The sequence below is a fragment of the uncultured Rummeliibacillus sp. genome (genome assembly GCF_934216135.1).
Taxonomy (GTDB): Bacteria; Bacillota; Bacilli; order Bacillales_A; family Planococcaceae; genus Rummeliibacillus.
This window is the reverse complement of sequence record NZ_CAKQBI010000001.1, coordinates 1-57,671: the sequence shown is the minus strand read 5'-3', so window position 1 is coordinate 57,671 and position 57,671 is coordinate 1. Positions and strand designations below refer to the sequence as shown.

Here is a 57,671-nt window from a genome sequence, read left to right as displayed (position 1 = left end):
AAATACTTTCCCCATAATGCATATTCTCAACAATACTCCATTTTGACAGTTGATCAAGTATGATCACGAAAATAGCTATTCCATAATATTTATACACAGCAAGTCCTCCGTTTACTCCCGAATCTAACCTATTTTATCATATAATGTCCAGAATCGAAAAAAATGGCCGTCCACAAGTTGTGAACGGCCATTTTAGTATTTATTATTCTACATCTGCGTAATATTTTTCTACAGTTTCTGCACAATGTTCACATAAAGTAGGGTGGTTATGATTATGACCTACTGTTTTAGAAATTGTCCAGCAACGTTCACATTTTTCGCCTTCTGCTTTTTCTACTACTACTGCAACTTTATCAGTTTTAACAGCATTTTCTGGAGCATCAGCTAAAGAACCTGCTACTACAAATTCAGAGACAATATTTAATTGAGCGAAGTTAATATTCGCATCATTTAGTAAAGTAACAACTTCTTCAGTGCCATAAACTGTTACTTTAGCTTCCAATGATTTACCGATTGTTTTTGCATTACGCGCTTCTTCTAATGCTTTTAAAACAACATTACGGATATTCATAATTTTTGTCCATTTATCTGTTAATGTTGCAAAGTTTTCTTTTTGAACGGCATCTGGCATATCAGTCAATTGGACACTTTCTACGTCTTTGTATTGTAAATATGACCATAATTCATCAGTAGTATGTGGGATAATTGGAGTCATTAATTTCAACAAAGCATGTAATGTATCGTACATAACAGATTGCATAGCACGACGAGCATGATTATCTGCACCTTCGATATAAACAACATCTTTTGCAATATCTAAATAGAATGAACTTAATTCTGTTGCAATAAAGTTATTCACTGCTTTATAAACAGTTGCAAATTCATAATGATCATATGCTTCACGAGAAGTTTTGATCAGATTTTGTAATTCCATATACATATATTGATCTACTTCACGTAAATCTTCATATGCTACATAATCTTTTTCTGGGTTGAAGTCATGTAGGTTACCATGTAAGAATTTAAGGGTATTACGAATCTTACGATAAACTTCAGACACTTGTTTTAACATATCCATTGAGATACGAACATCAGCAGTATAGTCAACAGATGCAACCCAAAGACGTAAGATATCTGCACCATATTGTTTCATCACTTTACTTGGTGCAATGATATTACCAATTGATTTACTCATTTTACGTCCTTCACCATCAAGTACGAAACCATGAGATAGTAGACCTTTATATGGAGCGTGACCATTCATCGCAACAGAAGTGATTAGAGAAGAGTTAAACCAACCACGATATTGGTCAGAACCTTCTAAGTATAAATCTGCTGGGTATCGTAGTTCAGGGCGTTCTTCTAATACGCCTTGGTGAGTTGAGCCTGAGTCGAACCAAACGTCCATAATGTCATTTTCTTTTGTAAATTCGCCATTTGGAGAACCTGGGTGAGTAAATCCTTCAGGAAGTAACTCTTTTGCAGTTCTTTGGAACCAAATGTTTGAACCATGTTCACGGAATAATTCTTGAACGTGAGCAATTGTTTCTTCTGTAATAATTTCTTCACCGTTTTCAGCATAAAATACTGGGATTGGAACACCCCAAGCACGTTGACGAGAAATACACCAGTCACCACGATCACGAATCATATTATAAAGGCGAGTTTCACCCCATGCTGGTGTGAAGTTTGTGTCACGAATTGCTTGAAGTAATTCAGGACGGAATTTATCAATTGATGCAAACCATTGTGGTGTTGCACGGAAAATAACAGGTTTTTTTGTACGCCAGTCATGTGGGTATGAGTGTGTGAAGAAAGAAAGACTTAATAATGCGCCTACTTCTTCTAGTTTTTCACAGATTGGTTTATTTGCTTTGTCATAGAACATACCAGCAAATTCTCCTGCTGCTTCAGTTAAGCATCCTCTATGATCGACTACAGAAAGAATTTCTAAACCATATCGTTTACCTACTTGATAGTCATCTTCCCCATGTCCAGGAGCTGTATGAACACAACCAGTACCTGCTTCAAGAGTTACATGGTCACCAAGCATTACAAGTGATTCACGATCAAATAATGGATGTTGAGCAGTCACATTTTCAAGATCTGCGCCGTTAATTTCACGATCGATTTCAGGGTTTTCCCAACCAAGCTTTTCAGCTACTTTTTCAAGCAGGCCTTTAGCGATAATATATTTTGAACCGTTTGCTTTTATTACAACGTATGTGAATTCAGGGTTTACAGAAATACCAAGGTTAGCTGGCATTGTCCATGGAGTTGTAGTCCAGATGATAAATTTCTCATCATTATTGACAACCCCTTTACCGTCTTTTACATCAAACGCTACATAAATTGAAGGTGATTTGATATCTTTATATTCAATTTCTGCTTCAGCTAATGCAGATTCACTAGATGGAGACCAGTAAACCGGTTTTAAACCTTTGTAGATATAACCTTTTTTAGCCATGGCACCAAATACACCAATTTGGCGTGCTTCAAATTCAGGTTTTAACGTAATATAAGGGTTTTTCCAATCACCGCGAACACCAATACGCATGAATTGTTCACGTTGACGACTTACCTGTTCATAAGCATAGTCTTTACATAATTCACGGAATTCAGCGATAGACATTTTCTTACGGTCATGGCCTTTATTTGTTAATGCTTGCTCGATTGGTAAACCATGAGTATCCCAACCAGGTACATAAGGTACATAGTAACCAGTCATTGAACGATGACGGTTGATCATATCTTTTAAAACTTTGTTTAATGCATGACCCATATGAAGATCACCATTTGCATATGGAGGGCCATCATGAAGGATAAAAGCAGGACGATCTTTTGTACGTTCAAGTACTTTTGTATTAATGTCCATTTCTTCCCATTTTTCTTGCATTTTAGGTTCGTTATTTGGCAGATTTCCACGCATAGGGAAATCCGTTTTTGGCATCAATAAGGTATTCTTGTATTCCATATTGAAAATTCCTCCTTTTAAATATAGGTACTTTTACTAAATAAAATAAAAAAACTCCCCATCCCAAAAAGGGACGAGGAGGAGTCTTCTCGCGGTACCACCCTAGTTGCGTCATTGTTCATGACGCCGCTTTAGACACCGTAACGTGGTGTTGACGAGATTGCTTACTTTTCTTTCGTTCAGCAATCTAGTTCAGGAGTGATTTTCTTTTAAAAGTGTTTCGTTTGAGCTTTCACTATCCTCAAATCGCTTAACCGCACTTAAAAAATACTGTCTCCATCATAACCTTTTCATACATATATGATGACATTATAGAAAACGATACGCATACAGTCAAGTACTACGATTAATCTTGTGGTAAATCTAATCGTTCTAACTCTGTTGTATCTACTTCATATTCCATCAAATGATCCCAGTCATCTGATTCGATTAAATCTAATTGCGCTTCCACAATCATCTTAAAGCGATTTCGGAACACTTTTGATTGTTTTTTCAACTCTTCTATTTCTAATGCAATTCTTCGAGCTTTAGAAAGTGCCTCATTAACAATACGATCTGCATTTTTTTCTGCTTCTTTTACGATAAGTTTAGCTTCTTTTTGCGAGTTACGGCGCACTTCTTCTGCAGCTTCTTGAGCAATAACAATTGATTTTTGTAATGTTTCTTCGATGGAGTTGTAATGACCAATCTGTTCATTACTTGATAAAAGTTTTTCTTCTAATTCCTTTTTCTCTTTTAGAATAAGTTCATAGTCTTTAATAATTTGTTCTAGAAACTCGTTTACTTCATCTTCGTTGTAACCTCTAAAACCACGGGTAAATTCTTTGTTATGTATGTCAAGTGGTGATAATGGCATGTTTTGCACCTCTCCTTAACAGCATTTATTAATTATTATACATTTGTATAAAAGTAAGTTCACTAGAAAAACATAATTTTTAACAAAAATTATTATTTCCGTTCAATTCGACCAATTTTAATGCGCAATTTATCTTTTTTTGTTCTTCCCTCAATGGTTCTTATGACTATTCTACCATATCCTCTAATGGATAATAGATCCAATTCATGTAATTCAAACGAAACTTGTTCTCTCACTACAAAATTCACTTTTACTTTACCAGCATTAATAAGTAAAGCTGCCTTTTGACGAGAAATCGGATAAACTGATGACAATACGGTATCTAGACGCATAGAACTTGTTGTAAGGACTTGCTCTATCCATTTTGACTCTGGTGACAAAAGAGGTGAATTTTGTTGCAATTCTTTTACTTGTACTTTTGCTTTTCCTACACTATCGAGATTAACACGTACATAATCCAATATCTCATTAGCTATTGCAAACTGAATAGTTGAATCACTTAATCGTATATCTCCAAACTTAGAACGGTCTATTCCTAGCGAAATAATTGCACCTAATACATCAGGATGTTTCAATTGGATAAACTTTGAAGGAAATGTCATTTCACAAATTGTTATATAAAAATCTTCATCACTTGGTTGATAATAATTTGGATAAATAATCAAACGTTTTCTTTCTGCTTCGCTAAAACGGCCACTTTCAGCTACCATAATATCTCCATTTTTTCCGATTATAGATTGGACAATTAGACGTTCGCGTGGATCCAGAAAATCTGTCAACTTTGGTGCATAAAAATCTTCTACTTCTTGTTTCCATCCTATCACTTGTTCGATAAATACTTTTTCTTCCGGTCTAAAATGTTGGAATATTTCTTCCATATACTATTTCCTTTCTTTTTGTCAAAAACGCTATCCAATCGTAAATCAATAGTAACGTCATTCTAATTTTTTATCATCTTTTAAGATGAATATCATCTTTTTAAACAAAAAACCCCACCATGAAAAGAGTGGGGATTAGATTTTATAAGATATAACCTAGTACATTGAATACGCCTGCTCGGATTAAATTTAAAACGATTAGTGCAGCAATTGGTGAAATATCAATCATTCCAATTGGTGGGATAAATCTTCTAAAGAAATCTAAGTATGGATCACAAATCTTCGCTAATAATCTTCCAAATTTGGAATCATACGCTGTTGGAACCCAAGACATTAATATATAGATAATTAGCGCTATCGAATAAAATTGAAATAAGTAATTTACGATTGTAAATATCAATAACATGGACATTTAAACTCCTCTATTGTAAATCTTCATAGTAGTAATCTGAAATATTACCATCTACTTCTACATTATCTGGTGTACATAAAAATATATCTGTACCAATTCGCTTGATGTCCCCACCTAAAGCAAAAATAGTTCCACTTAAAAAGTCTATAATTCGTAAGCCTTGTTCTCGATCAATTCTTTGTAAATTCACAACAACTGCTCGCTTATTTTTCAAATTGTCAGCAATATCTTGAGCCTCCGCGTACACACGAGGTTCCGATAAAATTACTTTTGACGTTTTTTGTGTAATACTCACTATATTAGGGATACTTGAGTGTTCTACTTGTTTAGCACGTTCTCTAACTGCGGGTTTCTTGACCACTGCAGGTCTACTTACAGCTGGTTTTACTTGCTTTCTTTGTACGGCCGGCGCTGCCTGTTGTTGAATAGATTCTTGTTGTTTAACGTTTTCTTCTACGTAGTCATCTTCCTCTTCTAAATAGAAAAAGTTTTTAAGTTTATCCTTCATTTTCATAAGAATCCCTTCTTTCATTCCCAACTAGAGCAGTGCCAATACGGACGAATGTTGCACCTTCTTCAACAGCTATTTCATAGTCGTTAGACATTCCCATTGACAGTTCAGTACATGGAGCATATTCATATCCCTTACTAGCAATCTCTAACTGTAATTTTTTTAGTTTTTTAAATACATTTCGAATTATTTCTTTATCTTCCGTATTAGGCGCCATTGTCATTAATCCGACAATACGAATATGAGTAAAATCTGCTAATTGATCGATAAATTCTGGTACTTCTTCTGGAGTTAGCCCATGTTTAGACTCTTCACCTGATACATTAACTTGTACAAAACAACTAATAATAGAATCGGCACGTTTCTCAATTTCTTGAGCTAAACTTATACGATCAAGTGAATGTAAATAATCAATTTGGTCTATAACTTTTCGTACTTTTCTTGTTTGCATTGAACCTATATAATGCCATGTTGCTCTATTTGCAATCATCTCATGTTTTTCTAATAACCCTTCAGGTCTATTTTCACCTAAATTAGTCAAGCCGGCTTCTAACGCTTCAATTGCTCGCTCTGTTGAAACTTGTTTCGTAACAGCAATTATTGTGACATCTGATGGTTCTCTGCCAGCTTTAAGACAAGCATTTTCAATATTTTGTTGAATATCTTGTAAATTTTCAATAATTAATGTCATAATAGCCTCATCTTTTCATAGGTACTTGTTTTTTTATTGTATCAAGCATACTACAATTTATCAATGAATAACCATATTTTTCAATCTAATCCCTTAACTAAAATGACATCTTTACCAACAACAATTATATCTTCAATTGGTATTTTTAAGGCATCCTTTTGAGCACCTGAAAATGACATAAATTTTTTTGGCTCTGCAACCACAAAGGCTTCAACATATCCTGTATCTTTTTGAACGACCGCATCTTCAACATATCCTAGAAAGCGCCCACTACTAGCAGCAATTATCTCTTTACGCTGAATATCTGAAAAGCGCAATTCGCATCCCTCCTAACGTATTATTATGTATATATATGAAAAAGAAGCATCAATCTTGATTATGATTGATGCTTCTCGTTAGTCGATTGAATATTATTTTTCACTAGCCTGTTCTTGAATTGTTTTTAAAGCACTTTTTTCCAATCTTGAAATTTGTGCTTGAGAAATACCTAGATCTTTTGCAATTTCTGTTTGAGTATGGCCATAATAATATCGTTTGGAAAGAATATTTTGTTGTCTTCTATCTAATTTTTGTATTTGTTCTTTAATAGCGACATACGTTAACCAGCGATCTTCAGAAACTGTTTGGTCCTTTAATTGGTCCATCATATAAACAGGATCTCCACCATCAGCATATATAGGCTCATGAAGTGACATTGGCTCTTGTATTGCATCTAGTGCAAATAATATATCCTCTTGAGGTAAACCTGTCATTCTTGCTAAATCAGTTAAAGTTGGTTCTCGTAATTCCTCGGTTAAAAATTGCTCTTTCGCTTGCATAGCTTTATATGCAATATCACGTAGAGATCTTGAAACACGTAGTGGATGGTGATCTCTCAAATGTCTTCTGATTTCACCAATAATCATAGGAACAGCATAGGTCGAAAATCGAACATTATGTGATAAGTCAAAATGGTCTATTGATTTTAGTAAACCAATACAGCCTACTTGAAACAAATCATCAGCCTGTTCTCCTCTATAAGCAAAACGTCCGACTATACTTAATACTAACCGTAAATTCCCCATCACCAGTTGTTCTCTTACTTCCTCTTGTCCATTTTGCAATGCCACAAATAATTGTCGCATTTCTTCATGCTTCAAAACAGGTAACGTGGATGTATCAACACCACATATTTCAACTTTTGTTCGCATATTTTGTCCTCCGGATGCTTTATCACTGTTAGTAAGTTCAGTCTGTCCGAATCGAATAATAATATGCGTGTTTTTTCTTTCCAAATTCAACCGTTATGACGTTAATTGATTTAAATGATTCCGCAATTCTTGAATTATTTTCTTTTCTAAACGGGAAATATAAGATTGTGAAATGCCTAGATGATCAGCCACTTCTTTCTGTGTCATTTCTTCTTTACCAGCTAATCCAAAACGGCATTCCATAATATAACGTTCTCTTTCATCTAATTTTTGAATGGCATGGAACATATGTTGACGTTCCATCTTCTTTTCTACGTCGTCGGTAATAAGATGTTCATCTGTTCCTAAAATATCAGATAGTAATAACTCATTGCCATCTCCATCTGAATTTAATGGCTCATCAAGCGACACTTCGCCTTTCATACGACTTGTTTTTCGCAAGTGCATCAAAATTTCATTTTCGATACATCTTGATGCGTAAGTAGCTAATTTGATTTTTTTATCGGCATTAAATGTTTCTATTGCCTTTATTAAACCAATCGAGCCAATACTAATAAGGTCTTCTATTGGCGTTTTTGCATTATCAAAACGTCGCGCAATATAAACAACAAGCCTTAAATTATGCTCGATTAAAATATCTCTAGCATGCATATCACCATTTTTGAAAGCTGCAATCATCTCTTGTTCTTCTTCTTTTTTTAAAGGTGTCGGTAAAGATTCATGACTCCCAATATAAAAGGTACCTGTTCTTCTAAAGCTTGCAATAGTCTCTATTAACCAACGCCAAAATCGACGAATCATATTATTAAATCCTCCATTCATTAAATGTGATATAAAGCAGTAAAATGTAATATGGCATCTGCTTCTTGTGGAAACGGGGTATTTTGGATGGTAATAATAAAAAAGCCTGGTGATATAGGACGGGCTTCCTCTTCTTTTAAAAGCCATTTATCATATCGAAAAGCTAAACTATACGTTTTTTTCTCTTGAACAGTTGTAATTGGAATAACAGCCACCTTTTTCCGAAAATATTCCGGAAACATTTCCAAATCATATGGCTCATTTACATTCCATTGAAACAATGCCATTTTAAAGTTTTCAGGTAAGGAATGTTCTATTGCTTTATAACATACAAAATGAACAGGTTTTCCTGATAGTGGCTCAACTGTCGTGTTTCCTGTATCTATAAAACATTTTAAAGTTACGGTAATTTCTCCCAATTGCAATTCACATAATTGCATTAAACTTTGTTGCAAAGTATCTCCTCTTGCTACTAGCAAACGGTTTTTCAATAAAAAGAGGCCTGCTGTTGCAACGATTCCACTTACTAACAACAAAGTGAATACTGAAGTATTAATCCACAATGGCTCGAACGCAGTAAATAGCCCACCTGCAAACAAAGCCGCCACAAAGCACATGAGGGCACCTTTCCACCAATTGCGAATTTGCCAACCAAATGCAACCGTGATCATCAATATAAATACAATAATTAATATAAGAAAATGGTGTCCAAAAATAACAATACAAATTCCTGCAAGGAAAGCACTGATAAGCAACCTTCCTTTTGATTGTTGTAGAAAGCATATTGAGTTTGCAAAAGAAAGAATGACATAGTTAAAAATTGCATTCATTAATATCAGTACTTCGCCATACAATTCACCACCTCCCGCATAGACAAGATATCATAATATGCCTACAAAAAATGTCAAAGGGTGACTGTAAAATAGAGAAACTTTCCGACATAATCATTCAATTTTCTAAGTAATCTTTTAGCAAAAAAAAGATTAATCAAACTCTTCTTTTAAATAAGAAGCCATGAGAATTTAAATTAATAAATTCCATGGCTTTTTATTCTATATATCCGATTAGAGTATCATCTTTTTCACATGTTCGATATAAACACTAAAGGGAAATTGCATAGTGCAATTTCCCTTTTTAAGTGCGTTGAGACTACTTTCTCACAATCTATAGCATTTATCTGGATTAACGACGTTTATTGCGATTACGTAGGAATGTTGGTATATCCAATGTATCGTCTTGTGCTTGGTTATTTGTTTGATATTGTGCAGTTTGGCGTGGCATCTCTTGAGTTGGTTGAACCACTTCTTCCGAACGCACTTCACGTCCTGTCACTTGTTGGACTGGTGACTGTTGTTGACGAAGAGAACCAATTCCAGTGCGATTTAAGTTATTATGAGTGTCAAATTGATTTTCATCTTCTGTAAACTCAGTTGCAATAACAGTGACAACAATTTCATCTTTTAAATTGTCATTAATAACAGCACCGAAGATAATATTTACGTCTTCATCTGAAGCAGATGAAACGATATCAGCAGCTTCTTGTACTTCGTATAAGCTTAAATTAGAACCACCTGTCATATTCATAAGGACACCTTTTGCTCCATGAATAGATGTTTCAAGTAATGGACTTGAAATAGCCTTTTTAGCAGCCTCTATAGCACGTGTTTCACCTGAAGCAATACCAATACCCATTAAAGCAGAACCTTTGTCAGACATAATTGTTTTAACATCCGCAAAGTCTAAGTTAATAAGACCTGGTACTGCGATTAAATCAGAAATACCTTGTACACCTTGTCGTAGTACATTATCAGCTTCACGGAATGCTTCAAGCATTGGTGTGTTTTTGTCAACAATCTCTAATAATTTATCGTTAGGAATAACGATTAATGTATCAACAGCCTCTTTCATAGCAGCTGTACCTGAAAGTGCTTGTTTTTGACGTTTCTTTCCTTCAAATGTAAATGGACGAGTAACCACACCAACAGTTAATGCACCAAGATCTTTGGCGATTTGAGCGATTACAGGTGCTGCACCAGTACCTGTACCGCCACCCATACCAGCAGTTACAAAGACCATATCTGCACCACTTAATGCTTCCTCGATTTGTTCTTTACTTTCTTCAGCAGCTTTTTTCCCCACTTCTGGGTTAGCACCTGCACCTAATCCACGAGTAGATTTTGCACCGATTTGTAATTTTATTTCAGCGTTTGATAGTTTTAGCGCTTGTGCATCAGTATTAACGGCGATAAATTCCACACCTTGTACCCCATGTTCAATCATTCGGTTTACAGCATTATTACCGCCACCACCAACACCGATGACTTTTATAACAGCAAGTTGATCATCACTTGTTTCAAATTCTAACATCTCTATTCCTCCTAATTCAGCTCATAATGTGTAGAGTAAATCGCCATGATTTTTATATTATTCTAAGAATCTATTAAAAAATCCCTTAACTTTTGTGAGTACATTGTCTTTTTGCTCATGTGTTTCAAATACTGAAGTACCTTTTGTTTGTTCTGACTGTTGTTCTTCATGCATTACCGGGCCAAGCGGAACATTATCACTAAATTCATGATTGAATTGTGATTCTTTATGTGCATAGCGTATTAAATTTACAGCTGATGTATATTCAGGTTCCCTTACACCAATATAATCCGGTGCATAAATTTTAACACTTGTTTGTAGTACATGACGCGCTAATTGAGGTAATCCTTCTAATTTTGCTACACCACCAGTCAAAACCACACCCCCTGGCAGATCTTGAATCCCCATTCGATATAATTCATCAATGATTAAATCGAATAATTCTTCAAGTCTTACACCAATAATTTCGGATATGTATCTTTGACTAAATTGCTCTTTTGTATCTGCACCTATTACAGGAACTTCAAACAATTCATCATCAGAAGCATCATCATAATATGCATGTCCAAATTCTAATTTTATCTTTTCAGCTTGCTCAGTTGGCGTTTTTAAAACAATTGATAAATCTTTTGTAATATGTTCACCACCAACAGGTATCATTGCAGTGTGTATAAAATGACCATCTTTAAATACTGCTAGAGTAGTAGAGCCACCACCTATATCAATATAGGCAGTACCGCGATTACGATCATCTTCATTTAGCGCAAATTGTCCTGCGGCTAATGGTTGTAAATAAATCTGTTGGATTTCTAAACCTGCTTTTTCAACACATCTTAAGAAATTATGCAATACAGTCTTTGATGTTGTAACCATCGTACCATCCATCTCTAGACGAATACCAATCATACCTCTCGGGTCATTAATCCCATCTAATCCATCTACTATATACTGTATTGGAACTATATTCACCAACTCACGATCAGGTGGTATAGACATTAACTCAGCAGATTCGATTACACGGTCTAAATCTACATCTGTAATTTCTCGATTTTCACTGTTTACAGCAACTACACCTTTTACGGGGTGTAACTGTACTTGATTAGCAGGGATTCCTAGAATCACCTTATTAATCGTCAAACCAACCATTCTTTCTGCTTGATCAACAGCTTTCTTGATAGATTGTACAGTAGCATCAATATCTACAATACTTCCTCTACGAATCCCTGATGACTTGACATTGCCTACTCCAATAACATGCACAGTCTCATCATTGACTTCCCCTATTAGAACCTTTATAGATGAAGATCCTATATCTAATGAAACATATAATTCTGAATGACTCAAACTGTGGCACCTCCTTCAACAACTCTTAATAAATATTCTATTGTAAAAATACGAACTTGTCTAAGTAAATTCATGACAACTACCTAAAATTCCTTCATTTACACTGTTTTTTTAACTTTTGATGCATTTTTTATTATTTTCATGGTACAAAATGCTAATAAAATTATAAATTTTGACTTGATTTAGGGCCAAACTAAGAATTACGATTTAAAATTGCTATCTTTATTTCTTTTAAGCTAAGATTACTACATTTAAAGTCTATTTAAAACCTATTAATAGAAGAATTAGAATAATTTTAGAGTTTTTATGCATGTTATGTAATATAATTCAATTTCTATTCATTTTTAGTTTTACCGTATTCAGTTTTATAAGAACGATAGAACGTACCCACTTCTAAGTCAATAACGCCTTTTTCGCCTTTTTTAACTTGAGAAACGATTGATGGGTAATATTTTAATTTTGAAGCGAGAGAAGGTATTGAAGCCCTTACTTCAAAACCGTCATTCATGAACATTTGAATAGCATAGGGATTGGATTTATCAGGAATCGCATTTACTTGAGAAATTAAGCCAATTAATTCATTATTCAATTTACTTAATTGTTGAATCATTTTGATCCTTGTCTTTTCGTCTTCAAATCCTACTAAAATAGGCATTTTAAAACTTGATGGGATTTTAGACATATTTAAAATTGTACCATTATCTAATACTAAATTATATTGGTCATTTTCTTTCAACAAAGCAACTTGCTTATACTCTTTTACGGAAATGGTCACATTATTGATCCATTTTCTTTTAACTGTTACTTGTTTTACTACTTTCTGTTCTTTTAGTAGATTCTCAACCCTACCATTATTAAACTCCCATAGTGAATCATTTGTTCGGAGACCGCTATGCTTTATGTAATAATCAGTACTCTTTAAATTATTCCCTTCAACTGTAATTTTGTTTATATGACTTAGAGGTGATTGAAAATACAGAAGTGTCAGTAAGGTAATGACGAAAATAACAATAAGTAGTGTGAATCGACGATTTGTTCTTTTTTTACGGCGTTCTTTTAATGTCGGAATTCGTTCTTCTATATCAATAATTTTATCCAAACTGAACACTCCTTTCTAAAAATTATCTTTCTTTAGAGAAATTCCAAACTATTCCAATTGCAATCCATGTAACAACTAGCGATGTACCTCCATAACTAATAAATGGTAATGTAACACCTGTTACTGGTAATAATCCAGAAACAACTCCAATATTTAAAAAAGCTTGAAACCCTATCATACCGATTAATGTTGCAATACAATATAACGAAACTTTGAGACTAGATTTAAAAGCTAATTTAAACCCAGCATAAAGCAACACACCAAAAGCTAATATGATGGCCACAGCTCCGATAAAGCCCATTTCCTCTGCAATAATAGAAAATATAAAATCATTCTGTGGTTCTGGCAAATACAAATACTTTTGACGGCTATTTCCGAAACCAAAACCATACAATCCAGCTGGGCCGATTGCAAGTAAGGACTGAATTGCTTGAAATCCACTTCCGAGAGGATCAGACCACGGATCTACAAAAGCCTCTATTCGTTTAAGACGATATGGCGCAGAAAGGATTAACCCTACTAATCCTAAAATACCTGCAATGATAAGAAAAACATAAAAACGAATTGGGTAACCTGCTATAAAAAAAAGTAAAAAAACTGAAACGATTAGGATAAACGCTGAACCAAAATCTGGTTGCAACATTATAAGACCTACCGGTATAAACAAATATAAAAAATGCCGCCAATGAATCTTAGGACCAGTAGATTTTTGGTTTGCCAAAACAAAACTAAGCTTTACAATTGTAGCAATTTTGGTAAGTTCAGATGGCTGTAAACTAAGTGGGCCAACTGCAATCCAACTTTGTGATCCATTTCGGACAACACCAATTCCTGGCACTAAGACTGCGACAAGCAAAAGTATAGATAGCCAATATAGAAGTGTCCAAGTCTTTTCCGATTGCAGGCCGTTATACCGACCGCAAAAAGAGAAAACTAATAATGCCACTCCAAGAAAGACTAGCTGTTTAACTAAAAAAGGTGCTGTTTGTCCATAGTGAACTTTTCCCCAGTAAGAACCAGCAGAATACACAAAAACTATGCCAATGACAGTCAAAAATAAGGTTGCAATCATTAACGAGAGTCTTTCACGTTGTATCAGGCAAGGCATCCTTCCTATACTTTTTAGTGGCAACTATTTCAATAACATAGCTGCTTCGATAAATAAATCTCCTCTTGTTTCGAAATTAGGATATTGGTCCCAACTTGCACATGCTGGTGATAGTAAAATAACATCCCCAGGTTCAGATAATTCAGCAGCTTTCGGTACAGCTTCTTGAATATTTTTTGCATGAACAATTGTTTTAACGCCACATGAAGACGCAAATTCTGCGAAACGATCTGCAGTTTGTCCAGATACTACAATCGCATGCACATTCGCCATAAATGGTCTTAACTCTTCAAACGAATGTCCACGATCTAAACCACCTGCTAGTAATACGATAGGTTGTTTAAATGCGGCAAGTGCACTCTTAGTAGCTAATGTATTAGTTGCTTTAGAATCGTTGTAAATTTTGCGTCCTTGCCATTCACGGATAAATTGCGTACGGTGTTTAACTCCAGTAAATGAATTTAAAACATGTTCCATTTTATCCTTAGGACAATTCACAATAATAGCAGCTGCTACAGCGGCAAGTACGTTTTCTAAATTGTGTTTTCCAGGTAATGCTATAATATCCCGTTTCATAAATGGTTTACCTAACCAATAAATCATGTCATCGTCTGCACTAATTCCATCTTCAATAACACGAGTTGATGAAAATGGAATTAGATGTGCTTTAGACTTTTTAGCGTAAGAAGAGACAATTTCTTGGTCTGCATTATAAATTAAATAATCAGATGCATCTTGGTTTTTCGTAATGTTGAATTTTGCATTACCATACGCTTCCATAGAACCGTGATAGTCAATATGTGCTTCAAACAAATTTGTCCATATAGCAATCTTCGGTTTAAATGTTTCAGTACCCATAAGTTGGAATGATGATAGCTCAGTCACAATTATATTATCGGTAGTAGCTTTTTCTGTTACAGTACACGCTACTGTACCGATATTACCAGCGATTAAAGGATTCAAACCACCTTGGTTTAAAATATGATATAACAAAGTTGTTGTCGTTGTCTTCCCATTTGAACCTGTAATACCAATCATTGGTGCTTCGCTAATTAAATAAGCTAACTCCACTTCTGTCCATACAGGGATTCCTCTTTTTACTGCGTCTTGAACAATAATGTTTGTATAAGGAATACCAGGGTTTTTGATGACTAGTTCAAACCCTTCATCTAACAAATCTTCTGGATGGCGACCACAAATAACGGTAATTCCTTGTTGTAGAAGCTGCTGAGCATCTTTGTTTTCTTCAAAAGGTTTTGCATCATTTACTGTGACAAAAGCGCCCATTTTATGAAGTAACTCTGCAGCAGCTACACCACTTTTAGCTAAACCTAGTACTAATACTTTTTTGTGTTCCATTATGGTTAAGTTTTTCATTATAATACCTCCGGAACCACTGCAATCAATGCTGCCACTAATGCTGTTAACCAGAACGTTAGGACAATTCGCCATTCAGACCAACCTGAAAGCTCGAAATGGTGATGTAGTGGACTCATTTTAAAAATTCTTTTACCTGTTAATTTGAAACTTGTTACTTGCATCATAACAGATAAAGTTTCAAGTACAAAAATTATTCCAATTAATAATAATAAAAGTTCTTGACCAACTAAGATTGATAACATGGCTAAAGCTCCACCTAATGCTAGTGAACCAGTATCCCCCATAAATACTTTTGCAGGGTTTGCATTAAAGATTAAGAAACCTAGTAGGGCACCTACAACTGAAAATGCGAATATGGCTGCATCTAATTGATCATTTAAAAGTGCTAAAACACCATAAGCTGCAAAAGCAATAGAAGCAGTACCTGAGACTAAACCATCTAATCCATCTGTTAAATTGACTGCATTAGAGAAGCCTACTAACCAGAATACTAAGAATAGTACATAGGTTAAGCCTAAATGTATTGCAAAATCAGTAAATGGTATTTGAACTGTATTATGAAACGTCCCCATTTTCAATAAAAAATAGGCCGCAATTGAAATAACAATTTGTGCAATTAGTTTTTGTAAAGAAGTTAATCCTAAATTACGTTTGAAGATGATTTTAAGTCCATCATCTAAAAAGCCAACAACTCCAAAACCAATAAGTACGAGCACTAAAATAATGGTTTGAGATGTAAAAGCACCTTTTACTAGACTCATAATAACGGTAGTGGCAATAATTGATAATAAGAAAATGACACCACCCATTGTAGGGGTACCTGCCTTTTTCATATGTGATTTTGGACCTTCTTCACGAATACTTTGACCAAATTTAAAGCGTCTTAATAATGGAATGATAATCGGCCCTAATATGACCGAAATAATAAATGAAATTGCTAAAATAATTAGCATTGTTGCGATTGACATGAAAAAATTCTCCTTCTATCCTTCTTTAGTACATGTACTATCATAGTAGTTTCAGATTCATTTTTAAAGACTAAGATTACTCTTTTTCTAAATAAACGTGAATAGTCCCATCTTTAACGATTTGTGCGTCAGCTTTTGGAAGTTGAGATGCTATTTTATCGCCTTCTCCATGCCACTCTAATCGGAATGGATATAACATTCCAGATATCTCTTTTTTCGTTTCACCAACCAAGTTGGGAACTCGGACTTTTTCGATATCTCCCCAACGATACTGTTTCTCAATTTGTTCTTTACGATCAGTAATTCCCACAATTGGATGAATATCTTCAATTATTTGACCAACAATCGGTGCGGCTATAACACCACCAAATTGCGGGCCATTTTTTGGATTATCAATTGCTACATATACCACTACTTTAGGGTCATCTGCTGGTGCAAATCCAATAAAAGATACAATGTATTCTCCGCTCTTGTAGCGCCCATCTTCAGCCTTTTGAGCTGTACCTGTTTTACCACCAATTCTTAAATGATCACGATAAGCCCCTCTACCTGATCCATTTGCAACTACCGATTCTAATGCTTCACGAACTTTTGCAGATGTCTCAGATTTTATGACTTGCCGTTTTTCAGTAGGTTCATATGTTTTTAAAACTTGACCATTGTCACCATTAAGAATTTTTTTAACGATATATGGTGTCATTAGTTTTCCACCATTAACAGCTGCAGATACAGCCTGAACTTGTTGAATTGGCGTGACAGAGATACCTTGACCAAATGACGTGGTTGCATGTTCTACAGGTCCATAATTTTTAGGTGCAAATAGAATACCTGTTGATTCGCCAGCCATATTAGAACCTGTCACCTGACCAAATCCAAAATCACGAATATACTGTTGAAGTTTAGTAGGTCCTACCCGTCTTCCCAATTCAATAAAACCAGGATTACATGAGTTTTCGACTACTTCCATAAATGTCTCTTGTCCATGACCTTCCCTTTTCCAACATCTAAGTCTAGCACCTTCAACTAAGGTATAGCCTTGATCATAAAAAGAATCTTTTTTCAAATCCACTACATCTTCTTCTAATGCAGCACTTAGTGTAATAATTTTAAAGGTAGACCCCGGCTCATACGTCATCCATACTGGTAAATTGCGATTATAAATCTTAGAATCTACTTTTTGATACTCTGCAGGATTATATGTAGGATAAGAAGCTAATCCAAGAATCTCTCCAGTATTAGGATCCATAGCAATTCCTATCGCTTGATCTGCATCATACTTTTCCATGGCTTGAGACAATTCTCTTTCAATAACCTTCTGAACATCGACATCAATGGTTAGTTCTAACGTAGCACCATCTTGCCCTTCCTTCCAGCCATCTTCAACATGAGGTAAATTTGCACCTTTTGCATCAGTAAATAAACGAATAGCAGATTCTTTTCCTAATAACAAATCGTTATACTGATATTCTAACCCTGCTAAGCCTTGCATGTCACTACCAGTAAATCCTAATAATCTTGAGAGTAAGACTCCATATGGATAATCTCGAATATAATCCAACCCAGTATAAAGGCCAGGAATTTGTAATTGCTGGATTTTTTCTGCTAATTCATAAGAAATATTTTTTCCTTGGGGTGTAATCTTTACAATGGTCACCCTTTTGTTTAGCTTTTCTGCTAATTCTTTTTCGTCCATTTGTAAGATAGGTGCGAGTTGTGCTGCAACTTTATCTGGTTCTTTATTTTGTGCTGGCATAAAGTAAAGCGTTGGCGCGAGTTTATTGCCTACTAAAAGCTTGCCACTTCGATCCACAATATTCCCTCGCAAGCTTTTCATAGGCACTTCACGGTCCCAATTTTCTTCCGCCTTTTTTGTTAAAAATTCATGTTGAATAAATTGAACAATAACTAATTTTCCAATAAGCAATAACCCTAAGCAAATGAATATCATCATGACAATTTTCAATCTAACACTTACTTTTTTAGTAACCCACATAGTTGGACAAATCACACCTTTTTACATTCAAAGTATGATTTTCAAAGGGTAGCTATGCTTCTTTTCGAACTATTTATACTGTTCTTGTGGTTTGACCATTTTTAATATAACTTTTTGATTTCCTTCATAAATTGTACCAGCTTTAATATTTTGCTTTTGTACAAAACCGTCCCCTTGGATACTAATCTTCATCCCTGAGAGGGTTTGGTACGTTATAATATCCCGCAATGACCATCCAGTGAAATCTGGTATTTTTATATTGCCAGATGTTTTGATGAAAGCATGACTATTGTATAAAACTTTTTGGCCTTTATTTGGGTATTGATTTGTGACTTTACCTTCTGAGCCAATTAATACTGTTTGGATATTCTTAGACTCTAAATCTGTTATAACTTCAGAAGATTCTCTTCCGACTAAGTCATCCATTACAATAGATTTAGTAGTACTCGTTTTGGAAGGCTTGATATTCAAATACTTTAAGCTGCTTTCCATAACAGTATTAAACACTTTAGAAGTAGGTTCTGATCCAACTTCTGTTACACCTAAATTTGGTTTTTCAATTGCGACATACATGATTAACTTCGGATCTTTAACAGGAGCCATTCCTAAGAAAGAATATAGGAAATTATTTTTCCCCCAATAATAACCACCTGTTGGTTTTGGAATTTGAGCTGTACCAGTTTTTCCTGCTACCTCGTACTCCTTACTTGCAAAATTTTGTGCGGTCCCTTTTTCAGAAGTAACTGTTGTTGCTAATGTTTCTCTCACTTGTTTAGCAGTATCTGCAGAAATTGGTTTTCCTTTAACAATTGGGTTATGTTCTTTCACAATATCGCCTGTGTTAGGGTCTACAATTTTTTTAATAACATAAGGCTGCATCATTTTTCCGTCATTTGCGACAGCTGTAAGTGCTTGAATTAACTGAATTGGCGTAACAGTAGATCCTTGGCCATAGGTTGTTGTAACGCGGTTAATAGGATATTCATCTAAAATCTTCCCAGTTGCTTCGTTTGGTAAATCAATACCTGTTTTTTGACCAAAGCCAAATTTCTTTAAGTAACTAATAAAAGTTTTATCTCCTATTTTTTTCAATAGATTTGCCATTCCTACATTTGAAGAACGTTGAATTCCTTCTAAATACGTAATTGTTCCCCAACCTACTTGGTTAGCATCTCGAATTATACGATCATACACTTTGTATTGACCAGATTGATAGACTTCATTTGGATTCCATTTTCCCTCTTGAATTGCAGTCGAAAGTGTAAATGTTTTCATCGTTGAACCTGGTTCTAACGTAGTTTCAGTCATTTCATTAATCCAACTACTATTTAAACCTTCACCTGTTTGTGGGTTAAATGTTGGTCGTTGTGACACCGCCAATATTTCGCCCGTTTTAGGATTGGCAACAACTGCAACCATCGATTCCGGTTTATATTGTTCATATACTTTACTCATAGAATCTTCAAGGAAATTTTGTATTGTTTTATCAATTGTTAAGTATACATTCTTACCATTCTGCGCCGGTTGTACCATTTTTTCGCTATTTGGCAATAGATAGCCAAACAAGTCACTTTTATATTGAACATGACCATTCACTCCGGAAAGCTCTTTGTTATAAATAGCTTCCAGTCCCATTTTCCCTACAGTTTGCGCTTGCGCGTTTTCTTGATTTTCTTTTCTGGCGATACCGATTAAATTAGAAGCAAACACGCCATTTGGATAAAACCTTTTGTTATCTTCTTCGAAAATAATACCAGGTAATTTCTCTTTTGAAATTTCCTCCATTACAGTATGACTAATATTACGCCCTGCTGAACCAAATTCGACTTGGGAAAGTTCTCTTTTTCCTTTTTCTGTTTCAATATACTTTTTCGTCAATATTTTATATATACTTTTTTCATCCATATTGATATATTTGGACAAAATCATTGCTGTCATTTTTGGATTTTGCACATGTAGCACCTTATTAGTTCCTTCTGATGCTTTTGGGTTAATAACTGCTACAAGACGATAACTTATCCCATCTTTTGCAATAACTTGCCCCTGTCTATCGTAAATATTTCCTCGATTAGCTGTAATGATTTTCGATTTTTCATATCTAGCTGCTGCTTTTGCTGCTAATTGTTGTCCCTCAGCCTGTCCTGTTACTTGAATATAGAAAATTCTAAAAAACATTAAAAAAAATAGGAGCCCATAGATGATTAGCATCGTGGAGGCTCCCCATTGAAATTTACTCTTTTTCATTGTCCTGACACTACTTTCACGTTTTTTTCGTTAAGTTTTAAGCCCATAGCTTTTGCTTTTTTCCAAATACGATCATATGTCGAAAGTTCGCTTACTTCCATTGACAACTCTGAGTTTTGCTTTTTAATGTCATCTATATTATTTTCAGTCTTTTGTATTTCAACTGTTGTGCTATTAATAGAAGATTGCACATTTAAATTCATGACTGCAATTACAGTAATTACTGCAACCATACCAATCATAAGTAGCTTTTCTATCTTCGTTACTCTACTTTTGATAGGCCTTGTTACATTCTTTTGGACAGTTTTTTCTGGAGCCATGGGTTGCAATATATAATTATGCTGTTCTTCTCGCTCTTGTAGTGCCACATTTATCAACTCCTCTTAGTCTTTTATTCTTTCTGCAATGCGAAGTTTTGCAGATCTCGCACGATTATTCGCTTCAAGTTCTTCATCTGATGGTAATATCGGTTTTCTTGTTACAAGTTTTATAGATGGTGTTAGTTCTTTTGGTATTACTGGTAATCCAGGCGGAAGATCCGGTAAAGAAGATGCTTCTTTAAAAATTGACTTACACAAACGATCTTCAAGAGAGTGGAAAGTAATAACACTCACTCTACCACCTACACCAATGACCTCTAGTGCTTGTTGCAAAGATTCTTCTGCTGCACCTAACTCATCATTAACAGCAATTCGAATTGCTTGGAATACTCTTTTCGCAGGATGTCCACCTTTACGTCTGGCTGCCGCAGGTATTCCTTCTTTAATAAGTTCTACTAGTTCACCTGTTGTACGAATTGGTTCTTTATTTCTTGCTTCTTCTATTTTCCGAGCAATCTGTTTAGAAAATTTTTCTTCACCATAACGGTAAAAAATTCTCACTAAATCATTGTAATCCCACTCATTAACAACATGAAAAGCTGTTAGTTCAGCTGTTGTATCCATCCTCATATCCAATGGTGCATCTTGATGGTAGCTAAACCCTCTATCAGCATTATCTAGCTGTGGAGATGAAACTCCTAAATCATATAAAACGCCATCTACTTTGGATAATCCTAAATTTGCAAGTTCTTCTTTTAAATAACGGAAATTTGAATGGACAAATGTTACACGATTGATGTAAGGGGCTAATCTAATTTTCGCATTTTCAATAGCAGATAAATCTTGATCAAAACAGATGAGGCGACCTTCATCAGACAACTGTCTAACAAGGTACTCACTATGTCCTGCGCCTCCTAAAGTACAGTCTACATATATACCGTCAGGACGAATGTTCAATCCATCAACGGTTTCTTTCAGTAATACGGTCGTATGATTGAACAACTGAAATCCTCCTCTTTGTTGCTATATATCAAAGTCAATCATATTCTCAGCAATCTCATTAAAAGAATCCTCAGATGTTGTAAAGTAATCTTGCCAAGATTGCTGTGCCCAAATTTCAATACGATTGGACACTCCGAGAATGACGCATTCTTTTTCTATATGGGCGTATGATAACAAATTCATGGGAATATTAATGCGGCCTTGCTTATCAAACTCTACCTCGGTTGCACCTGAAAAGAAAAATCGTGTAAATGAACGTGCATCCTTTTTGGTCACAGGTAAGTTCTTCAATTTCTCCTCAAGTTTTCGCCATTCCTCCATAGGATATCCAAACAAACATTGGTCTAATCCACGTGTAATGACAAAACCTTCTTGGAAATAATCTCGGAATTTTGCCGGTATAATCAAGCGGCCTTTGGCATCGATGTTATGTTGATATTCCCCCATGAACATGGTACTCACCCCACTATATGAAAATAGATTACCACATTCCCCCACATTCCTCCACTAATTCATAAATAATTCAAAGATAAACTTTAAAAATACGTAAATTGTCCTTGAAATCCTTTTTTACTCTACATTTTTAATGGAATTTTCTTATTTTTCTCCTATCTATTGCTTTGCAAAATTTATAAAAACAAAACTATTATCTTTTTCTATTACTTTTCTCATGCAAAAAGGATACCTCAATGAGATATCCTTTAGATATAAGATATTTTTTTATCATCAAAACATCAAAAATTTATTTCAATGCAAATCATTCTATGTTTAATTAGTCAAAAAACTCCTATAAGTAAATCACATTATGTTGACCATTTAGCTTAAATTGTAATGACAGCATATCCTTAACTAATTCTTCTCCATACTCATTCATAAATTGGAATGGATTAAATGTTCTTTCTTGTAATCCACCACCCGGTAATAAGCGATCTTCAATCGTGCGGTATTTCCTTAATTGTACATCATTTTGTAGCAATACTTCATTTTCAATTTTTCTCATTAAGAAATCTAATTGTGATTCGTGAATTGATAGATTTTTATCAACTAATTTTTCTAGATTTATATTCGTATTACGTAAATGCTCTTGTATTACGTCATATTGTGTTCTCAACAATTGTTTTGTTTTTACTATCATTTGTTTTGATTTCTCATCATAGACCTTATCCTCAAATGACATTCTACGAGTTCCTGTTTTACCAGTAATAGCATCTGGCACTGTAATCTGGACTTCTTCAAGTAAGCTTTGAACTTGTCGATCTACAATCGTCATGTTCATACGTGGGACAAAAACCGGCACTTTCATGCCTAATGTTTCGAAGGCATCCTTTAAAGTTGACCAATAAGCTAGTTCGCCTGGGCCTCCTACAAATGCTAGTACAGGAAATACCATATCTTGCATTAATGGACGGGTAACAACGTTATTACTTAAACAAGTAGGATTCTCCTTAGCTAATTCTAACATCTCACTCGTCGTAAATTGGACATTCGCCATATGATTGATAAATTTACCACCATGGCGTTCTAATAAGAAACGTTCACCATCTTTGACATAGAAAAGATTTGCAGCTTCTTTTGTCGCACCAATAGGTGTTCCGTATCCTAGTTCTGTTAAATCTGCTTCACGAATAGTTACTACATCTGCTATTTCTTCTGCATTTTGAATGATCTTTTCAAAATAAGGTGACTCATATTCACGTAAACTTGAATATGCTGCATCGATAAATAATAATCCTTCTTCTTTAAATAACCAGTTCATCAATCGAACAAAGAAATCCGTATATGTTGAACTTTTTAATAATATAGCGTCTATTTTAGCTAACAGGTCTCCTGTGTATTCTGTTTCACCATATTGCATAAACGTTTCATGGATAAATTTCCGCGTTGTTTCAACATCAAGCATCGTTGTAGATGCCATTGTTTTCCTCTTTGAACGTTCGCCGTAAATATGTTTTTCTAATCGTCCATTAACAGCAGTAAATGTATGATTGATCTCATCGATATCGTGATCCTCACCTGCAATCCAAAAAACAGGTACAACAGGAATCCCTAATTTCCCACGCTGTTGTTGTGCTAACAAAATAACAGAAATTGCTTTATGAACAGAGTATAATGGGCCTGTCAATAAACCGGATTGTTGTCCGCCTATTACGACGACAGCATTCTCTTCTAATTCTTGAAGATGTTTTTCTGCTTTTTCGGATATTTCTAATGGCTCCATAAACTTTCTGATTACCATCACTAATTGTTCACGACGTATAGGATGTTTTTGTAAATCTTCTAATCTTTTTGAGAATGACTTTTCTTCATTTGGATAATGAAAAAATGATAATATAGATGATTTTCCATGTCGATAATCGTCTAATAAATGATTCGTTACAGGAATCTCAATTTGTTCCAATTTCATAATATTTGTAAACTCCTCTATGATAGTTGACTATATTGAAGTATAACATCTACCATTAGTTTATTTAAAAAATACGCTCATCGTGTTGCTAATTCAATTATTTTTAAGACCAAACCTACAAACCATATTGCTATGTATGTAAACGTAAGAACTAAAAACAGAAAACGCCATATTTTGCGGAATAGAGGCATTAGTTCTATTTCTTTTCTTGTCCTCCATTCTATCGTAGTGAAAACGATAGCAATAATACTAGCGATAATCAAAACAATAAAACCTATATCATACGACCAAATAAATTTTACTGAAGCTTGTATTGAAAAAAGTAAAATAAACGTCGTAAGATCAGCAGCTTTACTAAATATATTTTTCCGCTTATTCGAAAACTTTTTTAGAATTATATAACTAATCCCCAAAAATACAAAAGGACATAATATTAAAACGTCCATAATAATTGATAGCAAAACCATCAATTATTTCCACCACCTTCTTGCATTGCTAGCAATATAGAATAACAAGTTGACAACATAGGCAAGTTATATCCTCTTTGTTGTGCTAACTCAATGATGCCACCTATAATGGTTTCAATCTCCATTATTCTTCCATTCAAATAATCTGCAAGCATCGAAGAGGTATTCGTTGCAGTACTTTCACATACATCTTTCACATCTCCGTAAGATAGCTGAGATTTTTGTTCTGGAAAGGCTTCAATTACTTCTTGATATAATTGATGCAATAATTTTGCACTATATGGATTGGTAATAAGCTCTCCATTTTTTACTTTTAGTATAGTGGTAAGCGTGTTCACAAAGCAATTTAATAATGCTTTTCGAAGTAACATTTTTCTGTAATCATCCAAAAGTACAACAGGAAAGAAATTTGCATCCAAACTATCAAACTTTTTAAATTCGTTTTTTCTCCCCCTCAATTGAGCGATTTTTAAATCCCCAATTCCTCTATGAATGACTGTATTTTGATTAACTTTTTCTGCTCCAAACTCAACCGTTCCTAAATAGATAGTATGTTGTTTTAGTGATTTGGCAATTTCTATATGACGTATCCCATTTTGGATAAATAATAACTCCGCATTTACTGGTAACTTGTCGAATAATGATTGTAGTTCATGTAAATGATGGTACTTTACTGCAATAATCCAAATCGCCTTAACATCCAAATCATCAGGATTTGTACTTACTTTAAAGGTAACATTACTTTGTAGACCTTCATTATTTATAAAACTCACACCATTATTTCGAATCTTTTCCTCTTGTAGTTTTGAATGGACAAGCAGTTCTACTTTATGCCCTTGCTTGACTAGACAATTGGCCATTACTAAGCCAACAGCCCCTCCTCCAACAATTACAAAATGCATTTTCACACCTTCTTTTGTCCTCATATTAACTCTCTTCAAGTTAACATAGGAACGATTCAGCTCAAAATAGCTGTCTTTTCTAAAATACTCCGATAAAAGATCCGCCTAATATAGGCGGATCTTAGCATTAATAGTATTATACAGGATATACTGGATGTTTTCGATATGGTGAGATAACTTGTTTTGAGATTAAATTTTCAAACCTGTTACTAATGGATTGCCGAAGATTTTCAGGTGAAATAATATCATCAATTATTAACTCAGAAGCTAGCTTAAAAATATCAATTTCTTGTTGATATTCTTGTTGCTTTTGTTGTATAAATTGCCGTCTTTCAGTTACATCTTCAATTTGTTCTATTTTATTTGCATATACTGCATTTACCGCAGCTTCTGGACCCATTACTGCTATCTGAGCAGTAGGAAGCGCAATACAAACATCAGGCTCAAATGCCGGTCCACACATCGCATATAAGCCTGCTCCATACGCTTTTCGTACAATGACAGATATCTTCGGAACTGTCGCACTACTCATTGCAGCTATCATTTTGGCACCGTGACGAATTATCCCATTCTTCTCTACTTTCGTACCAATCATAAAACCTGGTACATCTGCTAAAAATAAAAGAGGGATATTAAAAGCATCACAAAGATTGATAAACTTAGCCGCTTTATCAGCTGAATCTATAAAGAGTACGCCGCCTTTTATTTTTGGTTGATTGGCTATAATACCCACTGCTTTTCCATCTATTCTTGCTAAACCTGTAATAATTTCTTGCGCAAATAATTTTTTTATTTCAAAAAAACTACCTTGATCGATTAGTTGTCCTATTGCTTCATACATATCAAACGGTGCATTTTGATTTTGAGGTATAATATCCCCCAACCTTCTTCCTTCTATCGGCTGTACAGGAATACCATTTGTTGGTTTATCGCTGCAATTCTGTGGAAAATACGTTAAATATCTTCTTGCTTCCCGAATTGCCTCTTCCTCAGTTTTGACTAGTATATCCCCACAACCACTTATAGAGCAATGCATCATTGCTCCACCCATTTCTTCCAAAGTAACTTTTTCACCAATTACTTTTTCTGCCATCCTTGGTGATCCTAAATACATAGACGCATTACCTTCTACCATAATAACTACATCACAAAATGCAGGAATGTATGCTCCTCCAGCAGCTGATGGTCCAAATAGCAAACAGATTTGCGGAATTACTCCCGATAAGCGAACTTGATTGTGAAAAATCCTTCCAGCACCCCTGCGTCCAGGAAACATAGCTAATTGGTCTGTAATTCTTGCACCTGCTGAATCTACTAGATATAGCAAAGGAACTAGACTTTTTTCAGCTGTTTCTTGAATACGAATAATTTTTTCGACTGTATGAGTTCCCCACGATCCCGCCTTAACAGTTGAATCATTCGCCAAAACGCATACAGTTTGTCCACCTATTTTGCCAACAGCTGTCACTACGCCATCAGCAGGTAACCCTTCTTCCTCACAATTCGCAAAACGACCATCTTCTTCGTATTTTCCATTATCAAATAATAACTCTAGCCTATCACGAACGAATAGCTTATTTGTTTCAGCTAGTTTTTCATGATACTTTTGGGCGCCACCTGCAAAAATTGATTCTAATGTCTTTTCTAATCGTGAATTTTTTAATGTCTCTTTTGTCATTTCGCATCTCCCTCATAATCCTGATTAAGAAATTACTACTAATGAATCGTTTTCATTAACAAAATCACCTTCTTGGACAAGGATTTCACTAACAACCCCATTTACAGTCGATTCAATAGGTATTTCCATTTTCATAGACTCTAAAATAACAACTGTTTGTCCTTCTTTTATTTCTTCCCCTAATTTCACGTCAATGTGAAATACGATCCCTGCCATAGTTGATTTTATATTCATCATTATTTGCCCCCATTTCTGATTTGATAGAAATAATGTTGCTTACTATTATTCTATTTAAAAATCGTGAGAACATTCGAGTTATCATAAAAAAACTATATTATAAAAAACAACAACAACTTAAAAACGCAAGATAACAACAATCAAATCTATAATAAAAAGACGTTGAGATCTTTTAGGCAACAAGTGATTGCTTGAAAATCAAAAAAGAAACATCTATTCAGATGTTTCCTTTTTTAAAAATTGAGTACCTGTTTCAACCCATTGAATTAGTTCCGAATAATTATGTTGAAGTTGATCATATTCATCCTTCAACTCATAGTAAGCTTCAGATAATTGATCAAAACTTGTTAGCGCTTGCTTTAAATGCGTTCTCATCATTTGCTTTGGTTGAGATTTTGCATTTTCCAATTCTTTTTCATGTATTTTGCGTAATGTTTTATTCCATCTAAATCCACAAGCTTGCTTTGTTCTACCTAATGCCTCTGCAGCCTCTTGAAAACCAGCTAATTGCGAGCGCCCTTCACTAACGGCCTGTAGCACAATTTGTGCTAGACGGTCATCATCTTGTTGAAGCCATTGGTCTTTTCGTTTTTTTATTTCCACTCATATCACCTCGCATTTTTTACTAATATATGCGAGGTTTTTAAGTTTAGAAGTTATTTTGCCTTTGATAGAAACTGTTTTACTGCATTATGATGCTCTTCACTTTCCCATAACTTTGCGCACGTTTTAACTTCATCCATCACACGATCAAATAGATGTCGTTCCCTCCATTTACGTAGCTCCATTTCCTTATACGCCTTGTGAACATTTGGATGAACTTTTCGCATATCTGCTATAAATTCATCTAAAGCCTGTTCTTTATCAGTTTCAAATACACGCATTGCAAAGCCAATCTCATAAAGTAAGTTTGCTGGATATACCTTTGCATCTACTAACATTTTTAGCGCTCTATCATGACGTAATCCTCTTTCAAATAGATACGTTCCTCCTCCCCATCCAGATGTAATCCCTAGTGTTCCTTGTATAAAACCACATTTAGCTTCCTTTTTGACCAATCGAAAATCACAAGCAGTTGCGATTTCACAACCTCCACCAACTGCTGTCCCATTTACTAGTGCGATTGTAGGTACTGGTAATGTTGCAATTTCATATAAGATTTTCGCCATTTTACTTAACATACCAAAAGCTTGTTCCTCTGTATGAAGATTATGAAATTCCGCTAAATCCCCTCCAGAACAAAAAGCTTTATCACCTTCACCAGTAATTACTAGAAATCGGACCGATTCGTGATTATGTACATACGTAATAACCTCTTTAAAGCCTTCCATCACTTCATCATTAATCGCATTACGTTTTTCTGGACGATTAATCGTAAATGTTAAAATACCATCTTGCTCTGAAAAATAATATGCCATTTCTAAATCCCCTTTGTTTAATTTTTAGAATTATCAATTATTTTATCATAAATGGATGCTTTAATATAAAGTAAAGATTTCTAGCACTTTAAAAAATTAAATAAGCTAATATATAAAAAAAGACTACTTGAGAGCCATGGTCTCTCTAGTAGTCTTTTTTAGAACAAATACTGAATTATTTGCTCACAACTTCTTTACCTTTGTATTGTCCACATGCTTTACATACATGGTGAGCCAATTTAAGTTCACCACAGTTAGGGCAAGCAACCATACCTGGTACAGCTAGTTTAAAGTGTGTGCGACGTTGACGTTTCGCAGTTTTAGAAGTTCTTCTAAATGGTACAGCCATTGATGGCACCTCCTTACAGATCGGTTATTCGTCTGTTTGATCAAAATACTTAGCTAAAGCAGCCAGTCTTGGATCCGTTTTTTTTGCGTCTTTTTCTTTTTGACTTAAAAGCTCATCTTCTGTTAAATAAGACCAATCGGCGTTATTTTTTGGAGCTGGCTTTTCAGCACCTTCTTTGAACACTTGTATTGGAATTTCTAATAATATTAGCTCTTCTAAAACAGGGTCAACATCGATAACTTCGCCTTCAACAAGATGAACATTATCATATTCATCAGGATCTACTGTATCGGACCAGCTGAAAACTTCATCTGATTCAATATCATAAGTGAATTCGACATCTTCCCAAGTTCGTGAACAAGGAAGTATAAGTGTGCCAGTCAAATGAAAATGACAGTTCAGTTGACTCGCACCAAATGTGCAGAATCCTTTTACATGAACGGGTGTACTACGGCGAATGTCCGTATTACGACGCATAAGTCCGTCCAATTGAACAATTTCGTCAATTGGCATCCCGTTTTGGCGATATTTAGATAATTGTGGGATTGCCCATTTCATACATTTATCACCTCAAGACAACAAAGTTGATTATATAATGCTAATTTATAGATGTCAAGATATTTTCTTGTCACTAGACAAAAGTCCTCGTATAATCATATTACTAAGTATAAACGGGGTGAAGATTTGATTGCAACAGGTATTATTGTCGAATACAATCCATTTCATAACGGACATCTCTATCATATCAAACAATCACGAGAACTTACAGATGCAGATGTAATTATTGCAGTTATGAGTGGTCATTTCTTACAGCGTGGTGAACCTGCATTCGTGGATAAGTGGACAAGAACAAAAATGGCACTAGAAAATGGTGCAGATTTAGTAATTGAACTGCCTTATATCTACGCCACTGCACAAGCAAGCGATTTTGCTAAAGGTGGTGTTCTATTATTAGAAGCACTGCAATGTGACTTTTTATCTTTTGGAAGCGAGCAAGGAGATATCACACCGTTTTTGAATACGTACGAGCTTCTAGAGGCCCATAATGATAAATTGCAGGAAAACATTAAGCGTTTCGTTAAAACTGGTTTAAGCTACCCTCAAGCACTAAATACAGCCTATCAGCAGCTACTCTCTGACACCGAGCTTACATATGCCGATTTAACAAAACCTAATAATATCCTTGGTTACCATTACGTAGAAAATATAAAAAAATACAATACGAACATTAAACCAATTACGATTCAAAGAATTCAAGCAGGTTACCATGAGAAAATAGACAATGGTAAAACAATTGCCAGTGCAACAGGTATACGCCAAGAAATTCAAGAAAAGCATTCCCTACAAAGCGTCACTTCTTTTTTACCAAAATCTTCGCTCCAAACATTAACTGAATGGCACGAGGATTTTAAACATTTTGCTAGTTGGGAACTTTTTTGGCCATATTTGAGATTCTCTATCCTACGACTATCACCAGAACAGATTGCATTATATGCTGAAGTCACTGAAGGAATTGAATTTTCAATCATTCAAGTAGCAAAAGAGTGTAATGATTTCAATAGCTTTATGCATAAAGTTAAATCGAAGCGATATACATGGACAAGAATTCAAAGAATGCTGACACATATTTTTACAAATTTCACATGGCAACAGCTACACTCATCGAATAAACCTAGCTATATTCGCTTACTTGGTATGAGCAAAAACGGGCAACATTATTTATCCGAACGAAAAAAATTATTTACTCTACCTGTTATTAGTCGTGTAGCGAGTTCAAGTGATTCGATGCTACTACAAGATATTCATGCAACAGATTTATATATGCTAGCTCTTGGAAAAAATAAAATGGGTATGGATTATAAAATCCCACCCATTCGATATTGATCATTTCTTTTCTGGAAGTTTTTCTAAATATTCCAATGCATCATCTACATTTTTTACAGGTACGATTTTCATCTTCGTACCTATTTTTTTGGCTTTTTTTACTGCTTCTTGGTAATTTGATTGTATCCCAGGATTTTTTTTCTTTATTTCTTTTGACAACGTATCATCTGGTGCAAAGAAAATTTCCACCCCGGCATCATCTGCAGCAATTACTTTTTTATCTATTCCACCAATCCGGCCAACATCACCTGTTTCAAACATTTCACCTGTACCAGCGACATTGTATCCTTTTGTTAGATCGCCTTTCGTCAATTGATCAATAATTTCTAAAGTGAACATTAATCCTGCGGAAGGGCCGCCTATATCTTCTGCATTAATCTTAACTTCAGGATTTGTAGTAATAGATGTACTGTCAGCAAAAGTGATACCTAATCCAACCTTCCCGTCAGCACCTGGTATTTTTTTTAATGTTATTTTTTTCTCTAATGTTTGGTGATCACGTTTTATTTTTACTTTCACGTGATCCCCTTTTTTCTTACTAGCTAAATAATCTACAAGTTCTTTATGCTTATGAATTTTAATATCATCAATACCAATAACTTCGTCACCGGTTTCTAAAATATTATCAGCTGCACCTTTTTCTACAACATAGTATACATAAACACCATTATAGTTAATCTTATATTCCAAACCTGCCTTTTTAAAGGCAACAAGTTTAGCATTAAATTGTGAATCAGTCATTAGTTTAAGTTGCCGATTATTATAATCCTTATCACTTTCATGTGGACTACGAACTTGACTGTCTTTTAAAATTTCCTTTTCATCACTGAGATTCGCTAACACATAGGTAAATGGTGTAGCAACTGACATCGCTACCGTCATCATACTAAGTTTTCCCTTACCAGGTTCATCAGCATTTTCTACTTTTACATAATTATCTAAATCATATGCATCGCCGGGTTGCATAATATAATAATGCAATGGGTAAACAAAGCCAATTATGACGATTGCTACAACAACAATTAGCGTAAAAAACTTTTTTAACTTCATTGTTTCACCTCCAAATAACAACTGCCAACAACATATAAAATACTGTTCTATTACAACTGTTCACTAAGTTTATCACTAGTTTGCTTTTTCTTAAAGTAAAACTCCCACCTAGCTTTTACATACAAATAATACTCCCTTTGGAGATTACTTCGGTTCTAAAGCGAAAAAATAATTAGAATGGATGATGTACATCGTATTACATTACAGCAATATATTCCTGTGCTGGCTCTTTATACTACTATTACTATTACAACCTGGACTAGCCCATCAAGGTGCCGATACAGGGATGGAACTTTTTATCGATCATTTATTTCCATATTTACTTCCTTATCTCATATTAACCCAGTGGCTTTTACGATTAACGAATATATCTAGTATTCCTCAGCATTCAAAATGGAAATTTTACTTACAAATTTATTTTCTTAGTGCACTTGGAGGGTTTCCAACTGGAGCTGCTACCATTAGTTTCTTGTTAAAACAACAACAAATCACCAAAAAAGAAGCACCTTTACTACTAGCTATATGCCATGCACCAAGTCCACTATTTGTTGTTGGTTTTGTGGGTGTGGAAATATTAAAAAGTCCTATTAGTGGATGGTATATGCTTGCTATTATCCATGCTGTTAATATAGTCATGCTCATCGTATTCATACTCAAATTTAGAAAAATAAATGTAAGATCTATCTCTACTAAAAAAACTTCTACTGAATCAGCATCACCACTTATTGAAAGTATTAAAAATAGCTTACCAACAGTACTTTTAGTAGCTGCTACAGTTATTTTCTTTACTACAATTAGTTATGTATTAACTGAGACATTATTACGATTTGTACATCAATTACCCGATTGGATCATGTTAACTTTATATACTGTTCTTGAAATGACGTCAGGACTTGACAATGCTCAAGATTTATTTGCACATTCACAATGGCTAGAATTGATTGTCATCACTATCTTAACGATGCAAGGATTAAGTATTCATCTACAAGTAGCGGTCCTAGCAAAAGAGGCTAATATTTCGATGGTTCCATATGTATATACAAGGATTTTTCAAACATTTTTGATTCCTTTCTTATATTGGCTTATTTTTCTATCATTCTAATACATAAAAAGGTTACCAAGTAAAATTTACAAGGTAACCTTTTTATATATTGAGATTATTTTTGTTTGAATTTTTCTTTTAAGGCTTTTTCCACTATTTCAGGTACTAAACCATGTATATCTCCGCCATATTGTGAAACTTCTTTTACAATACTAGAACTTAAAAAAGAATACTTGTTTTTAGTCATGATAAAGAAAGTTTCAATATGTTCATCTAAAAATCGATTCATAGAGGTTATTTGCATTTCATATTCAAAATCCGATACTGCTCTTAAACCACGTACAACAGCATTTGCATTTTTGGATTTTGCATAATTAATCAATAATCCTGAAGAAGATTCAACTTTAACATTTGGCAAAGTATCCGTAACCTTTTCAATCAGATCAATTCGTTCATTGACATCAAACAGTGGCTTTTTACTTGAATTATTCATCACAGCAACATATACAGTATCAAAAATATCAGCAGCTCGTTTAATAATATCCAAATGTCCATTCGTTATTGGATCAAAACTACCTGGTACTACAGCGATTTTATTCAACACAATCTCCTTCTTCCTCGTCTAAACGATAGAATGAAATAATGGTACCACCATATTTTTCTTCACGAAACTTGTGGAAATTTATAAAAGCATCTGGCAAGTCAGTTTCAGTATCATGTTCACAAACAATGGTACCTTCTTTTGAAATTACTCCGTTTGAAACAATGTCTTCAACCATTTCATAATATTGATGTTTTTTATAAGGTGGATCTAAGAATATTAAATCTGCTTGTACTTCTCTTTTAATCAATAATTTTAAAGCACGTGTTGCATCGTTACGGTAAACTTCCGTACATTCTTCATAACGACATTTTGAAATATTTTCTTTTAAGTTATGGAATGCCCGACCATCTTTTTCGATGAAAATAGCCTTTTCCATACCTCTACTTAAAGCTTCGATCCCTAGACCACCACTTCCAGCAAATAAATCCAGTGCTACTCCACCCTCGAAAAAAGGGCCAAGTATATTAAATAAGGATTCCTTCACTTTATCTGTAGTAGGTCGTGTCGTCATACCACTTACAGCTTTTAATGGCATACCTTTTCGTTCACCAGCAATTACTCTCATTGTTTATCAAACCTTTATGTTTCTAATATTTGCGTATTCTATTATTCGTGGTCACTTGTTTTTATATCTATACGTTTATCTGACTTTTCAACGTTTACTAGGAATAATCGTACTAGCCATGCTTCTTCTATATAATATTCATTTCCATACTTTTCAATTGGTTGAGAGATAATATCATATCGATGATTGTTGTAAACATAAAATGGCTCATCCATAGGGAATCTAAAGGAACGACTATTACTTGTAATATAGAAGCCATGTGTGCCAACTTTTGAAGCATATCCTAATTTTTTTAGGATTGGCTTAATAGAATATAAAATACGTCCATCTTTAAATATAACTTGCACGTTATTTTGTTGCAATTCATTTATATAAACCGGACGTTTATCTTCAAATAACAATGGTGCTATATTATTACCATTCGTTGCATTCATATTAAAGAATGAAGTTTTTAAATGTAGAGTTTTAGATAAAAGGTTATCCAATCTTGTTGTCGTTACTTCTTTACCTTCCATCTCTTCTAATCCTTTTTTCCATTCTGTCGTTTGGTTTTGATTCATATAATCCTTTAACACATTTGTCATTTTTTGTGCTTTAGTAGAGCCCAAAGTACGGTTTGTTAAGAAAGATGCAACAATTGCTGGAGCCCATGATGGACTTGTATTAAATTTATATTTTTGATTAATCTGAGATATAATCACTTTTTGTTCTAATGTTTTTTCATTGATTTCAGAAGTAAATAAAATTCTTCCTGCAGAGTGTCTCTTTTTCTCAGTTTCAATAATGTCTACATGTTCAAATTTTTCTAATTCTAAACCATTCAATGATTTAGTTAAATCACTTGGAATATCATTTTTCCCATAAAGTGTCATTTGATCGTTCGTAAATACTTTTTTCATTTTACTTTTTCGCCAATATAAAGAAGTTACAGGACCATTTCCACTAAACATTGCATATTGAACTAAAGACAATTTTTTGCTAGCCACTTCTGGTAACCCCGTGATCCATTGTCCATTTGAATGTGTTTGATCTGTAATATGTATTGTTGTATGAACTGGTGTCCCATTTTCTATCTTTAAGAAAATATCTCGCAGAATTTGTCCAGATTTAATCCCTGTTTTTGAGATAGGAATAATATAAGATAATGTCTGTTCTTCCTTTTTCCCTTTTTGCAAACCAGTAATGGTTTTATTTAACCGATTACAGTTATTTTTGTCATTTTTAGAGCAAGACTTTTTAATACTTTTGGTAGGCCATATAAATCTCATACTGTCTTCTGGTAAAGAATTAAGATGATGATTAACAATTAGTTTTCCTTTTCGATATACAACATCTATGTCTTGATCGTAATGAAATGCCTTATCTTGTTCTGATAATTGATCCGAATAGACGTGGTATTGAAAAGTCAACATAATACCATTTATAAATAACAGGATCGAAAATAAACTGGCTGCAAATTTCATGTGCTAATCCCCCAAATCGTGATACTATGTGTAAAGAAAGGACGTGTATGATAAATGATTCAACAATTTATAGAACTAGGAGAGGGTTATGGTGATGTATATGAATTATGCGAGCTTATGAAAACAAATAAGCATCGTATTCATCATACATTTGTTTTTACATCTACTATTGGTGATAAAAAAGTAGCATCAATAGCCGTTGCATTAAACCCAGTTGGAGAAAGTAAATTTTCGCCAATCTATATTTGTCGAGAAGGGATTCCTTATTCAACAGAAAAGCCTTCTAAACGATTAGAACTATTTGAGGAGACAGTAAAAGAACTTGATCAATTACTCATCACATTAGATGTCAAACATTCCTCAGTTTATGTTGAAAAAGAGCTATATTATCAATACTTAATTGGAATATTACGCCTTTATCACTATATCCCATCACTGCACTAATTACTCATTTATATAGTGATTTCACATTTCCACTAGATATAATTAACTATCTTTTTTTATATCGACGGGGAGTGTTAATCCTTTAGAGACCTGTTTTATAATCATATTCTTTTGCTTTATCTGGTTTAGCATTTTCAAACACGGTCTTAACAAATGGACGATAAGACGGTAAGACTTCTCGAACGTAAGGGAGACGAGTCAATTTAGCTATTGTACTTTCAACATCTTCTTGATTGCAATATAAAACGACGTATTTAAGTCTTCTTGAAATATAATGTACATGGCCATAACGGCGTAATGATTTTGCCTGTTTTAAATGATGTACATATACGATTAAGCCTTGTCGATCTTTCATATGGATTCCCTCTTTTCTTATTTTAAAGAATAACACAGCAGTGAAATTAGGCGCAACCAAGTTTAGCTGACAGGATACATTGTTATCCGTTATAATAAGAGCATAAGTCTGCATTCAGAGGAGGACTAATATGGGAAAGAAAACGAAAGTGGCAATCGCAATTGCTGCTGCGAGTGCTGCAGCTTGGGCAGGATCAAAAGCCCTTTCCAAACCACAAAAACGAGAAAGTAAAATTGCGCTAAGCTATGAACATCCTGTAATTTTAGCTCATCGTGGTGGTTCACAATTAGCACCAGAACATACTATGGCTGCATTTCGAAAAGCTGCTGAATTAGGTGTAGACGGATTTGAAATTGATATTCGTCTAACAAAAGATGAAGAAATTGTTGTTTTTCATGATGATTATGTTGATCGTACTTGTGATGGAACTGGACGCGTGGCTGACTTAACTTTAGAAGAATTACAGAAGTTTAACTTTGGATATAATTTTGTCGATTTAGATGGGTATCTCTCATATCGTGATGAATTTGAATCTATTGTCACATTACGTGATTTACTAACTGAGTTCCCAGATATGTTTGTTAATATTGATATGAAAGATGCGCCCGATACATATGAAGGTGGTCTAATGCCTTCTAAACTATGGCGTTTAATCGAAGAACTAGATGCTACGAATCGTGTTGTTGTAACAAGCTTTTACGATGAACAAATTGATCGTTTTAATCTATATGCTCAAAATAAGGTAGCACTAGGTGCGGGACAAGCTGAAATAAGAAAAGCTTATACCTCATTTACGAGTCAATTTGGTCATTTGTATCACCCAAAAGTAGATGTTTTCCAAATACCAGAAAAGTATGGTGTATTTGCTTTAAACAATCAAAGTTTTATCCAATTTTTAAGTGACTTAAATATTCCAGTCCATTTTTGGACCATAAATGATTTATTGTCTATGAAAAAGTTAATCAATCTTGGTGCAAGAGGGATTGTTACAGACCGACCAGATTTAGCTGTTAAAGTGGTTAATGTATAATCAATTTAATAGATTAAAGTCTATTAAAAAGAGGTTTCTACTAACTAATGTAGAAACCTCTTTTAGCTTATTCTTTTAACTTATGCTGAGCATGAACAGCTACCACCTGAACCACATCCACCACTACTACAAGAGGATTCAGATTGGAAAAATGGATTACTTACTGGCACTTTAATCGAGTCAGAAACAGTTTTGCCGATTAAAAGTCCGATTTCATCCAACAAATCTTGGTAATCATTTTCTGCTAGTCTAAGAGCAGAAATTTTATCATTAACATCTAATTCACGTTTTTTTGCGCGAACTGATTTCATAATTGTTTGATAGTCTGGGTGATACTTTCCAAAACGTTGGACATCTTCATACTGATCCTTCATCCGTTGAAAATCATTAATTTTACGAACAAGTTCTTCATCAGAATATACCGCTAAATGCGCCTTTTGAAGATTCGCAAATTGTTCGGAGGAACGGATCATTGTATTAAGGTCTTGCACTTCTTCCAGAATCATAACCCATTCAGAAGTCATCATCATCGGTATTTCCCCCAATCTACTCATATCATAACAGATTTATGGCTTTTTTGTATGATTAGAGGATTGAAAGAATTAGTTATTTTCACTATTCATATTTGATATAATTTCTTCAACTACTTTTTCATCCGAAAAAGGAAGTATTTCGCCTGCAATTATTTGCCCCTCTTCATGTCCTTTACCAGCTATAACTACTACATCTCCTTGATTACAATCGTAAATAGCTTGCTGAATAGCATTTTTACGATTATGCTCTATCCTAAAGGGCTTAGTATGAATCCCTTTTGCAATAGCATTTATAATTGCACTGGCTGATTCACTTCTTGGGTTATCATCAGTAAGCCAAATCATATCAGCATACTGATCCGCTACTACCCCCATATCAAATCTTTTTCCTTGGTCTCGGTCTCCCCCACACCCAAAAACTACCACTAATCGATTTAACGTTTGTGGTCTTAATGCTTTTAATAATGCTTCTAATGCACTTGGCGTATGAGCATAATCTATAAAAATTCGAATACCTAATGGATTAGGTATTTCCTGCATTCTTCCTGTTGGCAGAGTCAATTTACTAGTATGTTGTGCTATTTCTTGTAAAGAAAATCCTAATTCCGTAATCGCTGCAATAGCTGCTAGTATATTATATTGCAAATATTCACCTTGAAAAGGAGTAATAATATCAGTTGGTATATCATTATTTTGGATTAACAACTTTGTACCCTTTTCACAATTCTGTCCGTGAATAATACTGCAATCAGCTAAATTATTTTTTCCAAAGCTTTTTACATTAGGATATTCCAAAAGTAATTGTTTACAGAAAGGATCATCAATATTTACAATAATTTGTTCAGAGAATAAGCATAACCTCTTTTTCGCCGCCAAATAATATTTTTCTCCACCATGTTCTTCGTAATGATCCCTACTAACATTTAAATATACGCCAATATTAATATTACAATCATCAAGACGATGTTCAGATAATGCAAGTGATGAAGCTTCCATCACGACATGTGTTACCCCTTGACTAACACAATAAGCAAAAATCCTATACAATTCTGTAGCTAAAGGTGTTGTTAAAGGTTCTAGCATAATATTTTGCTTCTTCCCATTTATAAACAGGCCAACTGTTCCTATTACAGCTACTTTCACATTCAATGATTGAAGTAATTGCCCGATTAAATGTGTTACTGTTGTTTTACCGTTAGTACCTGTCACAGCTACAATTGTCAACTTTTCATCAAAAGCTCCATATATCTTTTTACTCGCATATGATAAAAAAGTTGAACAATTTGGCACCCAGACAACTGGAATTTGTAGGTTGACTTTTGCTTCGTATCTATTATGTACGATAGCTGCAGCACCATTTTGTATAGCTAAATCTTTAAAATCCCATCCATCATATTTTTTCCCTTTGCGTGCAACAAATAGATCTCCCGGTTTAACATCACTAGCTCTATCTGTTATTCCTTTAATTTCAGAACGTATTGAACCACATTCTAATTCACACGGCCATTCTTTTAATAATTCTGCCAATATCAACGATGTTCCTCCTGCACCTTTTAGTTGAGAATGAATACATTACTATAACCCCTCCACCACTTATATCGTATGAAGAATATACAGAATATGTCACGAGGAGATAGGAGTCACAAAATGATTATTCAAAAATTTGGCGGAATTGCTATGCAATCTAAAGCTTCTCGTAAGCATTGCCTTCTCCATATTAAAAGAGCTCTAAGAGAACATGGAAAAACAGTTGTTGTTGTCTCTGCAATGGGTAGAGATGGCGATGCTTACGCAACTGATACTTTATTGGATATAACAGATGCATTAAGTACTTCTCCAAAGGCAAAGGATTTAGTTGCTGCATGCGGAGAGCTAATTTCTGCTGCAGTACTTTCATCAGAACTAAAGCAAGATGGAATAGATAATCTATTGCTTTATGGAGCTCCACTAGGAATAATAACTACCAATAATTTCGGAGATGCTGAAATTATTGATATTCACAAGGAAACACTCTTATCCGCCCTAGAACATCATGATTGTTTGGTTATTCCTGGATTTCAAGGTATTACAGAAGAAGGATACATTGCCACTCTTGGTAGAGGTGGTAGTGATTTAACCGCCGCTGTTTTAGGGGCCACTTTGCCTAATGCAACAATAGAGTATTATAAGGACGTTCCAGGTGTAATGACTGGAGATCCTAATTATGAAGATGATGTTGAACTTATTAGAGCAATACCTTATTCCAAGTTTTTATCATTATTGAATAATGTCCATCCTTTAATACAAAAAAAAGCAGCTGAAATGGCTCAACAACACCAACTCAAGCTGCATATACGGAATATTTTTAATCTAGAATCCGGTACATTTGTATTTCCAGATGATGATTAATGACTATCTGATTCACTACGTTTGATAAAAACTTGTGTAAAATGTTTACCAAAGGCACCTGTACCGATTTGATTGAAATGCTTATTCAATAGGGTGTCTCGATGTTTCTCGGAATTTAAGAGTCCATTTATAGCTTCTGGCGCATCTAAATAATCCTCTGTTACATTTTCTCCAGCAGAATCAAATTGAATCTCCGCAATTTTTAGTCGATCTTTAAACGCATCACTTGCCTGTTCTTCTTTTGAAAGATTATTGACTGCAAGTTTCTCACTATGCGCCATAGCCAGCTCATTTAAATCTTCCGCAGAAGTCAACTCTGGTAGACCTTTTTGAACTCGATAAACATTGGTTAACTCAAATAATTGTTTACGGTTTTCTTGATCAATTTCTACTTGCTTATACGAAGAAGGAACGGATGGGGTGATCAAATCTCCCACATAAGTCATATCATATGGGTGTTGTTTAACAAGAGTTTCACCATCAATATACCGAACAGCTTCTAACGTTTTATCAATCGCATCAAAATACAATTGTGCATATAAACCATCATACATGATTAAAATACGTGACTGTAAATCCGCTTCGTTCAATATAAAGGTATAAATATTTTGTTTGATTTTTACACTAACTTCCGTATCTGTAATGGTATTTCGATATAATTCATCAATCCCCTGACCTATTTTAAAAGGAGATGCATCCGCTTCAGAACCTGTAATATATACTTGTTTTACCTTATTATTTTCAACCCCAATAAGTAAATAATTACTTGGCGATTTTTGATATACCCACCAATCAAAGTCATAAGCAGATGGACTTTTTCGATCAGGAGTTCCCAATGTTTTTTTCAGTTTTTTGGTTGAAAGACCGACTAAAGTAGATAATCCTTTATTTGGTCTTTCTACTACCGAATTATTTAAATCAGGAGCAACTTTCTGAGGAATTACTTTCCCATTAGAATTAGGTGCTTTCAGTGGTGCATTTTCTTTAACTGGTTGATTTATATAGAAGAAAGCAATCAATATTCCCGCTAATATAATTAAAACCCTCAATAAGACTTTCACATCAATCTCTCTCCTATTTTTTAATAATGTTATTATACCAATTACATAAACGGATTCACAATGTTGTCATTGCAACCGGTCCCATTTTGCTCTATTATAAAATGGAACGTATTTGTACGAAAGTGTCGAAGGAGGAAAATTAGAATGTATTTTGAAAATACTGGACTTGAAAACAAAGTTGCGCACATTACTTTACTTGATGAACTAATGGGCAATAATGGCTTAATTCGTGCTACTGGATGGGATTACGAACGTATTACATGGGATAGAAGATTCGACGTAGCTGAAGGTACTTACTACTTAAGAGTATTTGGTTATACAAAAGATGGCGATAATGGATCAAATGATGCTAATATTACACTTTTAAAACCTGTTCTTGGTAAACATTATTACCCACATGGCGTTGAATATGGAGAAGATGAAATCTATCCTGCTCAACTCGTGAAAAATTGCCAAAACATTTTAGACTCCATCTCAAAAGAACTAGATCAATTCAATAAATAGGATTCATGCACTTATCTTTTTAGCTATACAAAGTTTACAGAAACTTTGTATAGCTTTTTTATTTCTTCTCTAATTATGCATCCACTATTTGGGCGAATGCTGAAAAAATATTTCAATTAGCATGATTTTCAGAAATCTCCTCATACTATCATTGTCAAATATATATGGGTGATTAGGATGAGTTTACATCGTATTTTTTCAAAATCTTGGCGTTGGCTTATTTTTATAATCTGTTTAGTATTTTCTCTTTTTTATGCAAAACCAATACTTATAGCCTTTCTTACTGCACTTTGTTTTAATCCACTAATTATTAGGTATGAAAAAAAGTGGAACAAAACACGTCGCTTTATTGTACCAGTCTTTTTCTCAATCTTTAGTATAGTTGTACTTTTCTTCTGCTATTTACTATACTTAATCGTACTGCATAAGTTTAGTGATTTTTCACATTGGATACCACATCTTTTAGAAACAATTAATGAAAGATGGATTTATTTCCAAGCAAAGTTAGCTAATATTACACATGATTTACCACGTCCTATAATTATTTCTATCCAACAATGGATTGAAGATATGTTGAACAGCCTGCAAAAAATTGCAACGACATATTTTCAAGCTAATTATTTACTCAATTTATTTCAAAAGTTTCCCTCAGCTATTTTTAAAATGTTCATTTATTTCTTGGCTTTATATTATGCTATGTTGGAAATTCCCAAAATCACGAAATCTTTAAGTCGATGGTTACATATAGAAAAGAACCCTTCTGTAACGGTGTTCCTCCAACATTTTAAAAAAGGAACCCTGGAATTTCTTAAAGCACAATTAATCGTGAGTGTTATTATTTTTTCTGTTACATTATGTACTTTATTATGGATTACACCCCGATATGCATTACCAATGGCTATAGTTATTTGGTTTGTAGATTTGCTACCTATTTTAGGAGCGATGATGGTCCTAATTCCTTGGGCAATCATCAGTTGGATGAGCGGACAAAACTTTGAAGGAACAATTCTATTTATATTAGCTATCGTTGTTATTGTTCTGCGGCAAATATTAGAAACTAAAGTTACGAGTAATCATCTAGGACTTCCACCTCTTACTACACTCATTTGCATGTACGTGGGATTTGAAATGTTCGGCATTATTGGATTTTTCATAGGCCCATTTGTTGCGATTCTAATCGTTGTTATTGGGCAATTTAGGAAAAGTTGGACTGCATTTAAAAGAAAAAACTAATTCCATTTAATGGAATTAGTTTTTTCTCATTAATGATTATTCAAAATTGCTTTAATAACAGAAGTTGTTGGTCCACCACTATAAAAAACGTAAAGTAATAAGTAAACAGCTACGCCGGTAATCGCTACAAAGAACCAAATTATACTAGTAATTGGCGCTATTTTACGATGACGCTCTAGTTTATTTGTAAAGCCTGCTATTAAAGTAACAATCCCGAACACTGCACCTGAAGTGGCTAACATTATATGAAATACCAAGAAAATTGTATAGTATATTTTCAAATGATCAGGGCCACCAAAAGCTGTATTTCCGATAAATACTGTTCTTGAAAGATAGATGATAAAGAAAAGTAAAGCTGACACAGCAGCAGCAATCATTGTCTTTTTATGTGCTTCTTTTTTTCTTTGTTTAATAAGTATCCAACCAATCGCGATAAGTATCGCGCTTAGAACTATAAAGGAAGTACTTATTGTAGGTAAAATAGGTACACTCATAATTTTACTCCTAACACTGTAATTTTGTTCAATCAATGAAATTGATTTTGAGATAATCTTTGTCTTTCTTTTAATGCTTCTTCAGTCATTTTATCAGCATTCTTTTGATCATTTTTATACCACACCATGAATACTCGTCCTAAAATAACCGCAAAAATTATTTCTTGAATAATTTTCATTATTACACCACCAAGTTGTTGATCTTCAAGTGGTGTCATGTTCGTAAATAATTCTGGACCTGATAGAGTCAATCCTTGCAATGTGTTACTTGGAACGCAAAGGGCCATCGCTTTCATCCACGTTTCTCCATCTGTATATGTTGCATAAAAGGCAGTAGGCGAAAAGATAATTAGTGCACAAGAAGGTGTAATAAGTATCGCATTCGCAATAATATAAAAGAACTTATTTATATCTTTCATAGCTGGTTCGCCTTCTACTGTATTTAGCAATGGCCAATACATGAACAAAGCAGACATAAATAGAACGAATGTATAAATACCATGTGCGGTTTCATCTAACTTAATGTAATCTAAGACAACCGGTAAATGATAAACCGAAAACATAAACACAAAAAAGAAAACTGCAAAAATTGGCTTCGTCATAAAATGAAATACTGGCTTCACATATGGTAAGTTAATAACTACCTTCCATAACCAATTTGGAATGCCAATAATAAAGAAAATCGGAATAAACAATAATAAAAAAGCCATTTGAACCATATGCATTGTGAACATAATATGTGACATTAAATCAATAGGGGATCCTATAATGACGTATAGCATAATCATTGCAAAAACAAATGATATAGCTTCTCCCTTTTTAAGTGGTTCACTATATTTAAAGTCATTTCTCCATTTAGTCGTGATTAAAAAATATAATACCGTAAAGAACACCAGCACACCTATTAATGCTGGGCTCCACATAGCACGAAACCCGAAAATACTTAATGGCATTGTAATTCTCTCCTTATTTACAATCAATACCTACATTATATAGAGGTTCTCACAAAACTACAATGAACGAATCATGACATTTGGTTTTAACCGTTATTAGAGCAAAATTTTACTTACAAGTTGACTTTAAATTTGTTCGATATACGAGAAAAAGTCCTTTTAAATAATATAAAAAAACCGAGCCTATTAAGAAATAGACTCGGTTTTGAAAGTATTTACTTTTGCATTAAATCCAAATGATTGTTACAAATGCAAGTAACATTGTGAATGCAACTAACACTGCTGAATACATAAAGAATTGAATTATTCCAGTGCCTTTTTCACTTAAATGCATGAAGTAATACAATTGAAGGCCTACTTGAACACCAGCGAATAATAAAATCACTGGTACAACTAGATAAACTGAAAATCCAGCTTGAACTGCTGCGAATGCGATAAAAGTCAAGAAAATCATAACTGCAAAAACAGTTACTTGATTACGCATCGCTTGACCAGCTTTACGACGAGAATATTTATATTCTGCATCGTTTCTAGCTTCTACGTGTACGTCATGTGACATTATTTTATCACTCCCATCAAGTAAACTACAGTGAAGATGAATACCCAAACAACGTCGATAAAGTGCCAGTATAATGACGCAATAAAGAATTTAGGCGCATTATAAAGATTTAAACCACGTTTAGCATTTCTCAACATCAATAAAATTATCCATCCAAGACCAATAACTACGTGCAATCCATGTGTACCTACTAAAGTATAGAAAGAAGATCCAAATGCACTTTGAGTAAAAGTAAATCCTAAATGCACATAATGTGTAAATTCATAGATTTCAAATCCTAAGAATCCAAGACCTAAAATTACTGTAATTGCTAACCAAGCTTGCATTGCTTTAAAATTATAATTTTTCATGTGGTACATAGCGTACACACTTGTTAATGAAGAAGTTAACAGTAACATTGTCATAATGAATGCAAGTGGTAACTCAAATAAGCTTTGAGTAGAGAACTCCATGCCACTTGGCCCTTTGTTTTTAAGAGCTAAGAATGTTGCAAACAAAGTAGCAAATAGAACTGTTTCACCGCCAAGGAAGATCCAGAAACCAAGAACTTTATTTTTACCTTCTACAGTTGATTGCTCTGGATGTTCCGGCCATGATTGAGGGGTGAATTTAGTTTTTAAATCCATTATTTGTTACCCCCTTTTTCGTTCATTAATTCTTCTTTAGAAATATGATAACCTAGATCATCTTTAAGTGAACGTACAGCCATTGAACCAAAAGTAATTACTAGACCAATGATTAATACTGCAAGTGACCATGGTTTATCAGTATCTTGATTGTAAAGTGCACCAAAGCCTGAGATAAATAGACCGATTACCATTACGAATGGAATGAAAGAATTGTTAGGCATATGAATGTCTGTAACAGGTTCTGCATATGACATTCCTTCTTTGTTTCCTTCCATTTTTTCGATCCAATAAGTATCTAAGCCACGTACAAGTGGAGTTTGTCTAAAGTTATAGAATGGTACTGGTTGTTCAATTGCCCATTCAAGAGTACGTCCATCACCCCATGGGTCACGACCACATGGTTTGTTTTTAATTGTTGTGATAATAACATTGATCACTAACAAGATAACACCGATTGCCATTAAGAAGGCACCAACTGTTGAAATAAGGTTATACGTATCCAAACCTTGGTTTGGTAAGTAAGTGAATACACGACGAGGCATACCCATTAAACCTAAGAAATGTTGTACGAAGAACGTACAATGGAAACCAATAAAGAAGAATACAAATGTAATTTTCCCTAGTGTTTCATTTAACATTCTATTAAACATAATTGGCCAATAGAAGTGAGTAGCAGCAAGTAATGCTAACACGATACCACCAACAATAACATAGTGGAAGTGAGCTACGATAAAGTATGAGTCATGTAATTGGTAGTCAAGAGGAGCTGCTGCTTGCATAACCCCAGTAACACCACCAGCTACAAATGATGGAATAAAACCAAGTGCATAAAGCATTGGTGTAGTTACTTTAATTGAACCGCCCCAAATTGTACATAACCAGTTGAATACTTTCATACCAGTTGGAACAGCAATCGCCATTGTTGCAACAGCGAAGATAGCATTTGCAGTTGCACCTAGACCTACAGTGAACATATGGTGAGCCCATACCATGAAGCCAAGGAAACCGATTAAGATTGTCGCAAATACCATTGAAGAATAACCGAATAAACGTTTACGAGCAAATGTTGGGATAATTTCTGAGAAAATACCGAACGCAGGAAGTACTAAAATATATACTTCTGGGTGTCCGAAGATCCAGAATAAATGTTCCCAAATAATTGTATTACCACCCATAGTATGGTCAAAGAAGTTTGAACCAAACATACGGTCAAAGATCATAAAGAATAATCCCACTGTTAGTGGAGGGAATGCGAATAAGATTAATGCACTTGAAACGAATGTTGTCCAAGTCATTAAAGGCATACGCATAAATGTCATACCAGGAGCACGCATATTAATAATTGTAACAATGAAGTTAATACCTGAAATTAATGTACCTGCACCTGAGATTTGTAAACCGATAGCATAAAAATCAATACCATGTCCTGGTGATGCTAGAGATAGAGATGCATATGAAGTCCAGCCAGCATCAGGAGCTCCACCTAGTAACCATGAAAGGTTTAAGAAAACTCCTCCCCAGAAGAATAACCAAAAACCAAGTGAATTTAAGAATGGGAATGCAACGTCACGTGCACCAATTTGTAATGGTACAACAGCATTCATAAACGCAAATAACAATGGCATAGCAGCAAGGAAAATCATTGTAGTACCATGCATTGTAATAATTTCATTAAAGAGTCCCGCACTTACAAAATCGTTGTTTGGTTTTGCAAGTTGGATACGAATGAGCATTGCTTCGATACCACCGATTACGAAGAACAATGTACCGGCAATAAGGTATAGAATGGCGATTTTTTTATGGTCTACTGTTGTTAAGTAGTCCCAAATTGTTGCGCCAAAGCCCTTTTTCTTTGCAGTTGAGCTCAAAACCTTAACCTCCTTCAAAATGATTCAAATAAATTTTACATTATTTTTCTACAGACAAGCCCATTAAGTAAGCTGCTAAAGCATCAAGCTCTTGATCTGTGAATTTTTTACCGTTATTAATTTTTTCAGGTTGAGGCATAGTATTACCTGGTTTAACGGCTTGTGGATCATTAATCCATTTTTTAATATTTTCTTTGTTATGATCTAACACACCTGCAACACGATTACGATCACCAAATGTAGCAAGGTTTGGTGCTAATCCAGTACCTTTACCTACACCAGATGTAGCGTGACAAGATACACAGCTAGTTTTAAAGATTTCTTCACCTTGTTTTTCAAGGTCACCTGTTGCAACTTGTTTATCAGAAGCTTTCATTTCTTTGACCCAATTATCAAAGTCAGCTCTGCTTAAAGTTTTAACTTTAAAGTCCATTAATGCGTGTGAAGGACCACAAAGTTCAGCACATTTACCGTAGAATACACCGTCTTCAAGATCTTTTGATTCTTTATCAAATGTTAAATAGAACTTATTTACATTATCAACGTTTGTATCCATTTTACCACCAATAGCAGGAATCCAGAATGAGTGCTTTACATCTCCTGCAGTTAGGTTGAAGTAAACTTTTTCACCTGTTGGTACTACTAATTCTTGTGATGTAACAATTCCTTCATTTTTATATTCGAATTGCCACCAATATAATTTAGCAGTTACGTTAATCGTAACAGGTTTGTTTTGTCCATCAGCCACTTTTGCATCCATCGCTTTTGTATCAGCAAGTTTATAAGTAAGAGCGACTGTTGGTACAGCTAAAATTAAAAGTAAAATAATCGGAATAGCTGTCCATAGAATTTCTAGCTTAGTACTACCCTCTACTTGCTTAGGAATTACGTCTTCCCCAACTCTTTTACGACGGAATTTCACAAGTGCAAGTACATAGATAATTACTACAACTAAAATAACTAGCGTCATAATTGCTGTAGCTAATAGCATTAAATTATGTTGTTCTTTTGCAACTTCACCAGCTGGAGATAAAGTAGATAAATAATTTTTACCACAACCAGAAAGGAAAACAATAAGTGCTGTTAGCATTGCAAATAGACGCCATTTTTTAAGCCCTTTCATCATAGCTTAATTAAACCCCTCTTTCTTTGTTGTATTTCATGTGTAACCAGGACTGTGGTTGTTTTATATGAATTCTTTAAAAAGAAAGAATCCCAAAATTAGCTTAAGACAGAAAAAATAATCATAGAAACAAATAAAATGGTCATATAGTTCAAAGAATATACGAACATTTTGTTAGCCCATTTTAAATCGTCTTTAGCTTTAAAACCTTTCAATGCAAGTACGAGCCAACCTAGGTTCAATACAGTTGCAAGGATGATATATCCTATTCCTAACTTCATTAATAGAAAAGGAAGTGGACACAATAGCGTTACCCAAAAAAACATAGACTTTTTTGTTCTGTTGAACCCTTTTACTACTGGTAACATTGGGATACCAGCTTTACGATACTCTTCTGTTCGCTTCATAGCAAGCGCATAAAAATGCGGAGGCTGCCAAGCAAACATAATACAGAATAGCGCGAAGGTTTCTACCCTTAGTGAAGGTTCAACAGCAGCCCAGCCTATTATTGGTGGAATAGCGCCGGATATACTTCCCACAATTGTGTTACTAACATGTTTTCTCTTTGACCACATTGAATATAAGACTACATAGCTTATAATTCCCGCAAGTCCCCATACACCGGCAGCATATGATGCCATAAATAACAAAATTTCGCCCACAAATAAAAGGAAAAGGGCAACTGTCATCACAAATCGAGGCGAAAATCTACCGGTAACTGTTGGTCTTGACTTTGTACGCTTCATTACAGGATCGATATCTTGGTCTATATAATTGTTCATCGCTCCAGAACCAGCAATTATAAATGCAGAACCTATTAGAGCATAAACCATTATATCTAAATCTTGCAAAAAGTGCCTGTTAGTAAATTGAAATGCTAACCAAAGTCCTGTAAAAGTGGTTACTAAATTTGAATTAACAATTCCAATCTTAATAAGTGCTAGGAAATCCTTCAAAAAGGAGCTTGCTTTTGGCTCACTATTTCTACTTGTAGATAGTACCCGACTATTAGACATTATACCCCTCCTTTCAAAATGATAAGCATAATCTGTTAACCTTACTATAACTAAAAAAGGTGATTATTTCTAGACGAAATATGAAATTTTATATCTATGACTATAGGGAACCGTTAGCTCTAACACAATATATATATAGTAAATCATTTTATCTATTGATATTGTGAAGGTTATAATACGAAATTATGAACAATTTGTGAAATAGCAATTCCGTATGATTGTCAATACTTTTTACAAGTTGTATTTTCCCTCCATTTTCGATATCATCAAAACTGCAGGTATCACAAAAAGTGATTACTATATTCAAAGTAGGTGTCAATTAAATATGCAACAAAGTAAATACATGAAATGGTTTGCTGTTGCTGCGACAATTGGAATGATGCTCATATTATTGGGAGGGGCACTCGTTACAAAAACCGACAGCGGTATGGGCTGTGGTAGAAACTGGCCAGATTGCAACGGTTCCTTAATACCAAAACACATTACTAAAGAAGTTTTAATAGAATTTTCCCATCGTGCTGTGACAGGCTCTGTATCTATTTTTATCTTGGTCTTATCCGTTTGGTCCTGGAGAAAGCTTGGGTCTGTTCGTGAAGTAAAATTTCTTTCCTTTATGGCAGTATTCTTTTTAATCGCTCAAGCTTTAATAGGAGCTGCGCAAGTTTTATGGGGACAAGGCGACTTCATTTTGGCATTACATTTTGGTATTTCTCTTATTTCATTTGCAGCAGTATTTTTATTAACTCTTATTATTTTCGAAGTCGATCAGAAATTTAATGTAAACAATGTACATATTGGTAGTACATTAAAATGGCATACAATCGGTGTCACGATTTACTCTTATCTAGTAGTATATACTGGGGCACTAGTAAGGCATACAAACTCAAGCTTAATCTGTCGTGACTGGCCATTTTGTCGAAATGATGACATAGGATTACCTGAAAATTTTTATGAATGGGTACAAATGGGGCATAGATTTGCTGCCGGACTAATATTTGTATGGATATTAGTCATTACAATCCATGTTCTTAAACATTATAAAGACCAAAAAGTCCTTTATTGGGGATGGATTCTAGCATTTATCATTGTTTGTCTTCAAGTTATAGCAGGTATGGGTGTTGTTCTATCACGCCTTAATATTATTGTTGCATTATTACACACGCTATTCATATCATTATTATTCGGTCTTTTGTGTTACATGATTATGCTTATTTCTAGAAGCAATCAAAACTTAAATAATAAATAAAAAATCCCCCAAATTTCGGGGGATTTTTTCATTGTAAATACTTATTCCATTTCGATTAGTAAGTCTCCTGTTGAAATAGAATCTCCTGCTTGGACGAATATTTGTTTAATAACACCATCTTTAGGTGCTTGCACAGTTGTTTCCATTTTCATCGCTTCAGTAATTAGTAAATGTTCACCACGTTTAACAGGACTTCCAGGTGAAACAACTACTTTTAATACAGTACCAGGCATTGTTGCACCGATTTGGTCAGCGTTTGATGGATCCGCTTTTGGCTTACGTTCCCCCGCCACTTCAACTGTCATATCTTGAATGACAATTTCACGAGGTTGTCCATTTAGTTCAAAATAAAGGACACGAGTACCATCATGTTGTGGTTCGCCAATGGATACTAATTTTATAATCAGTGTTTTTCCTTTTTCAATTTCAACTTCAATTTCTTCTCCAAGTTTCAGCCCATAAAGGAATGTTAATGTATCTAGAACCGAAACATTATCGAACTTTTTCACTGTTTCCATGTATTCTTCAAATACTTTTGGATACAAAGAATAAGCCAATACTTCATGACTTGTAATCGGTCTATTATATTTGTTAAATAATTTATCACGAATTTCTTTAAAATCGACTGGCTCTAATAATTCACCTGGTCTAACAGTTATTGGTTCACGATCTTTCAATACTACCTTTTGTAATTCTTTTGGGAATCCGCCATATGGCTGGCCTAAATAACCTTGGAAAAATTCTATAACAGAATCTGGGAAATCTATTGTTTTCCCTCGAGCTAAAACAGATTTTTCATCTAAATCATTTTGCACCATAAATAACGCCATATCACCAACTACTTTTGATGAAGGTGTTACTTTAACAATATCTCCAAATAATAGATTTACGCGGGAATACATTTTTTTAACCTCTTCCCAACGATCTCCTAGGCCAACACCTTTTGCTTGTTGTTGTAAATTACTATATTGACCACCCGGCATCTCATGAACATAGATTTCAGAATGAGGGCTAATCATACCACTTTCAAAGTCTTTATAATATTTACGAACATCTTCCCAATAATAAGATAGTTTTTCAATACCCTCTATATTCGCACGAGCTTGACGTTTACTACCTTTCATGGCATAATACAAACTATTTGAGCTTGGTTGAGATGTTAACCCTGCCATAGAACCTAAAGCAGTATCTACGATATCTACACCTGCTTCTGCTGCTTTTGCATATAAGTAAATACCATTTCCACTTGTATCATGTGAATGTAAATGAATTGGTAAATCAGTAGATTCTTTTAATTCTGAAATTAAACGGTAGGCAGCTTCAGGTTTTAATAATCCAGCCATATCTTTGATAGCAAGAATATGGGCTCCAGCAGCCTCTAATTCTTTCGCCATTTGTTTGTAGTAGTTTACAGTGTATTTTGCTCTACCATCATCTAGAATATCCCCTGTGTAGCAAATAGCAGCTTCTGCAATCTTCCCAGCATTTCTTGTAGCGTCTATGGCTACTTCCATACCTTTGATCCAGTTTAAACTGTCGAAAATTCTAAAGATATCAATACCAGCTTCTGCTGATTTTTGGATAAACTCTTTGATTAGATTATCTGGATAGTTTTTATATCCAACTGCATTTGCCCCACGTAATAACATTTGGAACAATACATTTGGTATTTGTTCGCGTAATTTGATCAAACGTTCCCAAGGATCTTCTTTTAAGAATCGATATGCAACATCAAAAGTTGCCCCTCCCCACATTTCAAGGGAGAAATAATTATTCATAATCCTTGCTGTTTCGTCTGCAATTTCATGCATATCGTATGAGCGAACACGTGTAGCAAGAAGGGATTGATGCGCATCTCGCATAGTCGTATCTGTTAACAATAAATCATCTTGTTGTCGAATCCATTTAACTAATCCCTCTGGGCCTTGTTCATCTAAAATTTGTTTTGTACCAGAAGGAATGATAATTGAATGATCAACTTCTGGTTTATGAGGTTTTGGATAAATAGGTTTTTGTTTTTTTTCGATTCCAGGGAAACCATTTATCGTTACATTACCGATATAGCTAAGTAACTTTGTACCACGGTCACGCGCAGGTCTAAATAAAAACAACTCTGGTGTTGAATCTATGAAACTAGTATTAAATTTACCATCTATAAACTTAGGGTGTCTTACAACATTCTCCAAAAATGGGATATTCGTTTTGATACCACGAATACGGAACTCTTGTAAATTTCGATCCATTTTAGCCGCTGCTTCTTTAAATGTATTTCCCCAAGTAGAAACTTTTACTAATAATGAATCATAATGTGGAGATATAACAGCTCCTTGGAAACCATTACCCGCATCCAAACGAACACCAAAACCACCGCTTGAACGATATACCATTAGTTTTCCTGTATCAGGCATAAAATTATTTTGCGGATCTTCAGTTGTAACACGTGATTGAATAGCATACCCAAACAATGGGATTTTGGATTGTTCAGGAATACTAATTACATCTCCATGTAATGTATGACCAGCTGCAATATTAATTTGAGCATGGACAATGTCTATTCCTGTCACCATTTCTGTAATCGTATGTTCTACTTGAACACGCGGATTTACTTCGATGAAATAGAAATTATTATCTGATACTAGAAACTCGACCGTACCTGCATTAATATATCCAACGTTTTTCATCAGTTGCACAGCTGCATCACAAATTCTTTCTCGTAAATCTTGAGAAATTGAATTTGACGGGGCAATTTCAACTACTTTTTGATGTCGTCTTTGAATAGAGCAATCTCTTTCATATAGATGAACTAAATTCCCCTCTTTATCCCCTAGTATCTGAACTTCGATATGCTTCGGATTCAGAATACATTTTTCAACATAAACTTCATCAGATCCAAATGCTGCCTTTGCCTCTGATTTTGCACGTTCATATGCTTCTTTTGCATCCTCTGCATTATGTACTACGCGCATACCACGACCACCACCGCCGAGGGCCGCTTTAATCATCAATGGATATTGATGTTCCTCTCCAAAAGATAATACTTCCTCAAGAGATTCGACTGGACCATCTGTACCAGGGATTACTGGTATTCCAGCTGCGACAGCTTGTTCTCTTGCCTTTACTTTATCCCCAAACATATCTAAGTGCTTTGAAGTTGGGCCGATAAAAATAATCCCCTCTTCTTCACAACGTTTTGCAAACTCTAAATTTTCAGATAAAAAACCGTAGCCAGGGTGTATTGCATCAACACCTGACTCTTTAGCTATTTTCAAAATCCCTTCTATGTCGAGATAAGCATCAATTGGTTTCTTGCCATCCCCAACAAGATAAGCTTCATCTGCTTTATAACGGTGAAAAGAACCGCTATCTTCTCTTGAATAAATCGCCACTGTGTGAATGTTCATTTCTGTACAAGCACGGAAAACGCGAATAGCTATTTCTCCACGATTAGCTACTAGAATTTTTTTAATTGGCATAAAGTTTCCCCCTTAGGATTGCTGATTATCTTTTTTTACAATCATGGAGACATTTGCTAATATCCCCATAGCTAAAGATAACAAAATTATTGAAGTTCCGCCATAGCTAATAAACGGAAGTGGTACACCTGTTAAAGGAATAAGTCCACTTAGTCCCCCAACATTTATGAATGTTTGAATTCCAATCCAACTACCAATACCTGCCGCAATCATTCGAGCTAATGGATCTTTTGCTTTAATAGCTAATCGCATCGCTTTATAGACTATAAAGCCTAGACCAAATAAAACAATCGCAATGCCAAACGTTCCTAATTCTTCAGAAATGATTGCAAGGATAAAGTCTGTTTGCGGTTCAGGTAAATATCCCATTTTTTGTATAGATTGTCCAAGTCCTAAACCTTTTACCCCACCAGATCCAATAGCATAATAGCCGTTTACCATTTGATAGCCATATTCATTTGCATCTTTAAATGGGTCTAAGTACGCTTTCAATCGGCCTACCCGGCGTTCTGTAAAGAATGAGTCTCTGAAAATAAATAGTGCAATTAGGCCTGCTGTTGCTAATCCTATTAAACAACCAACAATTTTACCAAATGTAGAGAATTTCATACCACTAGCAGCCATAACTGATAGTACAATAATTGTAATCAAACCGATTGCACCTAAATCAGGCTCTAAAGATATGAAGAAAACAGCTATACCAAAAACAAATAAAGGGGGTACAATCGATTCATTAATAATATCTATTTTCCCTAATTCTTTCTTTTTTGTGAAAAATGCTGCAAAGTATAAGATCATTCCCAATTTAGTAAGTTCTGATGGCTGTATATTGACGACACCAAGGTCAATCCAACTTTTTGCACCGGAATTACCAGGGCTAAAACCAACTACAAATACTGCAAATAATAAGAAAAGCATACCTGCAATGATTAACTTCATCATTCCATTCTCTCGATATCTCTTATAAGGGATGATTAATCCAATTAAAAATGCAAATATAGCAATAAATAAATTCATCATTTGTTTTTTATAAAAATGATCTGGTGAATAATGTAATGTATTTACTGCCCAAAACATACTTGCACTATAAATCATGACCAGCCCAAACAGACATAATAATATATATGTAAAAAATAGTGGGTAGTCAAAATACTTCGCATATTTTTTTAAATAGGTTTTCATGATTTTACCTCGTTTATTATTTAGCAAAAAAACCCAAACAACTTTGTGTTTGAGTTTTTCGCTTATTTCTCTGTGAAAGCATCATGTAATGCAGACACTTCTTTTTCCAGTGAATCGAGAATATCTCTTCCCTTTTCACGTTCAAGCAAACCTAGTTTAACCGCAAAATCAATTTCACGAGATAAACCAAACATTTGCGTATCTAAAACTTCTTCATACAAGGGGCACTGTGGCATTGTAAGATGTTCCATTTGCACCCTTATTAATTTAGCTATTTTATCCGCATCGGCAATTAGGAGTTCCAATGCTTTCTCCTGATACGAACTTTGTGATTTTGTATCCATGAGGACGCCCCCATTACCTGATATTTCTGCAACTCTATCTTAATAAAGTTTAGCTTTTGCAAAGAAAAAATGCAAGTATCACATATGAATTAAATAGTAATAATATTATTTATTTCTATCTAATTGTAAAAAGCGTTATACTAAGAAAGGAATGCATATCGGAGGAGGAAGAAAGTATGGAATCCATCATTCAAATTAAAGGTGCAGTAAACTTTCCAATAACATTAGATTGTACAGTTTGGATTTTTGATGACCGCAAACTGGATTTAGAAACATATTTTATCGAAAAAACAACAGATGTTGACCCAGACGAAGAATATATCGAAAAAGCTGGTAAATTCTGGTCTCGTGAAATTATGGAAGGCGCTACTTTCCCACCAACATTAAAAACTGAACGAAAATTTGATCGACAAAAAATGATGAAAGGTACATTTGGTATAAAAGTTGAACCTTTCATCAACAATGCTGAACCAAAAGAAAACGCCACTACTGTAGTTTTTGAAAAAGCCGATGGATTGCAAGAACGTTTTAGTATAGATGAAGCTAAAAAACTTATTTTCCAATTTAGTAAAAATGGTCAAATGTTGACTGAAGACGGCCCTGTCTACTTATTATTAGAAGATGGCTCTAACTACGAAAATCCTATAACAGGAATCGTAGGCATGTATATAGAGTAAGGAGGTAATGCTATGCGAGTGAAATGTGTAATCTGTGATGCATTAAACGATATTCCAGATTTCTCACCATTAGCTAAGAAATTACGTAATCGCCCTATCCACACTTATATGTGCCCTAGTTGTCAAGATCGAATTACTGAAAAAACCAATGCACGATTAGCTACAGGTAATTTCCGTTTTATTCGAAGAGCAGTTCAAGAGGAAGAAGAATTTTAGAAACCATGCAGAGCATTTAACACATGCTCTGTTTTTTTAATAAAAACCATCTAAATAGAAATTTAAGGTTCTATACTAATTGTTGGGGTTGTCAAACAATTTAGAGTAAAAAAATACACGTAAGCTCCAAATATCTTATACT

Annotated in this window: 59 protein-coding genes and 1 other annotated feature (1 of these 60 running past the window's edge); of the genes, 10 read left to right on the top strand and 49 right to left on the bottom strand. The window is 34.5% G+C overall.

Annotated elements, in window-relative coordinates; translation table 11 throughout:
• The 31 genes from lspA to Q0977_RS00145 all read right to left on the bottom strand — a co-directional run.
• Positions 1–97: the 5' end (the start) of a signal peptidase II gene (gene lspA / locus Q0977_RS00290; RefSeq protein WP_119414218.1), read on the bottom strand. The gene continues 380 nt to the left of window position 1, outside the view; the window shows 97 of its 477 coding nt (coding positions 1–97); its start codon is at positions 95–97; its stop codon lies beyond the left edge, outside the window.
• A 105-nt stretch (positions 98–202) separates the two neighbouring features.
• Complete coding sequence (gene ileS, locus Q0977_RS00285; RefSeq protein WP_124217216.1) at positions 203–2,974, bottom strand: isoleucine--tRNA ligase; 2,772 nt, start codon at positions 2,972–2,974, stop codon at positions 203–205.
• A 66-nt stretch (positions 2,975–3,040) separates the two neighbouring features.
• Positions 3,041–3,266: a binding site (T-box leader), on the bottom strand.
• 54 nt (positions 3,267–3,320) lie between these two features.
• Positions 3,321–3,830: a DivIVA domain-containing protein gene (locus Q0977_RS00280; RefSeq protein WP_119414216.1), complete on the bottom strand. Its 510-nt coding sequence runs from the start codon at positions 3,828–3,830 to the stop codon at positions 3,321–3,323.
• A 92-nt stretch (positions 3,831–3,922) separates the two neighbouring features.
• Positions 3,923–4,708, bottom strand: coding sequence for an RNA-binding protein (locus tag Q0977_RS00275; RefSeq protein WP_299509468.1), 786 nt, complete (start codon positions 4,706–4,708; stop codon positions 3,923–3,925).
• Between the two features lie 142 nt (positions 4,709–4,850).
• Complete coding sequence (locus Q0977_RS00270) at positions 4,851–5,114, bottom strand: YggT family protein (protein ID WP_119414214.1); 264 nt, start codon at positions 5,112–5,114, stop codon at positions 4,851–4,853.
• Positions 5,115–5,130: 16 nt separating this feature from the next.
• Entirely contained in the window at positions 5,131–5,634 is a 504-nt protein-coding gene (locus tag Q0977_RS00265; protein WP_119414213.1) for a cell division protein SepF, read from the bottom strand.
• A complete protein-coding gene (locus tag Q0977_RS00260) occupies positions 5,618–6,322 on the bottom strand; it encodes a YggS family pyridoxal phosphate-dependent enzyme (protein WP_299509465.1) in 705 nt (234 codons plus the stop codon). Before Q0977_RS00260 ends, Q0977_RS00265 begins: the two co-directional genes overlap by 17 nt.
• 80 nt (positions 6,323–6,402) lie before the next feature.
• Positions 6,403–6,639, bottom strand: coding sequence for a PRC-barrel domain-containing protein (locus Q0977_RS00255; protein WP_119414211.1), 237 nt, complete (start codon positions 6,637–6,639; stop codon positions 6,403–6,405).
• 93 nt (positions 6,640–6,732) lie between these two features.
• Positions 6,733–7,512, bottom strand: a complete 780-nt coding sequence (sigG, locus tag Q0977_RS00250; RefSeq protein ID WP_119414210.1) for an RNA polymerase sporulation sigma factor SigG — start codon at positions 7,510–7,512, stop codon at positions 6,733–6,735.
• A 93-nt stretch (positions 7,513–7,605) separates the two neighbouring features.
• Positions 7,606–8,313: an RNA polymerase sporulation sigma factor SigE gene (gene sigE / locus Q0977_RS00245; protein WP_119414209.1), complete on the bottom strand. Its 708-nt coding sequence runs from the start codon at positions 8,311–8,313 to the stop codon at positions 7,606–7,608.
• A gap of 20 nt (positions 8,314–8,333) precedes the next feature.
• On the bottom strand, positions 8,334–9,167 hold the full coding sequence (locus Q0977_RS00240) for a sigma-E processing peptidase SpoIIGA (protein WP_164489527.1): 834 nt from the start codon (positions 9,165–9,167) through the stop codon (positions 8,334–8,336).
• A 328-nt stretch (positions 9,168–9,495) separates the two neighbouring features.
• Entirely contained in the window at positions 9,496–10,680 is a 1,185-nt protein-coding gene (gene ftsZ / locus Q0977_RS00235) for a cell division protein FtsZ (RefSeq protein WP_124217213.1), read from the bottom strand.
• 57 nt (positions 10,681–10,737) lie between these two features.
• Positions 10,738–12,024 (bottom strand): cell division protein FtsA, encoded by a 1,287-nt coding sequence (ftsA, locus tag Q0977_RS00230; RefSeq protein WP_124217212.1) that lies wholly within the window; start codon positions 12,022–12,024, stop codon positions 10,738–10,740.
• Positions 12,025–12,358: 334 nt separating this feature from the next.
• Entirely contained in the window at positions 12,359–13,123 is a 765-nt protein-coding gene (locus Q0977_RS00225) for a cell division protein FtsQ/DivIB (protein WP_164489526.1), read from the bottom strand.
• Between the two features lie 22 nt (positions 13,124–13,145).
• Positions 13,146–14,231: a putative lipid II flippase FtsW gene (gene ftsW, locus Q0977_RS00220; RefSeq protein ID WP_124217210.1), complete on the bottom strand. Its 1,086-nt coding sequence runs from the start codon at positions 14,229–14,231 to the stop codon at positions 13,146–13,148.
• A 24-nt stretch (positions 14,232–14,255) separates the two neighbouring features.
• A complete protein-coding gene (murD, locus tag Q0977_RS00215; RefSeq protein WP_119414204.1) occupies positions 14,256–15,608 on the bottom strand; it encodes a UDP-N-acetylmuramoyl-L-alanine--D-glutamate ligase in 1,353 nt (450 codons plus the stop codon).
• Entirely contained in the window at positions 15,608–16,579 is a 972-nt protein-coding gene (mraY, locus tag Q0977_RS00210; protein ID WP_124217209.1) for a phospho-N-acetylmuramoyl-pentapeptide-transferase, read from the bottom strand. Before mraY ends, murD begins: the two co-directional genes overlap by 1 nt.
• Positions 16,580–16,655: 76 nt before the next feature.
• Complete coding sequence (locus tag Q0977_RS00205; protein WP_299509430.1) at positions 16,656–18,572, bottom strand: stage V sporulation protein D; 1,917 nt, start codon at positions 18,570–18,572, stop codon at positions 16,656–16,658.
• Between the two features lie 69 nt (positions 18,573–18,641).
• A complete protein-coding gene (locus Q0977_RS00200) occupies positions 18,642–20,780 on the bottom strand; it encodes a penicillin-binding transpeptidase domain-containing protein (RefSeq protein ID WP_233547995.1) in 2,139 nt (712 codons plus the stop codon).
• A 32-nt stretch (positions 20,781–20,812) separates the two neighbouring features.
• Positions 20,813–21,184 (bottom strand): cell division protein FtsL, encoded by a 372-nt coding sequence (gene ftsL / locus Q0977_RS00195; protein WP_119414200.1) that lies wholly within the window; start codon positions 21,182–21,184, stop codon positions 20,813–20,815.
• A gap of 15 nt (positions 21,185–21,199) precedes the next feature.
• Positions 21,200–22,138 carry a 16S rRNA (cytosine(1402)-N(4))-methyltransferase RsmH gene (gene rsmH / locus Q0977_RS00190; protein WP_119414199.1) on the bottom strand — a complete coding sequence of 313 codons (939 nt, stop codon included), beginning with the start codon at positions 22,136–22,138 and terminating at the stop codon, positions 21,200–21,202.
• A gap of 21 nt (positions 22,139–22,159) precedes the next feature.
• The gene (gene mraZ / locus Q0977_RS00185; protein ID WP_124217360.1) at positions 22,160–22,591 is read right to left on the bottom strand and encodes a division/cell wall cluster transcriptional repressor MraZ; all 432 of its coding nucleotides are present in this window, start codon (positions 22,589–22,591) and stop codon (positions 22,160–22,162) included.
• 334 nt (positions 22,592–22,925) lie between these two features.
• Positions 22,926–24,542 carry a bacillithiol biosynthesis cysteine-adding enzyme BshC gene (gene bshC, locus Q0977_RS00180; protein ID WP_124218547.1) on the bottom strand — a complete coding sequence of 539 codons (1,617 nt, stop codon included), beginning with the start codon at positions 24,540–24,542 and terminating at the stop codon, positions 22,926–22,928.
• 77 nt (positions 24,543–24,619) lie between these two features.
• Entirely contained in the window at positions 24,620–24,988 is a 369-nt protein-coding gene (locus tag Q0977_RS18245; RefSeq protein WP_367269416.1) for a DUF3397 domain-containing protein, read from the bottom strand.
• A gap of 20 nt (positions 24,989–25,008) precedes the next feature.
• A complete protein-coding gene (locus tag Q0977_RS00175) occupies positions 25,009–25,935 on the bottom strand; it encodes a ketopantoate reductase family protein (protein WP_299509420.1) in 927 nt (308 codons plus the stop codon).
• A 112-nt stretch (positions 25,936–26,047) separates the two neighbouring features.
• Entirely contained in the window at positions 26,048–27,589 is a 1,542-nt protein-coding gene (locus Q0977_RS00170) for an acyl-CoA carboxylase subunit beta (RefSeq protein ID WP_299509418.1), read from the bottom strand.
• Between the two features lie 24 nt (positions 27,590–27,613).
• Positions 27,614–27,826, bottom strand: a complete 213-nt coding sequence (locus Q0977_RS00165) for an acetyl-CoA carboxylase biotin carboxyl carrier protein subunit (protein ID WP_299509416.1) — start codon at positions 27,824–27,826, stop codon at positions 27,614–27,616.
• Positions 27,827–28,039: 213 nt separating this feature from the next.
• A complete protein-coding gene (locus Q0977_RS00160; RefSeq protein WP_299509414.1) occupies positions 28,040–28,429 on the bottom strand; it encodes a transcriptional regulator in 390 nt (129 codons plus the stop codon).
• Between the two features lie 53 nt (positions 28,430–28,482).
• The gene (locus Q0977_RS00155) at positions 28,483–29,244 is read right to left on the bottom strand and encodes an enoyl-CoA hydratase/isomerase family protein (protein ID WP_119414191.1); all 762 of its coding nucleotides are present in this window, start codon (positions 29,242–29,244) and stop codon (positions 28,483–28,485) included.
• A 175-nt stretch (positions 29,245–29,419) separates the two neighbouring features.
• Positions 29,420–29,593 (bottom strand): 50S ribosomal protein L32, encoded by a 174-nt coding sequence (gene rpmF / locus Q0977_RS00150; RefSeq protein WP_102692762.1) that lies wholly within the window; start codon positions 29,591–29,593, stop codon positions 29,420–29,422.
• A gap of 24 nt (positions 29,594–29,617) precedes the next feature.
• Positions 29,618–30,151, bottom strand: coding sequence for a DUF177 domain-containing protein (locus Q0977_RS00145; protein ID WP_119414190.1), 534 nt, complete (start codon positions 30,149–30,151; stop codon positions 29,618–29,620).
• A gap of 126 nt (positions 30,152–30,277) precedes the next feature.
• Here Q0977_RS00145 and Q0977_RS00140 point away from each other — a divergent pair, with 126 nt between their 5' ends.
• On the top strand, positions 30,278–31,477 hold the full coding sequence (locus tag Q0977_RS00140) for a nucleotidyltransferase (RefSeq protein WP_299509403.1): 1,200 nt from the start codon (positions 30,278–30,280) through the stop codon (positions 31,475–31,477).
• On the opposite strand, the gene Q0977_RS00135 is transcribed toward Q0977_RS00140, so the two are convergent.
• Positions 31,478–32,527, bottom strand: a complete 1,050-nt coding sequence (locus Q0977_RS00135) for a SepM family pheromone-processing serine protease (RefSeq protein ID WP_119414188.1) — start codon at positions 32,525–32,527, stop codon at positions 31,478–31,480. It abuts the gene before it with no gap.
• A 184-nt stretch (positions 32,528–32,711) separates the two neighbouring features.
• Between Q0977_RS00135 and Q0977_RS00130 the strand changes: the two genes are divergently transcribed.
• Positions 32,712–33,629, top strand: a complete 918-nt coding sequence (locus Q0977_RS00130) for a hypothetical protein (RefSeq protein ID WP_299509400.1) — start codon at positions 32,712–32,714, stop codon at positions 33,627–33,629.
• Positions 33,630–33,684: 55 nt separating this feature from the next.
• Here the strand turns inward: Q0977_RS00130 and coaD are convergent, their stop codons facing one another.
• The 3 genes from coaD to Q0977_RS00115 are packed head-to-tail and all read right to left on the bottom strand — an operon-like array spanning position 33,685 to position 36,201.
• Complete coding sequence (gene coaD / locus Q0977_RS00125; protein ID WP_119414186.1) at positions 33,685–34,170, bottom strand: pantetheine-phosphate adenylyltransferase; 486 nt, start codon at positions 34,168–34,170, stop codon at positions 33,685–33,687.
• The gene (gene rsmD / locus Q0977_RS00120) at positions 34,163–34,738 is read right to left on the bottom strand and encodes a 16S rRNA (guanine(966)-N(2))-methyltransferase RsmD (protein ID WP_119414185.1); all 576 of its coding nucleotides are present in this window, start codon (positions 34,736–34,738) and stop codon (positions 34,163–34,165) included. Before rsmD ends, coaD begins: the two co-directional genes overlap by 8 nt.
• Positions 34,739–34,779: 41 nt before the next feature.
• A complete protein-coding gene (locus Q0977_RS00115) occupies positions 34,780–36,201 on the bottom strand; it encodes a hypothetical protein (RefSeq protein ID WP_124218555.1) in 1,422 nt (473 codons plus the stop codon).
• Positions 36,202–36,255: 54 nt separating this feature from the next.
• Between Q0977_RS00115 and Q0977_RS00110 the strand changes: the two genes are divergently transcribed.
• Positions 36,256–36,645, top strand: a complete 390-nt coding sequence (locus Q0977_RS00110) for a methylthioribose kinase (protein WP_119414183.1) — start codon at positions 36,256–36,258, stop codon at positions 36,643–36,645.
• Between the two features lie 82 nt (positions 36,646–36,727).
• Here Q0977_RS00110 and Q0977_RS00105 read toward each other — a convergent pair whose 3' ends face one another.
• Positions 36,728–37,000: a YlbG family protein gene (locus tag Q0977_RS00105; protein ID WP_119414182.1), complete on the bottom strand. Its 273-nt coding sequence runs from the start codon at positions 36,998–37,000 to the stop codon at positions 36,728–36,730.
• Positions 37,001–37,130: 130 nt separating this feature from the next.
• Between Q0977_RS00105 and Q0977_RS00100 the strand changes: the two genes are divergently transcribed.
• A complete protein-coding gene (locus Q0977_RS00100; RefSeq protein WP_119414181.1) occupies positions 37,131–38,030 on the top strand; it encodes a glycerophosphodiester phosphodiesterase in 900 nt (299 codons plus the stop codon).
• Between the two features lie 80 nt (positions 38,031–38,110).
• Here Q0977_RS00100 and Q0977_RS00095 read toward each other — a convergent pair whose 3' ends face one another.
• Complete coding sequence (locus Q0977_RS00095) at positions 38,111–38,560, bottom strand: YlbF family regulator (protein ID WP_119414180.1); 450 nt, start codon at positions 38,558–38,560, stop codon at positions 38,111–38,113.
• Positions 38,561–38,632: 72 nt separating this feature from the next.
• Entirely contained in the window at positions 38,633–40,096 is a 1,464-nt protein-coding gene (locus tag Q0977_RS00090) for a UDP-N-acetylmuramoyl-L-alanyl-D-glutamate--2,6-diaminopimelate ligase (RefSeq protein WP_158582301.1), read from the bottom strand.
• 114 nt (positions 40,097–40,210) lie between these two features.
• On the opposite strand from Q0977_RS00090, the gene Q0977_RS00085 reads away from it, so the two are divergent.
• Positions 40,211–40,951, top strand: coding sequence for an aspartate kinase (locus Q0977_RS00085; protein WP_119414178.1), 741 nt, complete (start codon positions 40,211–40,213; stop codon positions 40,949–40,951).
• On the opposite strand, the gene Q0977_RS00080 is transcribed toward Q0977_RS00085, so the two are convergent.
• The gene (locus tag Q0977_RS00080; RefSeq protein WP_119414177.1) at positions 40,948–42,012 is read right to left on the bottom strand and encodes a CAP-associated domain-containing protein; all 1,065 of its coding nucleotides are present in this window, start codon (positions 42,010–42,012) and stop codon (positions 40,948–40,950) included. The two genes, Q0977_RS00085 and Q0977_RS00080, sit on opposite strands and share 4 nt — an antisense overlap.
• Before the next feature lie 144 nt (positions 42,013–42,156).
• Between Q0977_RS00080 and Q0977_RS00075 the strand changes: the two genes are divergently transcribed.
• Both Q0977_RS00075 and ytvI read left to right on the top strand, forming a co-directional pair.
• A complete protein-coding gene (locus Q0977_RS00075; RefSeq protein ID WP_119414176.1) occupies positions 42,157–42,516 on the top strand; it encodes a YugN family protein in 360 nt (119 codons plus the stop codon).
• A gap of 177 nt (positions 42,517–42,693) precedes the next feature.
• The gene (gene ytvI / locus Q0977_RS00070; RefSeq protein WP_119414175.1) at positions 42,694–43,749 is read left to right on the top strand and encodes a sporulation integral membrane protein YtvI; all 1,056 of its coding nucleotides are present in this window, start codon (positions 42,694–42,696) and stop codon (positions 43,747–43,749) included.
• Positions 43,750–43,778: 29 nt separating this feature from the next.
• Here ytvI and Q0977_RS00065 read toward each other — a convergent pair whose 3' ends face one another.
• From Q0977_RS00065 to cyoE, 7 genes are all read right to left on the bottom strand, one after another.
• Complete coding sequence (locus tag Q0977_RS00065) at positions 43,779–44,243, bottom strand: DUF420 domain-containing protein (RefSeq protein ID WP_199670632.1); 465 nt, start codon at positions 44,241–44,243, stop codon at positions 43,779–43,781.
• Between the two features lie 32 nt (positions 44,244–44,275).
• Entirely contained in the window at positions 44,276–45,196 is a 921-nt protein-coding gene (gene ctaG / locus Q0977_RS00060; protein WP_124218557.1) for a cytochrome c oxidase assembly factor CtaG, read from the bottom strand.
• 226 nt (positions 45,197–45,422) lie between these two features.
• Positions 45,423–45,755, bottom strand: coding sequence for a cytochrome C oxidase subunit IV family protein (locus Q0977_RS00055; protein WP_119414757.1), 333 nt, complete (start codon positions 45,753–45,755; stop codon positions 45,423–45,425).
• The gene (locus tag Q0977_RS00050; RefSeq protein ID WP_119414756.1) at positions 45,755–46,381 is read right to left on the bottom strand and encodes a cytochrome (ubi)quinol oxidase subunit III; all 627 of its coding nucleotides are present in this window, start codon (positions 46,379–46,381) and stop codon (positions 45,755–45,757) included. The genes Q0977_RS00055 and Q0977_RS00050 overlap by 1 nt, the downstream gene beginning before the upstream one ends.
• Positions 46,381–48,252 carry a cytochrome c oxidase subunit I gene (gene ctaD / locus Q0977_RS00045; protein WP_124218675.1) on the bottom strand — a complete coding sequence of 624 codons (1,872 nt, stop codon included), beginning with the start codon at positions 48,250–48,252 and terminating at the stop codon, positions 46,381–46,383. Before ctaD ends, Q0977_RS00050 begins: the two co-directional genes overlap by 1 nt.
• A 40-nt stretch (positions 48,253–48,292) precedes the next feature.
• Positions 48,293–49,378 carry a cytochrome c oxidase subunit II gene (gene coxB, locus Q0977_RS00040; RefSeq protein WP_299509368.1) on the bottom strand — a complete coding sequence of 362 codons (1,086 nt, stop codon included), beginning with the start codon at positions 49,376–49,378 and terminating at the stop codon, positions 48,293–48,295.
• Positions 49,379–49,473: 95 nt separating this feature from the next.
• Positions 49,474–50,391 (bottom strand): heme o synthase, encoded by a 918-nt coding sequence (gene cyoE, locus Q0977_RS00035; RefSeq protein ID WP_299509366.1) that lies wholly within the window; start codon positions 50,389–50,391, stop codon positions 49,474–49,476.
• A 325-nt stretch (positions 50,392–50,716) separates the two neighbouring features.
• Here cyoE and Q0977_RS00030 point away from each other — a divergent pair, with 325 nt between their 5' ends.
• The gene (locus Q0977_RS00030; RefSeq protein WP_119414752.1) at positions 50,717–51,637 is read left to right on the top strand and encodes a heme A synthase; all 921 of its coding nucleotides are present in this window, start codon (positions 50,717–50,719) and stop codon (positions 51,635–51,637) included.
• Between the two features lie 41 nt (positions 51,638–51,678).
• Here the strand turns inward: Q0977_RS00030 and pyc are convergent, their stop codons facing one another.
• From pyc to Q0977_RS00015, 3 genes are all read right to left on the bottom strand, one after another.
• Positions 51,679–55,110: a pyruvate carboxylase gene (gene pyc / locus Q0977_RS00025; protein WP_299509362.1), complete on the bottom strand. Its 3,432-nt coding sequence runs from the start codon at positions 55,108–55,110 to the stop codon at positions 51,679–51,681.
• A gap of 12 nt (positions 55,111–55,122) precedes the next feature.
• Entirely contained in the window at positions 55,123–56,292 is a 1,170-nt protein-coding gene (locus Q0977_RS00020) for an FtsW/RodA/SpoVE family cell cycle protein (RefSeq protein ID WP_299509360.1), read from the bottom strand.
• 62 nt (positions 56,293–56,354) lie between these two features.
• Positions 56,355–56,636, bottom strand: a complete 282-nt coding sequence (locus Q0977_RS00015) for a YlaN family protein (RefSeq protein WP_119414749.1) — start codon at positions 56,634–56,636, stop codon at positions 56,355–56,357.
• A 176-nt stretch (positions 56,637–56,812) separates the two neighbouring features.
• On the opposite strand from Q0977_RS00015, the gene Q0977_RS00010 reads away from it, so the two are divergent.
• Both Q0977_RS00010 and Q0977_RS00005 read left to right on the top strand, forming a co-directional pair.
• On the top strand, positions 56,813–57,313 hold the full coding sequence (locus Q0977_RS00010) for a peptidyl-prolyl cis-trans isomerase (RefSeq protein WP_119414748.1): 501 nt from the start codon (positions 56,813–56,815) through the stop codon (positions 57,311–57,313).
• Between the two features lie 12 nt (positions 57,314–57,325).
• Positions 57,326–57,529 carry a YlaI family protein gene (locus Q0977_RS00005; RefSeq protein WP_119414747.1) on the top strand — a complete coding sequence of 68 codons (204 nt, stop codon included), beginning with the start codon at positions 57,326–57,328 and terminating at the stop codon, positions 57,527–57,529.
• Positions 57,530–57,671 lie beyond the last annotated feature (142 nt).

Bases quoted from the DNA above. Each gene is read 5' to 3' on its own strand.
- Q0977_RS00115 (WP_124218555.1), bottom strand. From the start codon at position 36,201: ATGAAATTTGCAGCCAGTTTATTTTCGATCCTGTTATTTATAAATGGT.
- Q0977_RS00130 (WP_299509400.1), top strand. From the start codon at position 32,712: ATGTACATCGTATTACATTACAGCAATATATTCCTGTGCTGGCTCTTT.
- ftsW (WP_124217210.1), bottom strand. From the start codon at position 14,231: ATGCCTTGCCTGATACAACGTGAAAGACTCTCGTTAATGATTGCAACC.
- ytvI (WP_119414175.1), top strand. From the start codon at position 42,694: ATGAGTTTACATCGTATTTTTTCAAAATCTTGGCGTTGGCTTATTTTT.
- murD (WP_119414204.1), bottom strand. From the start codon at position 15,608: ATGAAAAACTTAACCATAATGGAACACAAAAAAGTATTAGTACTAGGT.
- Q0977_RS00020 (WP_299509360.1), bottom strand. From the start codon at position 56,292: ATGAAAACCTATTTAAAAAAATATGCGAAGTATTTTGACTACCCACTA.
- Q0977_RS00065 (WP_199670632.1), bottom strand. From the start codon at position 44,243: ATGAGTGTACCTATTTTACCTACAATAAGTACTTCCTTTATAGTTCTA.
- Q0977_RS00075 (WP_119414176.1), top strand. From the start codon at position 42,157: ATGTATTTTGAAAATACTGGACTTGAAAACAAAGTTGCGCACATTACT.
- sigE (WP_119414209.1), bottom strand. From the start codon at position 8,313: ATGATTCGTCGATTTTGGCGTTGGTTAATAGAGACTATTGCAAGCTTT.
- ftsZ (WP_124217213.1), bottom strand. From the start codon at position 10,680: ATGTTAGAATTTGAAACAAGTGATGATCAACTTGCTGTTATAAAAGTC.
- Q0977_RS18245 (WP_367269416.1), bottom strand. From the start codon at position 24,988: ATGGACGTTTTAATATTATGTCCTTTTGTATTTTTGGGGATTAGTTAT.
- bshC (WP_124218547.1), bottom strand. From the start codon at position 24,542: ATGAAATTGGAACAAATTGAGATTCCTGTAACGAATCATTTATTAGAC.
- Q0977_RS00260 (WP_299509465.1), bottom strand. From the start codon at position 6,322: ATGACATTAATTATTGAAAATTTACAAGATATTCAACAAAATATTGAA.
- Q0977_RS00055 (WP_119414757.1), bottom strand. From the start codon at position 45,755: ATGTCACATGACGTACACGTAGAAGCTAGAAACGATGCAGAATATAAA.
- Q0977_RS00145 (WP_119414190.1), bottom strand. From the start codon at position 30,151: ATGAAATGGGCAATCCCACAATTATCTAAATATCGCCAAAACGGGATG.
- ctaG (WP_124218557.1), bottom strand. From the start codon at position 45,196: ATGCCATTAAGTATTTTCGGGTTTCGTGCTATGTGGAGCCCAGCATTA.
- Q0977_RS00105 (WP_119414182.1), bottom strand. From the start codon at position 37,000: ATGAAAGATCGACAAGGCTTAATCGTATATGTACATCATTTAAAACAG.
- Q0977_RS00170 (WP_299509418.1), bottom strand. From the start codon at position 27,589: ATGACAAAAGAGACATTAAAAAATTCACGATTAGAAAAGACATTAGAA.
- Q0977_RS00155 (WP_119414191.1), bottom strand. From the start codon at position 29,244: ATGGCATATTATTTTTCAGAGCAAGATGGTATTTTAACATTTACGATT.
- pyc (WP_299509362.1), bottom strand. From the start codon at position 55,110: ATGCCAATTAAAAAAATTCTAGTAGCTAATCGTGGAGAAATAGCTATT.
- Q0977_RS00200 (WP_233547995.1), bottom strand. From the start codon at position 20,780: ATGCTAATCATCTATGGGCTCCTATTTTTTTTAATGTTTTTTAGAATT.
- Q0977_RS00110 (WP_119414183.1), top strand. From the start codon at position 36,256: ATGATTCAACAATTTATAGAACTAGGAGAGGGTTATGGTGATGTATAT.
- coxB (WP_299509368.1), bottom strand. From the start codon at position 49,378: ATGATGAAAGGGCTTAAAAAATGGCGTCTATTTGCAATGCTAACAGCA.
- Q0977_RS00010 (WP_119414748.1), top strand. From the start codon at position 56,813: ATGGAATCCATCATTCAAATTAAAGGTGCAGTAAACTTTCCAATAACA.
- Q0977_RS00205 (WP_299509430.1), bottom strand. From the start codon at position 18,572: ATGTGGGTTACTAAAAAAGTAAGTGTTAGATTGAAAATTGTCATGATG.
- rpmF (WP_102692762.1), bottom strand. From the start codon at position 29,593: ATGGCTGTACCATTTAGAAGAACTTCTAAAACTGCGAAACGTCAACGT.
- mraY (WP_124217209.1), bottom strand. From the start codon at position 16,579: ATGTCAATCGCAACAATGCTAATTATTTTAGCAATTTCATTTATTATT.
- cyoE (WP_299509366.1), bottom strand. From the start codon at position 50,391: ATGTCTAATAGTCGGGTACTATCTACAAGTAGAAATAGTGAGCCAAAA.
- Q0977_RS00100 (WP_119414181.1), top strand. From the start codon at position 37,131: ATGGGAAAGAAAACGAAAGTGGCAATCGCAATTGCTGCTGCGAGTGCT.
- Q0977_RS00005 (WP_119414747.1), top strand. From the start codon at position 57,326: ATGCGAGTGAAATGTGTAATCTGTGATGCATTAAACGATATTCCAGAT.
- Q0977_RS00165 (WP_299509416.1), bottom strand. From the start codon at position 27,826: ATGATGAATATAAAATCAACTATGGCAGGGATCGTATTTCACATTGAC.
- Q0977_RS00050 (WP_119414756.1), bottom strand. From the start codon at position 46,381: ATGGATTTAAAAACTAAATTCACCCCTCAATCATGGCCGGAACATCCA.
- Q0977_RS00265 (WP_119414213.1), bottom strand. From the start codon at position 5,634: ATGAAAATGAAGGATAAACTTAAAAACTTTTTCTATTTAGAAGAGGAA.
- rsmD (WP_119414185.1), bottom strand. From the start codon at position 34,738: ATGAGAGTAATTGCTGGTGAACGAAAAGGTATGCCATTAAAAGCTGTA.
- Q0977_RS00280 (WP_119414216.1), bottom strand. From the start codon at position 3,830: ATGCCATTATCACCACTTGACATACATAACAAAGAATTTACCCGTGGT.
- Q0977_RS00095 (WP_119414180.1), bottom strand. From the start codon at position 38,560: ATGATGATGACTTCTGAATGGGTTATGATTCTGGAAGAAGTGCAAGAC.
- Q0977_RS00030 (WP_119414752.1), top strand. From the start codon at position 50,717: ATGCAACAAAGTAAATACATGAAATGGTTTGCTGTTGCTGCGACAATT.
- Q0977_RS00270 (WP_119414214.1), bottom strand. From the start codon at position 5,114: ATGTTATTGATATTTACAATCGTAAATTACTTATTTCAATTTTATTCG.
- mraZ (WP_124217360.1), bottom strand. From the start codon at position 22,591: ATGTTCATGGGGGAATATCAACATAACATCGATGCCAAAGGCCGCTTG.
- Q0977_RS00015 (WP_119414749.1), bottom strand. From the start codon at position 56,636: ATGGATACAAAATCACAAAGTTCGTATCAGGAGAAAGCATTGGAACTC.
- sigG (WP_119414210.1), bottom strand. From the start codon at position 7,512: ATGCGAACAAAAGTTGAAATATGTGGTGTTGATACATCCACGTTACCT.
- Q0977_RS00175 (WP_299509420.1), bottom strand. From the start codon at position 25,935: ATGAGGACAAAAGAAGGTGTGAAAATGCATTTTGTAATTGTTGGAGGA.
- Q0977_RS00275 (WP_299509468.1), bottom strand. From the start codon at position 4,708: ATGGAAGAAATATTCCAACATTTTAGACCGGAAGAAAAAGTATTTATC.
- Q0977_RS00135 (WP_119414188.1), bottom strand. From the start codon at position 32,527: ATGAAGTTAAAAAAGTTTTTTACGCTAATTGTTGTTGTAGCAATCGTC.
- Q0977_RS00085 (WP_119414178.1), top strand. From the start codon at position 40,211: ATGATTATTCAAAAATTTGGCGGAATTGCTATGCAATCTAAAGCTTCT.
- ileS (WP_124217216.1), bottom strand. From the start codon at position 2,974: ATGGAATACAAGAATACCTTATTGATGCCAAAAACGGATTTCCCTATG.